General features: G+C 74.5%; 52 protein-coding genes and 1 rRNA gene (1 of these 53 only partly in view). 17 read left to right on the top strand and 36 right to left on the bottom strand.

The annotated features are described in order from the left end of the window. Window positions 1–742 carry the 5' portion of a type I glyceraldehyde-3-phosphate dehydrogenase gene (gap, locus tag F8568_RS07915; RefSeq protein WP_151592841.1) on the bottom strand. 266 nt of this gene lie to the left of the window's left edge, so the window shows 742 of its 1,008 coding nt (coding positions 1–742); the start codon lies at window positions 740–742; the stop codon falls past the left edge of the window. A gap of 216 nt (window positions 743–958) precedes the next feature. On the opposite strand from gap, the gene F8568_RS07910 reads away from it, so the two are divergent. From F8568_RS07910 to F8568_RS07900, 3 genes are read left to right on the top strand one after another with little or no spacing between them, the layout of a single operon-like run. Continuing rightward, window positions 959–1,738, top strand: coding sequence for a hypothetical protein (locus F8568_RS07910; RefSeq protein ID WP_151592840.1), 780 nt, complete (start codon window positions 959–961; stop codon window positions 1,736–1,738). Continuing rightward, window positions 1,735–3,042 carry a hypothetical protein gene (locus tag F8568_RS07905; protein ID WP_151592839.1) on the top strand — a complete coding sequence of 436 codons (1,308 nt, stop codon included), beginning with the start codon at window positions 1,735–1,737 and terminating at the stop codon, window positions 3,040–3,042. Before F8568_RS07910 ends, F8568_RS07905 begins: the two co-directional genes overlap by 4 nt. Continuing rightward, complete coding sequence (locus F8568_RS07900; RefSeq protein WP_160573543.1) at window positions 3,032–4,246, top strand: hypothetical protein; 1,215 nt, start codon at window positions 3,032–3,034, stop codon at window positions 4,244–4,246. Before F8568_RS07905 ends, F8568_RS07900 begins: the two co-directional genes overlap by 11 nt. Window positions 4,247–4,433: 187 nt before the next feature. Here the strand turns inward: F8568_RS07900 and whiA are convergent, their stop codons facing one another. From whiA to uvrC, 4 genes are read right to left on the bottom strand one after another with little or no spacing between them, the layout of a single operon-like run. Continuing rightward, entirely contained in the window at window positions 4,434–5,414 is a 981-nt protein-coding gene (whiA, locus tag F8568_RS07895; RefSeq protein WP_151592837.1) for a DNA-binding protein WhiA, read from the bottom strand. A gap of 60 nt (window positions 5,415–5,474) precedes the next feature. Continuing rightward, window positions 5,475–6,464: a gluconeogenesis factor YvcK family protein gene (locus F8568_RS07890; RefSeq protein WP_202124651.1), complete on the bottom strand. Its 990-nt coding sequence runs from the start codon at window positions 6,462–6,464 to the stop codon at window positions 5,475–5,477. 46 nt (window positions 6,465–6,510) lie between these two features. After that, on the bottom strand, window positions 6,511–7,389 hold the full coding sequence (rapZ, locus tag F8568_RS07885) for an RNase adapter RapZ (protein WP_151592835.1): 879 nt from the start codon (window positions 7,387–7,389) through the stop codon (window positions 6,511–6,513). Further along, on the bottom strand, window positions 7,386–9,482 hold the full coding sequence (gene uvrC / locus F8568_RS07880) for an excinuclease ABC subunit UvrC (RefSeq protein WP_151592834.1): 2,097 nt from the start codon (window positions 9,480–9,482) through the stop codon (window positions 7,386–7,388). Before uvrC ends, rapZ begins: the two co-directional genes overlap by 4 nt. Window positions 9,483–9,639: 157 nt before the next feature. On the opposite strand from uvrC, the gene F8568_RS07875 reads away from it, so the two are divergent. Together F8568_RS07875 and F8568_RS07870 are read left to right on the top strand one after the other, a co-directional pair. Beyond that, window positions 9,640–9,933 carry a hypothetical protein gene (locus F8568_RS07875; protein WP_160573542.1) on the top strand — a complete coding sequence of 98 codons (294 nt, stop codon included), beginning with the start codon at window positions 9,640–9,642 and terminating at the stop codon, window positions 9,931–9,933. Further along, on the top strand, window positions 9,912–10,508 hold the full coding sequence (locus F8568_RS07870) for a mechanosensitive ion channel family protein (protein WP_160573541.1): 597 nt from the start codon (window positions 9,912–9,914) through the stop codon (window positions 10,506–10,508). Before F8568_RS07875 ends, F8568_RS07870 begins: the two co-directional genes overlap by 22 nt. Here F8568_RS07870 and F8568_RS07865 read toward each other — a convergent pair. From F8568_RS07865 to F8568_RS07845, 5 genes are all read right to left on the bottom strand, one after another. Next, window positions 10,495–11,025, bottom strand: coding sequence for a Rieske (2Fe-2S) protein (locus tag F8568_RS07865; RefSeq protein ID WP_151592832.1), 531 nt, complete (start codon window positions 11,023–11,025; stop codon window positions 10,495–10,497). The genes F8568_RS07870 and F8568_RS07865 overlap by 14 nt on opposite strands. 124 nt (window positions 11,026–11,149) lie before the next feature. After that, window positions 11,150–11,602: a Rieske (2Fe-2S) protein gene (locus F8568_RS07860; protein WP_151592831.1), complete on the bottom strand. Its 453-nt coding sequence runs from the start codon at window positions 11,600–11,602 to the stop codon at window positions 11,150–11,152. 209 nt (window positions 11,603–11,811) lie between these two features. Continuing rightward, a complete protein-coding gene (locus F8568_RS07855) occupies window positions 11,812–12,600 on the bottom strand; it encodes an alpha/beta fold hydrolase (RefSeq protein WP_151592830.1) in 789 nt (262 codons plus the stop codon). Window positions 12,601–12,714: 114 nt separating this feature from the next. Then, window positions 12,715–15,552, bottom strand: a complete 2,838-nt coding sequence (gene uvrA / locus F8568_RS07850; protein WP_151592829.1) for an excinuclease ABC subunit UvrA — start codon at window positions 15,550–15,552, stop codon at window positions 12,715–12,717. Between the two features lie 209 nt (window positions 15,553–15,761). After that, on the bottom strand, window positions 15,762–16,007 hold the full coding sequence (locus F8568_RS07845) for an SbtR family transcriptional regulator (RefSeq protein WP_151592828.1): 246 nt from the start codon (window positions 16,005–16,007) through the stop codon (window positions 15,762–15,764). 26 nt (window positions 16,008–16,033) lie between these two features. Here F8568_RS07845 and F8568_RS07840 point away from each other — a divergent pair, with 26 nt between their 5' ends. Then, entirely contained in the window at window positions 16,034–16,285 is a 252-nt protein-coding gene (locus tag F8568_RS07840; protein WP_151592827.1) for a nuclear transport factor 2 family protein, read from the top strand. 69 nt (window positions 16,286–16,354) lie between these two features. Here F8568_RS07840 and F8568_RS07835 read toward each other — a convergent pair whose 3' ends face one another. Further along, complete coding sequence (locus F8568_RS07835; RefSeq protein WP_236008524.1) at window positions 16,355–17,149, bottom strand: MBL fold metallo-hydrolase; 795 nt, start codon at window positions 17,147–17,149, stop codon at window positions 16,355–16,357. A gap of 128 nt (window positions 17,150–17,277) precedes the next feature. Between F8568_RS07835 and F8568_RS07830 the strand changes: the two genes are divergently transcribed. Further along, on the top strand, window positions 17,278–18,039 hold the full coding sequence (locus F8568_RS07830) for a maleylpyruvate isomerase family mycothiol-dependent enzyme (RefSeq protein WP_151592825.1): 762 nt from the start codon (window positions 17,278–17,280) through the stop codon (window positions 18,037–18,039). A gap of 16 nt (window positions 18,040–18,055) precedes the next feature. On the opposite strand, the gene F8568_RS07825 is transcribed toward F8568_RS07830, so the two are convergent. From F8568_RS07825 to F8568_RS07815, 3 genes are all read right to left on the bottom strand, one after another. Continuing rightward, window positions 18,056–18,763, bottom strand: a complete 708-nt coding sequence (locus F8568_RS07825) for a Crp/Fnr family transcriptional regulator (RefSeq protein ID WP_160573540.1) — start codon at window positions 18,761–18,763, stop codon at window positions 18,056–18,058. Between the two features lie 103 nt (window positions 18,764–18,866). Beyond that, on the bottom strand, window positions 18,867–22,838 hold the full coding sequence (locus F8568_RS07820) for a tetratricopeptide repeat protein (protein ID WP_151592823.1): 3,972 nt from the start codon (window positions 22,836–22,838) through the stop codon (window positions 18,867–18,869). Then, complete coding sequence (locus F8568_RS07815; RefSeq protein ID WP_151592822.1) at window positions 22,835–23,326, bottom strand: hypothetical protein; 492 nt, start codon at window positions 23,324–23,326, stop codon at window positions 22,835–22,837. The genes F8568_RS07820 and F8568_RS07815 overlap by 4 nt, the downstream gene beginning before the upstream one ends. A 233-nt stretch (window positions 23,327–23,559) precedes the next feature. On the opposite strand from F8568_RS07815, the gene F8568_RS07810 reads away from it, so the two are divergent. Further along, entirely contained in the window at window positions 23,560–24,225 is a 666-nt protein-coding gene (locus tag F8568_RS07810; RefSeq protein WP_151592821.1) for an MBL fold metallo-hydrolase, read from the top strand. 267 nt (window positions 24,226–24,492) lie between these two features. After that, complete coding sequence (locus tag F8568_RS07805) at window positions 24,493–24,939, top strand: ATP-binding protein (protein ID WP_328600772.1); 447 nt, start codon at window positions 24,493–24,495, stop codon at window positions 24,937–24,939. A 9-nt stretch (window positions 24,940–24,948) separates the two neighbouring features. Here F8568_RS07805 and F8568_RS07800 read toward each other — a convergent pair whose 3' ends face one another. Beyond that, window positions 24,949–26,205 carry an alpha/beta hydrolase family protein gene (locus tag F8568_RS07800; RefSeq protein WP_202124649.1) on the bottom strand — a complete coding sequence of 419 codons (1,257 nt, stop codon included), beginning with the start codon at window positions 26,203–26,205 and terminating at the stop codon, window positions 24,949–24,951. A gap of 224 nt (window positions 26,206–26,429) precedes the next feature. Between F8568_RS07800 and F8568_RS07795 the strand changes: the two genes are divergently transcribed. The 3 genes from F8568_RS07795 (at window position 26,430) to F8568_RS07785 (ending at window position 29,078) form a co-directional block, all read left to right on the top strand. Further along, the gene (locus F8568_RS07795) at window positions 26,430–27,515 is read left to right on the top strand and encodes an S-(hydroxymethyl)mycothiol dehydrogenase (protein WP_151593059.1); all 1,086 of its coding nucleotides are present in this window, start codon (window positions 26,430–26,432) and stop codon (window positions 27,513–27,515) included. Further along, window positions 27,515–28,159: an MBL fold metallo-hydrolase gene (locus F8568_RS07790; RefSeq protein ID WP_151592819.1), complete on the top strand. Its 645-nt coding sequence runs from the start codon at window positions 27,515–27,517 to the stop codon at window positions 28,157–28,159. Before F8568_RS07795 ends, F8568_RS07790 begins: the two co-directional genes overlap by 1 nt. A gap of 172 nt (window positions 28,160–28,331) precedes the next feature. Continuing rightward, window positions 28,332–29,078 (top strand): hypothetical protein, encoded by a 747-nt coding sequence (locus tag F8568_RS07785; protein ID WP_202124648.1) that lies wholly within the window; start codon window positions 28,332–28,334, stop codon window positions 29,076–29,078. Here the strand turns inward: F8568_RS07785 and F8568_RS07780 are convergent. From F8568_RS07780 to F8568_RS07765, 4 genes are all read right to left on the bottom strand, one after another. Then, window positions 29,039–29,344 carry a nucleotidyl cyclase domain-containing protein gene (locus F8568_RS07780; RefSeq protein WP_202124647.1) on the bottom strand — a complete coding sequence of 102 codons (306 nt, stop codon included), beginning with the start codon at window positions 29,342–29,344 and terminating at the stop codon, window positions 29,039–29,041. The genes F8568_RS07785 and F8568_RS07780 overlap by 40 nt on opposite strands. 77 nt (window positions 29,345–29,421) lie before the next feature. Continuing rightward, entirely contained in the window at window positions 29,422–30,819 is a 1,398-nt protein-coding gene (locus tag F8568_RS07775) for a vWA domain-containing protein (protein ID WP_151592818.1), read from the bottom strand. Between the two features lie 4 nt (window positions 30,820–30,823). Further along, complete coding sequence (locus F8568_RS07770) at window positions 30,824–31,744, bottom strand: AAA family ATPase (protein ID WP_151592817.1); 921 nt, start codon at window positions 31,742–31,744, stop codon at window positions 30,824–30,826. Next, entirely contained in the window at window positions 31,741–32,190 is a 450-nt protein-coding gene (locus F8568_RS07765) for a hypothetical protein (RefSeq protein ID WP_328600771.1), read from the bottom strand. Before F8568_RS07765 ends, F8568_RS07770 begins: the two co-directional genes overlap by 4 nt. A gap of 140 nt (window positions 32,191–32,330) precedes the next feature. Between F8568_RS07765 and F8568_RS07760 the strand changes: the two genes are divergently transcribed. Continuing rightward, window positions 32,331–32,675 carry a hypothetical protein gene (locus tag F8568_RS07760; RefSeq protein ID WP_151592816.1) on the top strand — a complete coding sequence of 115 codons (345 nt, stop codon included), beginning with the start codon at window positions 32,331–32,333 and terminating at the stop codon, window positions 32,673–32,675. Between the two features lie 87 nt (window positions 32,676–32,762). Here F8568_RS07760 and F8568_RS07755 read toward each other — a convergent pair whose 3' ends face one another. The 11 genes from F8568_RS07755 to F8568_RS46625 all read right to left on the bottom strand — a co-directional run bounded on the left by F8568_RS07755 (window position 32,763) and on the right by F8568_RS46625 (window position 46,791). Then, window positions 32,763–34,958 carry an acyl-CoA dehydrogenase gene (locus F8568_RS07755; RefSeq protein WP_151592815.1) on the bottom strand — a complete coding sequence of 732 codons (2,196 nt, stop codon included), beginning with the start codon at window positions 34,956–34,958 and terminating at the stop codon, window positions 32,763–32,765. Between the two features lie 80 nt (window positions 34,959–35,038). Further along, window positions 35,039–36,061, bottom strand: a complete 1,023-nt coding sequence (locus F8568_RS07750; RefSeq protein WP_151592814.1) for a TerC family protein — start codon at window positions 36,059–36,061, stop codon at window positions 35,039–35,041. Window positions 36,062–36,301: 240 nt separating this feature from the next. Then, window positions 36,302–37,540 carry a glycosyltransferase family 4 protein gene (locus F8568_RS07745; protein ID WP_202124646.1) on the bottom strand — a complete coding sequence of 413 codons (1,239 nt, stop codon included), beginning with the start codon at window positions 37,538–37,540 and terminating at the stop codon, window positions 36,302–36,304. A gap of 10 nt (window positions 37,541–37,550) precedes the next feature. Then, a complete protein-coding gene (gene murJ / locus F8568_RS07740) occupies window positions 37,551–39,278 on the bottom strand; it encodes a murein biosynthesis integral membrane protein MurJ (protein ID WP_151592813.1) in 1,728 nt (575 codons plus the stop codon). Window positions 39,279–39,339: 61 nt separating this feature from the next. Continuing rightward, the gene (locus F8568_RS07735; protein ID WP_236008523.1) at window positions 39,340–40,332 is read right to left on the bottom strand and encodes a hypothetical protein; all 993 of its coding nucleotides are present in this window, start codon (window positions 40,330–40,332) and stop codon (window positions 39,340–39,342) included. Window positions 40,333–40,339: 7 nt separating this feature from the next. Continuing rightward, window positions 40,340–41,296 carry a copper transporter gene (locus F8568_RS07730; protein WP_151592812.1) on the bottom strand — a complete coding sequence of 319 codons (957 nt, stop codon included), beginning with the start codon at window positions 41,294–41,296 and terminating at the stop codon, window positions 40,340–40,342. Further along, window positions 41,293–42,537 carry a putative cytokinetic ring protein SteA gene (gene steA / locus F8568_RS07725; RefSeq protein WP_151592811.1) on the bottom strand — a complete coding sequence of 415 codons (1,245 nt, stop codon included), beginning with the start codon at window positions 42,535–42,537 and terminating at the stop codon, window positions 41,293–41,295. Before steA ends, F8568_RS07730 begins: the two co-directional genes overlap by 4 nt. A 127-nt stretch (window positions 42,538–42,664) precedes the next feature. After that, complete coding sequence (recN, locus tag F8568_RS07720) at window positions 42,665–44,371, bottom strand: DNA repair protein RecN (RefSeq protein WP_151592810.1); 1,707 nt, start codon at window positions 44,369–44,371, stop codon at window positions 42,665–42,667. A gap of 57 nt (window positions 44,372–44,428) precedes the next feature. Beyond that, the gene (locus F8568_RS07715; RefSeq protein WP_151592809.1) at window positions 44,429–45,457 is read right to left on the bottom strand and encodes an NAD kinase; all 1,029 of its coding nucleotides are present in this window, start codon (window positions 45,455–45,457) and stop codon (window positions 44,429–44,431) included. Window positions 45,458–45,602: 145 nt separating this feature from the next. Then, on the bottom strand, window positions 45,603–46,406 hold the full coding sequence (locus tag F8568_RS07710; protein ID WP_151592808.1) for a TlyA family RNA methyltransferase: 804 nt from the start codon (window positions 46,404–46,406) through the stop codon (window positions 45,603–45,605). 61 nt (window positions 46,407–46,467) lie between these two features. Next, entirely contained in the window at window positions 46,468–46,791 is a 324-nt protein-coding gene (locus tag F8568_RS46625; RefSeq protein ID WP_151592807.1) for a hypothetical protein, read from the bottom strand. Between the two features lie 114 nt (window positions 46,792–46,905). On the opposite strand from F8568_RS46625, the gene F8568_RS07705 reads away from it, so the two are divergent. After that, window positions 46,906–47,247 carry an SCP2 sterol-binding domain-containing protein gene (locus F8568_RS07705; protein ID WP_151592806.1) on the top strand — a complete coding sequence of 114 codons (342 nt, stop codon included), beginning with the start codon at window positions 46,906–46,908 and terminating at the stop codon, window positions 47,245–47,247. Between the two features lie 26 nt (window positions 47,248–47,273). On the opposite strand, the gene F8568_RS07700 is transcribed toward F8568_RS07705, so the two are convergent. Together F8568_RS07700 and F8568_RS07695 are read right to left on the bottom strand one after the other, a co-directional pair. After that, window positions 47,274–48,287: an HAD-IIA family hydrolase gene (locus F8568_RS07700; protein ID WP_151592805.1), complete on the bottom strand. Its 1,014-nt coding sequence runs from the start codon at window positions 48,285–48,287 to the stop codon at window positions 47,274–47,276. A gap of 84 nt (window positions 48,288–48,371) precedes the next feature. After that, window positions 48,372–48,815, bottom strand: coding sequence for a tetratricopeptide repeat protein (locus F8568_RS07695; RefSeq protein WP_151592804.1), 444 nt, complete (start codon window positions 48,813–48,815; stop codon window positions 48,372–48,374). A gap of 72 nt (window positions 48,816–48,887) precedes the next feature. Here F8568_RS07695 and F8568_RS07690 point away from each other — a divergent pair, with 72 nt between their 5' ends. Both F8568_RS07690 and F8568_RS07685 read left to right on the top strand, forming a co-directional pair. Then, window positions 48,888–50,231: a DUF1015 family protein gene (locus F8568_RS07690; RefSeq protein WP_151592803.1), complete on the top strand. Its 1,344-nt coding sequence runs from the start codon at window positions 48,888–48,890 to the stop codon at window positions 50,229–50,231. Between the two features lie 82 nt (window positions 50,232–50,313). Continuing rightward, entirely contained in the window at window positions 50,314–51,249 is a 936-nt protein-coding gene (locus F8568_RS07685; RefSeq protein WP_151592802.1) for an MBL fold metallo-hydrolase, read from the top strand. Window positions 51,250–51,271: 22 nt separating this feature from the next. Here F8568_RS07685 and F8568_RS07680 read toward each other — a convergent pair whose 3' ends face one another. Beyond that, entirely contained in the window at window positions 51,272–51,742 is a 471-nt protein-coding gene (locus F8568_RS07680; protein ID WP_151592801.1) for an LmrA/YxaF family transcription factor, read from the bottom strand. Here F8568_RS07680 and F8568_RS07675 point away from each other — a divergent pair. Then, the gene (locus F8568_RS07675) at window positions 51,714–52,367 is read left to right on the top strand and encodes an alpha/beta fold hydrolase (RefSeq protein ID WP_151592800.1); all 654 of its coding nucleotides are present in this window, start codon (window positions 51,714–51,716) and stop codon (window positions 52,365–52,367) included. The genes F8568_RS07680 and F8568_RS07675 overlap by 29 nt on opposite strands. 61 nt (window positions 52,368–52,428) lie before the next feature. Here F8568_RS07675 and F8568_RS07670 read toward each other — a convergent pair whose 3' ends face one another. From F8568_RS07670 to rrf, 3 genes are all read right to left on the bottom strand, one after another. Continuing rightward, the gene (locus tag F8568_RS07670; protein WP_151592799.1) at window positions 52,429–53,232 is read right to left on the bottom strand and encodes an SAM-dependent methyltransferase; all 804 of its coding nucleotides are present in this window, start codon (window positions 53,230–53,232) and stop codon (window positions 52,429–52,431) included. A gap of 123 nt (window positions 53,233–53,355) precedes the next feature. Further along, complete coding sequence (locus F8568_RS07665; protein ID WP_328600770.1) at window positions 53,356–54,354, bottom strand: hypothetical protein; 999 nt, start codon at window positions 54,352–54,354, stop codon at window positions 53,356–53,358. A 1,120-nt stretch (window positions 54,355–55,474) separates the two neighbouring features. Continuing rightward, window positions 55,475–55,591 (bottom strand): 5S ribosomal RNA (gene rrf / locus F8568_RS07660). Window positions 55,592–55,791 lie beyond the last annotated feature (200 nt).

The following is a 55,791-nucleotide window of genomic DNA, read 5'->3' as shown; positions in this document are numbered from 1 at the left end:
TCGCGGTGAGGTCGGTGGCCGAGCCGGTCGGCACCGGGACGCGCAGCGCGTAGCCGTCCAGCTTGCCGTTCAGCTCCGGCAGCACCAGGCCGATGGCCTTGGCGGCGCCGGTGGAGGTCGGCACGACGTTCAGCGCGGCGGCGCGGGCGCGGCGCAGGTCCTTGTGCGGCGCGTCCTGCAGGTTCTGGTCCTGGGTGTAGGCGTGGATCGTCGTCATCAGGCCCTTCTCGATGACGAAGTTGTCGTGCAGCACCTTCGCCAGCGGGGCCAGGCAGTTGGTGGTGCAGGACGCGTTGGAGATCACCGTGTGGCTCGCCGGGTCGTACTTGTCCTCGTTGACGCCCAGGACGACGGTGAGGTCCTCGTTCTTGGCCGGGGCCGAGATGATGACCTTCTTCGCGCCGTTGTCGGCGTGCACCTTGGCCTTGGTCGCGTCGGTGAAGAAGCCGGTGGACTCCACCACGATGTCGGCGCCGACGTCGCTCCACTTGAGGTTCGCGGGGTCGCGCTCCTCGAACGCCTTGATCGACGTGCCGCCGACGACGATCTCGTCGGCGGTGGCGCGCACGTCCTCGGGGAAGCGGCCGAGGATGCTGTCGTACTTGAGCAGCTGGGCGAGCGTGGCGTTGTCGGTCAGGTCGTTGACCGCCACGATCTCGATGTCGGCTCCGCTCGCCTTGACGGCACGGTAGAAGTTGCGGCCGATCCGGCCGAACCCGTTGATGCCTACTCGGATGGTCACGGAACGGCTCTCCTCGTACGTCGTATCGCCCGGTGGCACCAGGCTGTCAACTGCGGTCTACCGGGGTCTTCCCCCGCTGCCGACCCTATCCAATGACCCGCGGGTAGCCCGACACCGGCGGCGGTGGATTCGCGGGTGACCCGCGCTCCCCCGTCCGGGGGACGGCCGCCGGGCCGCCGACCGGCCCGTCCGGACGATCATCAGTAGACTCCCGCCATGCGGCGCGGGTGGTTCGTCCTTCTGATCAGCGTTTTGATGGCCTGCCGCACGGCCGTACCCGCGTCGGCGGGGCCCGTCCGGGCCGCGGAACCGCCCGCGGCGCAGACCCGGGTCGGCTTCATCACCGCTCAGCTCAAGCGCGATCCCGTGTACGTCACCGACCAGGTGCCCCGATCGCTCCCGCCCGGCACCGCCGGGCGGATCAAGGCGCTGGTCGCCCGGCTCGGCGTGCCCACGTACGTCGTGGTGACGCTTCGCCCGCGGCCCCTGGACGACGACAGCCGGGCCCCGGACGAGTTGGAGTCCCTGGTGCCCGTGCTGCACGACCGGCTCGGCAAGGACGGCGTCTACCTCGTCACCGATCCGAGCGGCGCCCTCGGCGAGGTGCAGCAGTTCGGCGGGACGCGCCGGATCGACGTCGAGCACGCCTACCAGGCCGCGACGGCCGAGATGCCCTACGAGGCGGGCCTGCTGCGCATCCTCGGCCGGTTCGTGGAGATCGCCTTGTCCGGCCATGCGCGGGAGCGCGCCCTCCACCCCTCGCCCAGGCCCGAGTCCGCGACGCGGCGGGAGCTGGACGCCTACGACCGCGGCAACCACCGGGCCGCCGTCAAGAACACCACCGCGCTCTGGATCGGCGCCGGGCTCGGCGGGCTGATCGTCCTGGGACTGCTGACGGGACGCCGGATACGCCGCGGCAGGCGGCGGCCCGCCCCGGGGGCGAGACCGGTCCGCAAGGATCGGAAGCGGCCCGCCGCGCGGGGAGGGACGCGGTGAGACCCCTCATGCCCGGCGTCCTCGGCGTCACGGCGGCGGCCCTCGCGCTGTGGCCGGCCTCCGCGTCGGCGGCTCCCGACCCGCGCTACTCCGGCCCCCGCCTCGACCGCGTCGCCGCCGCGCTCGCCAAGGACCCGCTCTACGTCGACCCGGACGTGGAGGCCGCGCTCGGCGCCGCCGACCGCGCCCGCGTCGACGCCGCGATCCGCGCCGCCGCCCAGCGGGTCGCGGTCCCGATCCTGGTCGTGGCGGCCCCCAACCCGACCGCGTCGGAGTCGCAGGGCAAGGACGACGCCTTCCTGTCCGCCCTGCACGGCGTCACGCGCCGCGACGGCCTCTACCTGATGGTCGACGACGGCGGCTACATGCTCGGCCAGGGCTGGAACGTGCCCCGCGAGATCGACCTGGACGTCGTGGCGCAGGACGACGCCCCCGACTACGAGCCGCCCGACATCCACCACCCGTTCGGCGGTCTCGCCGACCGGCTGATCAACCGCGTGAACGCCTGGGCCGCCGCGCCCGCCGCGCCGCCCACCTCGTCGCCCGCGCTCCTCAGCCCGCCGGCCCCGTTCGGGCAGGAGGACGACCGCAGCCCGCTCGTGCCCGACGAGCCCAGCGTCAAGAGCCATTTCCTGCGGGGGTTCCTCCTCGTGGGCCCGGCGTCCGCGGTCGCGCTGTACTGGGCCGGGATCGGCACGGCCGCAGCGGGGCGCCGCTGGTTCCGCCGCGGCGGGACCCGGGGCGCCCTCGCGGGCCTGCCGGCGCACGTGGAGGAGCATCCCCGCGCGCCGGCCAAGCCCTCGGACCGATGGCTGCGGCGCACCGCGTCCGCCGAGTTGGACCGGCTGCGCGACCGGCTGCCCGACGCGTCCGTCAACAACGGCCGCGCGTTCGCCCTCGCCGCCTACGACGCCGCGCAGATCCTCTACGACGACGTGCAGGGGCAACCCGGCCACCCGCTCGACCTCGCCGGCGTGATCGTCCTGGCCCGGCAGGGACGGCACGCCCTCGCCGGGCTGACCACCGCCCCTCCGCCGCCGTGCTTCGTGAATCCGCTGCACGGGGACGCCACCCGCCGCAAGACCGTCGCGCTGCCCGACGGAGGCAAGCCCCGCAGGCGGCCCCTGTGCACCGCCTGCGAGCGGGCGTCCGCCGCGGACCTCGCGGAGCGGGTCCTGCGCGTCCAGGGCCCGGACGGCCTCGCGCCGCACTACGCGGTGCCCGGCGTGTGGCGGGACGCGGCATGGGGGTCCCGCGGAAACGACCTCGTCAAACGCGTGATGGAGTACCTCGGTGTCGAGTGAGCCCTCCCCCGGCGAGCGCATCGCCGCCGCGCTGCGCCGCTTCCCGATCTACGTCGACCCGTCGTACGCGTCGGCGCTCGCGGCCGCGGACCGGCGGCGCCTGGCCGCCCGGCTGAAGAAGATGCCGGCGCCGACCTACATCGTCCTGGTGCCGCTGGTCCAGGGCGGCACCTGGAACGACGACAAGCAGCTCGCGGCCGTCGTGCACAGCCGCCTCGGCCGGGACGGGATCTTCATCACCTTCCACGAGTCGGCCGACGAGCTGGCGGGACACGAGTGGGGCGGCGACCATGCCGCCGACGACGCCGCATGGGCCGTGAACTTCGACGACTCGCTGGACGGCGCGTCCCTCGCCGCGCGGCTCACCCGCTGCACCGACCTGATCGCCTCCGGCACCGCCACGCAGGTCTACAAGCAGGAGTCCGCGGAGATCGACCGCAGGTACCAGGCGCACCTGAAGTCGTCCGCCCCCAGACCGCGCGAGAGCGACGGCGGAACCGGCCTCGCGCTGCCGCTCGCCGCGGGCGGCGCCGGCGTCGCGGTCGCCGCCGTCGCGGGCGTCCTGCTGTGGCGGCGGCGCCGGATGACCGCCGTCCGCCGGGAGGCCGGCGACGGCCTGCTGCTGCCCCGCACCGTCTTCGCCACCGCGGGCAAGGCCAACGAGGACCAGCTGCGCGAGCAGGCGTCCCGCGAGGTCATCGCCTTCGGCGAGCTGCTGGACGACTCGGGCGCCCCCGCCGGCGAGCGCGCCGGGGCCCTCATGGCCAGGGCCCTCGACGCCTACCAGGCCGCGGCCAAGACCCTCGACGGGGCCCGCGGCGTCCCCGACCTCGCCGGCGTGCTCGTCCTGCTGGACCAGGGCCGCGACGCGCTCGCCTCGGCCCGCGCCCTCGCCGACGGGAAGCCGGAGGTGCCGCCGAGCCCGCTGTGCTTCTTCAACCCGCTGCACGGCGACGGCCCCGCCGAGATCGACTGGCGGCCGCTCGGCTCCCGCCGCCGCCTCCACGTCCACGCCTGCCGCGCCTGCGCCCGCGCGGCCCGCGACCGCGAGACCCCCGACATGCTCATGGACCGCCGCGACGGCCGGGACGTCCCCTACTTCGAGGCCGACCCGGCGGCCAGCGTCTGGGCCGAGACCGGCTACGGCCAGCTCCGCGACGACCTCGTCCCCCGCATCCTCCGAGGCGACCTCCACAAGAACTGACCGCCGGCCTCAGCGACCTCGACCGCAGGTGGCCCCGCTGAGCACGTCGACGAAAGACCCGGCTGAGCGTCCTTCCGGAAGGCCGAACCCCAGCCAGCGGCACGGGCAGGCACGCGGAGCGAGCTCTGCGAGCGCAGCGGGCCCGTCCGTCGTGACGGGGGGTTCGGGGGGTCGCCCCCCCGGAAAACTACGGTGCCAGCATCTCTGCCGTGAGGTTGGCCTCGGTGCCGGGGATGCCCTGGTCGCCGGCGCGCTTGTCGGCCATGGCGAGCAGGCGCCTTATGCGGCCGGCGATGGCGTCCTTGGTGAGGGGCGGGTCGGCGAGCTGGCCGAGCTCCTCCAGGGAGGCCTGCTTGTGCTCCAGGCGGAGGCGGCCGGCGTTGACGAGGTGCTCGGGGGCGTCGTCGCCGAGGATCTCCAGCGCGCGGGCGACGCGGGCGCCGGCGGCGACGGCGGCGCGGGCGGAGCGGCGCAGGTTGGCGTCGTCGAAGTTGGCGAGCCGGTTGGCGGTGGCGCGGACCTCGCGGCGCATCCGGCGCTCCTCCCAGGCGAGGACGGCGCCGTGCGCGCCGAGCCGGGTGAGCAGCGCGCTGATCGCGTCGCCATCGCGGACGACGACCCGGTCCACGCCGCGGACCTCGCGGGCCTTGGCGTGGATCTTCAGCCGGCGGGCGGCGCCGACGAGGGCGAGCGCGGCCTCCGGGCCGGGGCAGGTCACCTCGAGGGACATCGAGCGGCCGGGCTCGGTGAGCGAGCCGTGCGCCAGGAACGCGCCGCGCCAGGCGGACTCGGCGTCGCAGGCGGCGCCGGCGACGACGTGCCGGGGCAGGCCGCGGACGGGGCGCCCGTTGTTGTCGATGAGGCCGGTCTGCCGGGCGAGGGACTCGCCGTCCCGGAACACCCGGACCACGTACCGGTTGCCCTTGCGCAGGCCGCTCGGCGCGAGCACGACGACCTCGGAGGTGTGCCCGAACACCTCGGAGATGTCCTTGATGAGGCGGCGCGCCGCCACGTTGGTGTCGATCTCCGCCTCGATCACGATGCGCCCGCTGACCAGGTGCAGACCCCCCGCGAAGCGCAGCAGCGTCGAGACCTCCGCCTTGCGGCAGCACGGCTTCATCACCGTGAGCCTGCTCAGCTCGTCCTTCACCACGCCGGTCATCGCCATAGATGAACCCTCCCCCTCTCGGACTTCCAGCAGTCTGGCCGATCGCGGCCCGCCGGGTCGTCACTCACTGAATATCTGTACGAAGGCTTGGGCCAGGCGGGCGGGTTCATGACGCGGCGAGCCGTCGTCGGCGGCGACCTGGGACAGCACGAGGCGGCCGCCGAGCCGCTGGACGGCCTTGTCGAGCGCGTCGGGGTCGTCCACCACGCCCTCGTCGGCGAGGACGACGTCGACGCGCAGGTCGGGGGCGTGCGCCTGGAGGACCTCCAGATGCGTCTGGGGGGAGAAGTCGTCGGTCTCGCCGGGCTGCGGCGCGAGGTTCAGCGCGACGACGCGGCGGGCGCGGCTGGAGGTGAGCGCGCGGGCGAGCGCGGGGACCTTCAGGTGCGGCAGGACGCTGGTGAACCAGGAGCCGGGGCCGAACACGATCCAGTCGGCGTCGTCGACGGCGGCGAGCGCCTCGGGGCAGGCGGGCGGGTCGGCGGGGACGAGCGAGACGCCGAGCACGGAGCCGGGGGTGCTGGCGCACGCGACCTGCCCCTTGACGTAGGTGATCTGGTCGGGGCGGGCCGGGTCGGCGCCGCGGACCTCGGCGACGATGTCCATCGGGACGGCCGCCATCGGCAGGACCCGGCCGTGCGCGCCGAGCAGCCGGCCGACCCAGTCGAGCCCGGCGACGGTGGAGCCGGGCGCGGCCCCGCCGGGCGCGCCGTCCGGGGCGTCGCCGCCGAGCAGCTCCCACAGCGCGACGATCAGCAGGTTGCCGACCGCGTGCCCCTGCAGGTCGCCCTCGCTGCGGAACCGGTGCTGGACGACGTCGCGCCAGGTCTGGCCCCACTCGTCGTCGCCGCACAGCGCGGCGAGCGCCATCCGCAGGTCGCCGGGCGGCAGGACGCCGAGCTCGCGGCGGAGCCGGCCGCTGGAGCCGCCGTCGTCGGCGACGGTGACGACGGCGGTGAGCCGGTCGGTGACGCGCCGCAGCGCCGACAGCGAGGCGTACAGGCCGTGGCCGCCGCCGAGCGCGACGACCTTCGGGCCGAGGGGCTTCAACGCGTTCGCTTCCCTCTCCGTCCGGGACCCCGCGGCGCCGCGGGTCTCATTCGCGGCCGAGGTCACGGTGGGCGACCTGCACCTCGATGCCCTCGTCCCGCAGCCGGGCGGCGATCTGTTCCGCCATGGCCACACTACGGTGTTTGCCGCCGGTGCATCCCACGGCGAGCGTGACGTAGTGCTTGCCCTCGCGCTCGTACCCGTTGGCGAGCAGCCGGAGCACCTCGGCGTAGGCATCGAGGAACTCCTTGGCGCCGCGCTGGCCGAGCACGTAGTCGCGGACGGCGGCGTCCCGGCCGGTCTTCGGCCGCAGCTCGGGCACCCAGTGCGGGTTCGGCAGGAACCGGCAGTCGACGACGAGGTCGGCGTCGACCGGCAGCCCGTACTTGTAGCCGAACGACACGACGGTGGCGCGCAGGCTGGACTCGCCGGTGTCGTTGCCGAAGAACCCGATGATCTTGTTGCGCAGCTCGTGGACGTTCAGCCCGCTGGTGTCGATCACCAGGTCGGCCTCGGCGCGGACCTCCCGGACGAGCTCGCGCTCGCGGGCGATGCCGTCGACGAGGCGGCCGTCGTCCTGCAGCGGGTGCGGGCGCCGGACGCTCTCGAAACGGCGCACGAGATCGGCGTCGCTCGCCTCCAGGAACACGACGCGAGGGTGGACGCCGCGCGCCTCCAGCTCGGCGATCGAGGAGTGCAGGTCGTCGGTGAACGCGCGGCTGCGCACGTCGACCACGACGGCGATGCGCGGCACCGCGTCCTTCACCCGGCCGCCGAGGTCGGCCATGGTGGCCAGCAGCCCGGGCGGCAGGTTGTCGACCACGTACCAGTCGAGGTCCTCCAGGGACTTGGCCGCGGTGCTGCGGCCCGCCCCCGACATCCCCGTGACGATGACGATGTCCGGAATCTTTGATTCGCTGGTCATGTCCGCTTCCCCCCGTGCTCCCCGTCGGCCTCGCGGCCCCCGTCGGCCTCGCGGCCCCCGTCGGCCGCCCGGCCTCCACCGGCCCCGTCCCGCGACCGGGCCGCGCCGTCCGCGGCGGCCCCGCGGTCCTCCGGGCCGTCGCCGGCACCGCGCGCCGGGACGGACGCGCCGTGCAGCGCCGCGACGATGCCCTCGGCACTGCGCGGCCCGATGCCCGGGACCTCGGCGACCTGCTCGGGCGTGGCCTCCTTCAGCCGCTTCACCGAGCCGAAGTGCTTCAGCAGCGCCGCGCGCCGCGACGGGCCCAGACCCGGAACACTATCGAGTTCGCTGACCGTCATGGCCTTGGAACGCCGCTGCCGGTGGAAGGTGATCGCGAAGCGGTGCGCCTCGTCGCGGACCCGCTGCACCAGGAACATGCCCTCGCTGTTGCGCGGCAGGATCACCGGGTCGTCCTCGCCGGGCAGCCACAGCTCCTCCAGCCGCTTGGCGATGCCGCAGACCGCGATGTCGTCGACGCCCAGCTCCTCCAGGGCCCGCTGCGCCGCCGCGACCTGCGGCGGGCCGCCGTCGACGAGCACCAGCTGCGGCGGGTAGGCGAACTTGCGGGGCCTGCCGGTCTCCGGGTCGATCGGCTGGTGCGCGCCCTCCTCGGTGCCGTCCGCCGGGTCGCCGAGGGTGTCCAGCTCGCCCATCTTCTCGCTCTCGGCGAGGTAGCGCCGGAACCGCCGGGTGATCACCTCGTGAATGGAGCGGACGTCGTCCTGCCCCTCGACCGCCTTGATCGTGAACCGGCGGTACTCGCTCTTGCGGGCCAGGCCGTCCTCGAAGACGACCATGGACGCGACCACGTTGGTGCCCTGCAGGTTCGACACGTCGTAGCACTCGATCCGCAGCGGCGCCTCGTCGAGCTCCAGGGCCTCCTGAATCTCCTGCAGCGCCCGGCTGCGGGTGGTGAGGTCGGACGCGCGGCGCGTCTTGTGCTGCTTGAGCGCCTCGTGGGCGTTGCGCGCGACGGTCTCCAGCAGCGTCCTCTTGTCGCCGCGCTGGGGGACGCGCAGGTGGACGGGCCCGCCGCGCTGCTCGGCGAGCAGCTCGGTCATCGCGCCGGCGTCCGGCGGCAGCGCCGGGACGAGAACCTCGCGGGGCACCGACTCGCTGTCGCCGTAGATCTGGATCAGGAAGTTCTCGACGAGGTCGGCGGTGGTGACCTCCTCGACCTTGTCGACCACCCAGCCGCGCTGCCCGCGGATCCGGCCGCCGCGCACGTAGAAGACCTGGACGGCGGCCTCCAGCTCGTCCTCGGCGAAGGCGATCATGTCGCAGTCGGTGGTGTCGGCGAGCACGACCGCCTGCTTCTCCAGCGCCCGCTCCAGCGCGCGGATGTCGTCGCGGAGCCGGGCGGCGCGCTCGTACTCCTGGGACGCGGCGGCCTCGCGCATGTCGCGTTCGAGGCGCTTGATGAACCGGGAGGTGTTGCCCGCCATGAAGTCGCAGAAGTCCTCGGCGAGCAGCCGGTGCTCGTCCGGGGACACCCGTCCGACGCACGGCGCCGAGCACTTGCCGATGTAGCCGAGCAGGCAGGGCCGGTCGAGCTGGTGCTGGCGCTTGAACACCCCGGCGCTGCAGGTGCGGACGGGGAACACGCGCAGGAGCTGGTCGACCGTCTCCCTGATCGCCCACGCGTGGGAGTACGGCCCGAAGTAGCGCACGCCCTTGCGTTTGGCGCCCCGCATCACCATCACCCTCGGGAACTCCTCGTTGAGGGTGACCGCGAGATAGGGATAGGACTTGTCATCGCGGTAACGGACGTTGAACCGCGGGTCGAACTCCTTGATCCAGGAGTATTCGAGCTGGAGGGCCTCGACCTCGGTGCCGACGACGGTCCAGTCGACCCGGGCCGCGGTCTGCACCATGGTCTGCGTTCGCGGGTGCAGCGCCGAGAAGTCGGCGAAGTAGGAGTTCAGCCGGGAACGCAGGCTCTTGGCCTTGCCCACGTAGATGACCCGGCCGTGCTCGTCGCGGAATCGGTACACCCCGGGGGATTCCGGAATGGAGCCCGGTGCGGGTCGGTAGGTCGCCGGATCTGCCACATCATGAAGCCTAGTGGGCGCCGCCGACACCCGGCGCGCCCGGACGTCCTGGCCTGGGGTGATGGAGATCTCCCCCATTCGGGTGGATGTTCGTAATGGGAGTGGAAAGGGAGGTTCGGTCAGCTTTTTCACACGCTCGGAGGGGGTCGTACCGCAGGTGTCCGCGCTGTGGGCCTGGATCACGTTCGCCGTCGTCGTCGGGGTGTCCGTAATCATCGTCGAGGGAGGGCGGCTGCTGCTCGCCGGGCGGCTGTCGCGGCACTGGCCCGAGGTCGGCCGGGTCGCCCGGCGCTGCGCGGCGCCGGCCTTCGCGTTCGCCGCGGTGGTCAGTGCGAGCACCGCGATGCCGTACCCGCACATGGACGAGCACTCCGGCGAGATCGTCGGGCACGTCATGCGCATCGCGGCGGTGGTGGTCGTGCAGGGCCAGTGGGGCGCGTCGAGGAGCTGACGCTGTCGTACGTCGTCGTCCGTCTCCGGGACGACCGGCGGCTCATCTTGCCCGTCTCCTACTTCACCGAGCAGCCGTTCGAGAACTGGACCCGGCACACCAGCCGGGTGATCGGCTCGGTGGAGCTGCACGTGGACTGGACCGTCCCGATCGAGGAGCTGCGCACCGAGCTGTACGCGATGCTGCAGGACAACCCGCTGTGGGACCGGCGCGAATGGATGCTGCAGGCCGTGGACGTGCTGCCGAACGGCCTGGTGACGGTGCGGGCGCTGATCAGCGCCGCGGACTCGGCGAGCGCCTGGGACCTGCGCTGCGACGTGCGCGAGCACCTGATCGCCCACATCCGCGAGCACCATCCCGAGGCGCTCCCCCGCTTCCGCACCGACGCCGGGCCCTGGCCGGGCCGCGCCGCCGGACCGGACGGCGACGGCTCCGGCGTCGCCGCGGCCGATCCGCGCGCCCGGGACCGCGAGATGCGGGGCGGCGAGGTCGACGACCACGTCCGGGCCGCCGCCGAGAACGGCGGCGGCCCGGCGCGGACGGGGTCCGGCGCGGTGCCGGTCAGGCGAGGCTGATCTTCCCGCCCTGCACGGTGATCTTCTTCTCCGCGAGCGGCTTGTCCGCCGGCGGCTGCGCCACCGACCCGTCGGAGATCTTGAACTTGCTACCGTGGCACGGGCAGTTGATCGTCCCGCCGGACACCGACCCGACGGAGCAGCCGCGATGGGTGCAGGTCGCCGAGAAGGCCTTGAACTCCCCTTGCGTCGGCTGGGTCACCACGACCTTCTCCGACTCGAAGACCTTGCCGCCGCCGACCGGGATCTCGCCGGTCGACGCGAGCGCCCCACCGCCGCCGCCCCCGCCGCCGCTGCCGCCGTCCGCGCTGTCACCGCCGCCGGACGACCCGCCGCACGCGGCGGCCAGCCCGGCGACGCCCGCCAGCCCGGCGCCGATGAGCAGGCCGCGGCGGGACCCGCCGGCCGGCGCCGTGGCCTCGGGCGCCCCGGCCTCGCCCGCCGGGGCCGGTTGCACGGCCGCGGGCTCGGCCCGCTCGTCGGTCGCGTCCGCCCGCGTCTCGGACTGCTGTGGCATCGTCTCCGCCCTCCGCTGAACTAGGTTCCTGATCTCCCTGCGTCACCAGGGAGTACGGAGCGGAAGCGGCGTCGGTTCAAATCCGAACCAAAATCGATGATCTCCACAGGCCGGCCGGCGCCGTTCAGCTGATGACGATGCCGCCGTTCTTCACCTGCACCGGGTACTCCTTCAGCGGCCGCGACGCCGGGCCGTGCGCGACGGAACCGTCGGCGATCGTGAACTCGCTGCCGTGGCAGGGGCACTTGATCACGCCGTTGGACACCTTGTTCACCAGGCAGCCCTGGTGCGTGCAGATCGCGGTGAACGCCTTGAACGCGCCCTGCCGCGGCTGCGTCACGACCACCTTGGCGTCGGCGAAGGCCTTGCCGCCGCCCACCGGGATGTCCGCCGCCTTCGCGACCTGCTTGCCGGACAGGTCCTTCGGCTCCTCGTTCTGGTTCGTCGCGCAGCCCGCGGCGAGCAGCGCCGCGCCCGCCGCGCCCGCGCCGCACAGCACCGTCCGGCGGCCGACTCCCGCCGCCCCGGCGGACCCCGCGTCGTCGCGCGGGGCTCCGGGCGTCACTTCGTTGGTCATGCCCCCATGATCCTGGACGGCCCGCCGCCCGCCGCACCGACCCGCCCGGGCCGTGGTCCCGCGATCGTAAGACCGCCCGGTCCGACCGGCGCGGGCGCGGCGCCCGAGATCCAGCACGGACGGAGCGCGCGGACGAACGGCGCCCGCGAGGTCCGCGAGCGGACCGGCGGGCGCCGGTGCGGCCGAGCGCGGCCCTGGAAAGAGGGCGGTCAGCCCTCGAAGAAGGAGGTGAGCGCCGAGGCGAGCACGTCGGGAGCGGCGTCGTGGGTCTGCCCCTCCAGCTCCGCGAGCCTGCCGTCGGGCAGCAGTTCCGCGAGCCGCCGCGCGACCTGCCGCATCGGCTCGGGGCTTGCGCCGCCGCAGGCGACGAGGGCGGGCAGCGTGATCCCGCCGATCAGGCCGGCCGGGATCGTGCCGTCGCCGTCCGCCGCGATGGCGGCGTGGTCATAGGGCAGGGTGTGCGCGATCGCCTCCAGCGCCGGGAACATCGGGGCGTGCCGCATGCCCTGCGCCATTTCCGGCGGCAGCCCGATCCCGGTCAGGAACTCCACCACCGCGTCGCCGCGGCGGTCCTCGTCGAGCAGCGCCCGGACCGCCTCGGCCCGGCGTGCGGCGTGCTCGCGCGCCTCGTCCTCGTCCGGGACGAACGGCACCTCATACACCGCCACCCGGGACACCGGCACGCCCGCGGCGACCGCCCGCAGCGCGAGCGCGCCGCCCGAGGAGAGCCCGAACAGCCCGGGCCGGCCGCCGACCGTGTCGGCCAGCGCGGCCAGGTCCTCGATCTCGCGGGCGACGTCGTAGAGCGGGTTGTCGCCGCTGTCGCCGCGTCCCCTGCGGTCGTAGCGGACGACGGTGAAGCGCGGCTCCAGATGCTCGGCGAGCGGCATCGCCGAGCCCCGGTCGTTGAACGCCCCGCCCACCAGGATCAGCACCGGCCCCTCCCCGGACCGCTCGAACGCGATCGGGGTGGCGTCGGCCGAGGTCACGATCTCCATGGCTTGTCCCCTTCCGTCGTTGCCGACCAAGCGGGAGATCCCGGAGCCGCGCAAGCACGGCAACATCCCGCTGTAGGGCGGGGCCGCGGCCCCGCCGCACGGGCGCTTCGGCCGTCAGCCGAGGATCTTGGCGAGGAACTGGCCGGTGTGGCTGCCCTCCACCTTCGCCACGTCCTCGGGCGTGCCCGTGGCGACGACGGTGCCGCCGCGCGACCCGCCCTCCGGGCCCATGTCGACGATCCAGTCCGCCGTCTTGATCACGTCGAGGTTGTGCTCGATCACGATCACCGTGTTGCCCTTGTCGACCAGGCCGTTCAGCACGTCGAGGAGCTTGCGGATGTCCTCGAAGTGCAGGCCGGTGGTCGGCTCGTCCAGCACGTAGATCGTCCGGCCGGTGGAGCGCTTCTGCAGCTCGGCGGCCAGCTTGACGCGCTGCGCCTCGCCGCCCGACAGCGTCGGCGCCGGCTGGCCCAGCCGGACGTAGCCGAGGCCGACGTCGTTCAGCGTCTTCAGGTGCCGATGGATCGCCTTGATCGGCTCGAAGAACTCGGTGGCCTGCTCGATCGGCATGTCGAGCACCTCGGAGATCGTCTTGCCCTTGTAGTGGACCTCGAGCGTCTCCCGGTTGTAGCGGGCGCCGTGGCACACCTCGCACGGGACGTAGACGTCCGGCAGGAAGTTCATCTCGATCTTGATGGTGCCGTCGCCGGAGCAGTTCTCGCAGCGGCCGCCCTTGACGTTGAAGGAGAACCGGCCCGGCTGGTAGCCGCGCACCTTCGCCTCGGTGGTCTGCGCGAACAGCTTGCGGATGTGGTCGAACACGCCGGTGTAGGTCGCCGGGTTGGAGCGCGGCGTCCGCCCGATCGGCGACTGGTCGACGTGCACGACCTTGTCGAGCTGGTCGACTCCGTTGACCCGCTTGTGCTTGCCGGGGACGGTCTTGGCCCCGTTCAGCTGCTTGGCCAGCGCGTTGTAGAGGATGTCGTTGACCAGCGTCGACTTGCCGGAACCGGACACGCCCGTCACCGCGGTCAGCACGCCGAGCGGGAACGCCACGTCGACGTTCCGCAGGTTGTTCTGCTGCGCGCCCTTCACCGTGACCTCGCGGCCCCGGGCGCGCGGGCGGCGGATCTCCGGCACCGCGATCGACCGGCGGCCCGACAGGTACGCGCCGGTCAGCGAGCGCTCGGACGTCAGCAGCTCGTCCACCGTGCCGGACACCACGATCTCGCCGCCGTGCTCGCCGGCGCGCGGGCCGATGTCGACGACCCAGTCGGCGGCGGCGATCGTGTCCTCGTCGTGCTCGACGACGATCAGCGTGTTGCCCATGTCGCGGAGCCGGACCAGCGTCTCCAGCAGCCGGTGGTTGTCGCGCTGGTGCAGGCCGATCGACGGCTCGTCCAGCACGTACAGCACGCCGACCAGCCCGGACCCGATCTGCGTCGCCAGCCGGATGCGCTGCGCCTCGCCGCCCGCCAGCGTCGCGGACGCGCGGTCGAGCGTCAGGTAGTCGAGCCCGACGTCGAGCAGGAACCCGAGCCGGGCGTTGATCTCCTTCAGCACCCGCTCGGCGATGTGCTTCTCGCGCTCGTTCAGCTCCATCGCCAGCAGGAACTTCGCGGCCTCGCCGATCGGCATGGCCGCGACCTCGGCGATCGACATCCCGCCCATGGTGACCGCCAGGACGACCGGCTTCAGCCGGGCGCCCTCGCAGGTCGGGCAGGGGATCTCGCGCATGTAGCCCTCGAACCGCTCCCGGCTGGAGTCGCTCTCGGACTCGGCGTGCCGCCGCTGGATGTAGGGGATCACGCCCTCGTAGGCCGTGTAGTACGAGCGCGTCCGGCCGTAGCGGTTCTTGTACCGGACGTGGACCTGCGTCTCATGCCCGTTGAGGATCGCCTTGCGCGCCTTGGCGGGCAGCTTCTCCCACGGGGTGTTCAGGTCGAAGCCCATGGCGTCGCCCAGCGCCGACAGCAGGCGCAGGAAGTAGTCGCTGACGTGCCCGCCCGACCAGGGCTGGATGGCGCCCTCGCCGAGGGTCAGCTCCCCGTCGGGGATGACCAGCTCGGGGTCGACCTCCATGCGGGTGCCGAGGCCGGTGCAGTCGGGGCAGGCGCCGTACGGCGAGTTGAACGAGAACGACCGCGGCTCCAGCTCCTCGAACGACAGGTCGTCGTACGGGCAGTACAGGTGCTCGGAGTACATCCGGGTGCGGTTCTCGTCGTCCTCGGGCAGGTCGACGAAGTCGAGGACGATCGTCCCGCCCGCGAGGCCGAGCGCGGTCTCCACCGAGTCGGCGAGCCGCTGCCGCGCGGTGTCCTTCACCGAGAGCCGGTCGACCACGATGGAGATGTCGTGCTTCTCCTGCTTCTTCAGCTTCGGCGGCTCGTCCAGCCGGATCATCGCGCCGTCGACCAGCGCCCGCGAGTAGCCCTTGGACTGCAGCTCGCGGAACAGCTCGACGTACTCGCCCTTGCGGCCGCGGATCACCGGCGCCAGCACCTGGAACCGGGTGCCGGCCTCCAGCTCCAGCACCCGGTCGACGATCTGCTGCGGCGCCTGCCGGCTGATCGGCCGGCCGCACTCGGGGCAGTGCGGATGCCCGATCCGGGCGTACAGCAGCCGCAGGTAGTCGTAGACCTCGGTGATCGTCCCGACCGTCGACCGGGGGTTCTTGCTGGTCGACTTCTGGTCGATCGACACCGCCGGGGACAGGCCCTCGATGAAGTCGACGTCGGGCTTGTCCATCTGCCCGAGGAACTGCCGGGCGTACGCCGACAGCGACTCCACGTACCGGCGCTGCCCCTCGGCGAAGATCGTGTCGAACGCCAGGCTGGACTTCCCGGACCCCGACAGACCGGTGAACACGATCATGGCGTCCCGCGGCAGGTCGAGCGAGACGTCCTTCAGGTTGTGCTCGCGTGCTCCACGCACGATGAGTCGGTCATGCACGGCGTACTTCCGGTTCCTCTTCTGGGCGCGGTGATGGGGAGAGACAGATCGCTCTCCAGGCTAGCCAGGGGGTCCGACAGAATCCCCCGAGTCGTTAACAGCGGCGGACGCCGCCGCATTTCATGCCGCGCCCCGCCCGTCCCCGGACGGTCCCGGCGGCACTCTGGCACCGTACACGTGTTCGAACGCCCCCCGCCACCGCAACCCGCCTACCGGGGCCGGAGGGCGTCCTTGACCAGCTCGACGGTGCGCCGCCGCAGGTCGTCGGACCAGCCGCCGGCCACGGCGCCGTGGCCGGTGGCGGCGACGAGGGCCATGACCTCGTCGAGGCGCGCGTCCGCGCGGACCGTCCCGGCGCGCTGAGCGGCCTCCAGGAGGGCGCCGAAGGGGTCGGCGAGCGCCATGATCTGGTCGCCGGGCTCGATCTCGGTGCCCTCCTCGGCGAGCAAACCCACGACGGGGCCGATGTTCGCCGAGCGCGATCGCCGCGCGGCTGCGCGAAGGCCGCAAGGCCTTGCCCATCGTGTTCGAGGAGTTCCGGGACGTGGTGATCCACGAGACCGCCGACCCGGAGGTCATCGTCGCCGAGTACGTGATGGTCGCGAGGGTGCCCGCGAACGGCAGGCGCGCCTCGGCGAACTTCGCGGTGGTGCTGCGGGCGCGGGACGGGCGCATCGTGCACTGGCGCGAGTACCAGGACCGCGCCGCGATCAGCGAGGCGCTGGCGTCCTGAGCCACTCGCCGTCCCGAGCCACTCGCCGTCCCGAGCCACTCGCCGTCCCGAGCCACTCGCCGTCCCGAGCTACTCGTCGTCCAGTGCGAAGGACAGGTAGCGGTCGGCCGAGCGGCGCACGGCGTCCTTGCCGTCGGTGTAGACGATCTTCCGCCACCAGGCGCCGTAGACGCGGTCGAACTCGTAGGGTTCCAGCAGCCGCAGCGCGCGCCGGACCGTCCGGGGCCGCTCCGGGATGTAGTTCGGGTAGCTGTACATGAAGCTGACCCAGTCCCGGTCGTTGACGACCTGCAGGATGTCGCCGGAGAACAGCGCTCGGGCGTCCCGCCAGTGCAGCACCTGCCCGCCGTCGAAGTGCACGCCCGCGTTGATCAGCGTGAGGCCGTCGGCCAGCTCGTGGGTGTCGCCCTCCCAGAAGACGACCGCGTCGTCGGGGCGGGCCACCCACCGGCGGTCGGCCTCGTGGATGTAGACGGGCGCGTCGAACGCGTGCGCCCACTCGATCATCGTGCCGTAGTAGTGCGGGTGGCTGATCGCGATCGCGGTGATGCCGCCCAGGTCGTCGACCTCGCGGATCAGCTGGTCGTCGATGTGGGTGACCATGTCCCACAGCACGTTGCCGGACGGGGCGCGCAGCAGCAGCGCCCGCTGGCCGATGGCGATGGACGGCTCGGTGCCGATGCCGACGACGTCCAGGCCCTCCTCCTCGACGAGGCCGCGATGGCCGGCGGCGCGCAGTTCCTCCAGGCTCGTCCAGCGCTGGCCGTCCCAGCCGACGTACTGCCGCTCGTCCTCGCAGATCGGGCAGTCGGGCCGCGGCTCGCCGTACTGGACGCCGCAGGTGGCGCAGATGGGGTACTCCATGATCCACATTGTGGTACCGGGACGGCGCCGGAGTGAGCGGAAACGCACCGGCGGTCCCCGCGGGCCGTCTGGTGCGGGCGCGGCGGCTGCGCCAGGATGAAGCCTCCGACGGGAGATTGGGGGCCGGCATGGGCGGCGCGGTGGAGACCTGGCGGCCGGCGATCGGCGAGGCGGACGCGGGCGCGGAGCGGGTGGCGGCGCGGATCGCCGGGCTCACCGACCAGGAGCTGCGGGGGCCGTCGGCGCTGCCCGGCTGGACGCGCGGGCACGTCGCGACGCACATCGCCCGCAACGCCGACTCGCTGTGGAACCTGCTGGAGTGGGCGCGGACCGGCACGGTGATCCCGCAGTACCCGAGCTTCGAGAGCCGCGTCGCCGACATCGAGGCGGGCGCGGGCCGCAGCGCCGCCGAGCTGGCCGCCGACGTGCGGGCCACGACGGCGCGGTTCGCCGAGCAGGTCCGCACGCTGCCGGACGAGGCGTGGAACGCTCCCGTCGCGGCGATGACCGGCGCGGAGCACCCGGCCTGGTACACGGTGCTGCGCCGCTGGCACGAGGTGGAGGCCCACCACGTCGACCTCGCCGCCGGGTACGGGCCCGCCGACTGGCCCGAGCCCTACGTGCGGTGGGCGCTGACCAGCACGCTCACCGACCTCGCGGCGCTGCCCGCCGAGCGGTGGGGCGAGCTGGCCGGCTACCGGATCACCGCGACGGACTCGGGTGAGTCCGCAAACCTCGGCTGGACGGCGGGGGGACCGGAGGCGTCCGGGTCGGGGCGGGCGCTGCTGGGCTGGCTGAGCGGCCGCTCGGACGGCGCGGGCGTGACGCTGCGTCCGGGCGGCCCGGTGCCCGTCCCGCCGCCCTGGCCGCACCCGCCGTCCGCGTTCTGACCGGGCCGGATCCCGGTCAGCCCGGGTCGTCGCCGCCGGTCAGGCGGCGCAGCACGGCCGCCGACCGGACGATGATCGTCCCGCGGGCGACGGTGACGCCGGCGGCCAGCGGGCCGTCGGCCAGCAGCTGCGCGACCTTGCGGCGGCCCATCCCCGCCCAGCGGCCGAGGTCCTGCTGGGTGACCGGCACCTCGATGCGGACGGCGTCGTCCGGCGCGGCGACGCCGTCCGCGCGCTCCTCCTTCAGCGGCGTCCCGAACCGGGCGGCCAGCCGCAGCAGCCGGCTCGCGAGGCGCCGCTCGGCGTCGTCGGGGAAGTGCGCGATGCGCAGCCCGTTGGCGTCGCGGAGCCGTTCGGCGAGGACGGCGGCGACGGCCCACGCCGACCCGGGGTGGGCGTCCAGGACGCCACGGAACCGGTCGGCGGGCAGCACCAGCGCCTCGACGCGGGTGAGCGCCTCGACGTTGGCGTGCCGGACGCCGCCGTCCGCCGCCTCCAGCTCGCCGACGAGGTCGCCGGGCCCGAGGACGTCGAGGATCGCGGTCTCGCCGTCCCGGCTCACCCATACCTTGACCGCGCCGGCGCGCAGCACGAACACCTGCGCCGCGCGGGTGTGCTCGCGGGTCAGGAAGGCCCCGGGCCGGATCACGGCGGGCGCGCCGGTGCGGCGCAGCGCCTCCCGCGCCGCCGCCGGCAGCGCGTCCCAGAACGGTGCGGGTGCCATCTCGCCTCCTCGCGGAACCGGGCCGGGGCCCCGCGGAACCTCGCCGCGCGGGGCGTCCGGTGTCCAGTGAACGCGGCGGTACGCCGATGGACCGCGTAGTTCGTCACATGTCGAGCGACCTGTCCGAGGCGAGCCACTTGTCGAGCGCCGCGACCCGCCGTTCGCATTCCGCCGCGCCGGCCTCGTCGCCGAGCGCCTTGCGCGACCGCGCCTGCAGCTCGAGCGCGGCCCGCCGGCCACCATGATCGTCCATGTCGCGGCGGATCGCGATCTCGGCCTCGAAATGCTCGCAGGCGTCGGCGTGCTCGCCGAGCAGCAGGCACGCGCGGGCCATGACGTGCAGCGCGTACGCCTGCTCGCGGGCGTCGCCGACCTCGGTGGCGACCCGCAGCGCCCGCGCCCCGGTGGCGCGGGCCTCGGCGGCCCGGCCGAGGTCCAGGTGGATGGCGGCGAGGTGGACCAGCGCGGTCGCCTCGCTGTGCCGGTCGCCGACCTCGCCGAGGACGCGCAGTGCCTTCAGTTCCATCTCCAGCGCCTCTTCGGGGCGTCCGCTGCGGCGCAGGACGGCGGCGAAGGTGTCCATGCCGACGCCCATGCCGTACCAGTCACCGCCGGCCCGCCTGATCCGCAGCGCCTGGGCGGCGGCGCGCTCGGCGTCCTCGGGCAGGCCGAGCCGCAGGTAGGTGCGGGCGAGGCTGCCGAGGGTCCCGGCCAGGCCGCTCTGCGCGCCGAGCCCGTGCCACAGGTCGAGGGCCTCCAGGCCGAGGACGAACGCCTCCTGGGGGCGGCCGAGGCGGCGCATGACGACCGACAGGTGCTCCAGGTCGTGCGCCTCGCCGTGCTGGTCGCCGATTTCGCGGCGGATCTCCAGGGCGCGCAGCAGGTGCTCGCGGGCCTCGCGGTAGCGGCCGAGCTTCCAGTGGACGATGCCGATCTGCGCGAGGGTCTCGGCCTCGCCGTGCCGGTCGCCGGTGTCGCGGTGCAGGCGCAGCGCCTGCCCGCAGTAGGTGAACGCCTCCGGGTAGCGGGCGCCGTCGCACATCAGCATGCCCAGGGTGGTCAGCGCCTGCGCCTCCCCATGACGGGCGCCCAGCGCCTGATAGGTCCGCAGCGCCTGCTCGGCGTCCCGCAGCGCCATCTCGCGCAGTCCCAGCGACGCGTTCATCCGGGCCAGTTCGGTGAGCGCCTGCGCCGCGCCGTGCCCGTCGGCCGTGTCCTGGCGGATGTAGAGCGCCTCCAGCGCGTGCGAGACCGCCTCGTGGACGTTCCCGAGGTGCCGGTGCACCTGCGCGAGGGTCAGCAGCGCCTCCGCGACCCCGGGCTGGTCGCCGATCCGGCGGCGCACCTTCAGCGCCTCCCCCGCGTGGTCGAGCGCGATCTCGTAGTCGCCGAGCCCGAGGCGTGCGCGGGCCAGCGTGTCGTGGTCCTTGGCGAGGCCGCCGAGGTCGTCCATCCCGGCGTGGACGTCCAGCGACCGGCGGGCGTGCTCGATCGCGGTGAGGTAGCGGCCGAGCGCCACGTGCACGTCGGCGAGCGTGGCGTGCGCGGCCGCCTCGCCGTACCGGTCGGGCGGCTCGACGGTCCGGAACGCGCGCCGCGCGTCCTCGCCGTACCCGATCGCCTGGACCGAGCCGCCCGCCTCGAAGTGCGCCACCGCCAGGCTGTGCAGCATGACGGCGGCGGCCGCCCAGTCCTCCTCGGTGCGGGCGGCGTGCAGGCCCGCCTGGTGGACGGCGATGTTGTCCTCGCTGTAGCGGCGGAACTCCTGGAAGTCGAACAGCGCGTCGGCCAGTTCCCAGCAGGTGCGGTGCAGGCCGAGGCGGGCCGCCTGGTGCACCGCGGCGACCAGGTTGCGCCGCTCGGCCTCGAACCACGCCAGCGCCACCGCCCTCTCGGCCCCCGCACCCGTGCCGGTCTCCGCGCCCTCCGTTGTGGACGGCTCCGGACGTGCGGGCGGGCGCCCCCGCGCCCCGTCCGCCCGCCGGACCACGGGACGGGGCCGTACCGCCAGCGCGTCGCCCGCCGCGCGCGCTTCGGCGAGGTATCCGGCGAGCAGCCGGCGCTGCGCCGCCAGCCGGTCGCTGTCGGCGTCCTCGGCCAGGCCCCGCTCCCGCGCGAAGTCGCGGAGCAGGTCGTGCATCCGGTACCGGCCCGGCGCGACGTCGTGCACCAGGTACGCCTGCCGCAGGCCCTCCAGGCATTCGCGCGCCTCCTCCACCGTCCGGTCCCGCAGCGCGGCGAGCGCGGCCGGGGTGAAGTCGGGGCCGGCGACCAGGGCCAGCACCCGGAACGCCTCCCGGTGGTCGCGGCGCAGGCTGCGGTACGCGACGTCGAACGTCGGGTTCAGCACGCCCCGCAGCCCGGGGCCGGCGCTGCCGTGCCCCGCCCCCTCGTGCAGTTCGATGCCGGTCAGGGCGATGCCGGCGCCGGACGGGGCGGCCGGCTCCCCCGCGGCCGGTCCCGACCCGTCCGGCGCCGGCCCGTACCCGGCGCCGGGCAGGCCCGTCCCGTACGACGAGGCGGCCTGCGCGTCGCTCTCGGCCAGTTCGCGGACGGTCCCGGCGATGGACTCGCCGGGGTTCTCCGCCAGCCGCCCGGCCATGACCGACAGGGCAAGGGGGAGGTGCCCGCACTCGCGGGCGAGCCGGGCGGCCGCCCCGCGCTCGTCCCGGACGCGGGCGTCGGCCGGGCCGAGCACGTTGGAGATGAGGTCGACGGCCTCCTGCGTCACCATCTCGCGCAGCTCGAGGGCGCGGACGTCGGCGCCCTCCAGCAGCGCCGGCAGCCTGCGGCGGCTCGTCACCACGGCGAGCCCGGACTCCACCGCCCCCACCAGCGGCCTGATCTGCTCCGGCCGCGCCGCGTCGTCGAGGATCAGCAGCATCCGCCGGTCGGCGAGCAGCGACCGGCACTGCGCGGCCAGCTCCGCCTCGGTGCTGCGCAGCTGGTCGCCGGGGACGCCGGCGGCGCGCAGCACCTGCCCCATCGCCTCCGCGGGCGTGACCGGGCTGCGGGTCGTCCCGCGCAGGTCCGCGAACACCGCCCCGTCGGGGAACCGGTCGACGACCCGGTGCGCCCAGTGCAGCGCGAGGGTCGTCTTCCCGACGCCCGCCATCCCCTGGACGATCACCGCGCGCGGCCACTCGGCCTGCGCGACGAGCAGGTCGAGCTTGCCGAGGCTGACCGCCCGGCCGGCGAAGAACGGGTTGTCGGCGGGGAGGCGGACCGGCGGCGTCCCGCGCGCCGCGTCCAGCCCGGCCGGCGTCCGGGCGGCGAGGCCGCCGGGCTCGTCCCCCTCCGGGCGGGACTCGGGCGGCACGGCCGGGGCGGCGCCGGCCTCCGTCTCGACCGCCGGCCACTCGTCGCCCCACGGGCTGGCGGCGCGGCGCAGCTTCTCGGGGTCGAGGACGGTCAGCGGCCGCGGCCGGCGGTCGATGATGCCCTTCTGCCGCCACAGCCGGAACCAGCGCACCAGCGTCTCGCGGGAGATCCCGGCCCAGTTCGCCAGCTCCGCCTGGCTGAGCCGCAGCGGGATCTCCGTCCCGCGCTCGGTGCGGACGCCGAACCGGTGCGCCAGCTCCAGCAGGTGGTAGGCGAGGCGCTGCGGATGCTCGGCGGCCCGCACCGCGTGGCGCCGCCCGCCGTACCCGACGCGCTGCGACACCGCGTGCATCATCGCCTCGGCGACCTGCGGGTTCGCGGCGAGCAGGCTGCGGAAGCGGCGGCGGTCCACGCGCAGCGCCTCGACGTGGTCGAGCGCCGCGACGGTGCCGCGCTCGGGGTGCCCCCACGCGCCGAGCGCGCCGACCAGGTCGCCGGACCCGAACAGGTCGATGATCGACTCGTCGCCCTCGCTGGAGTCGACGAACTCCTTGGCGACGGCGTTGCTCGCCGCGCGCGGGGCCGCCTTGAACACCACCCATACGGACGGGGCGGTCACGCCCTGGTGGCAGAGCGTCCCGCCGGGCGGGATGCTGGTGCGCCGCCCCATGGCCCGCAGCGCCTGCCGGTCGTCCGGGCCGAGCCGCTCCCAGAAGCTGCCCGGCCGGACGTCGTGGTCGATCATCCCGGTCATCCGCCCGCCATCGCCGTCGCCAGCCACCAGAACAGGAACAGCACGGCGGTCGCCGCCGACCACGCGACGGCCAGCCAGGACAGCTCTCCGCAGCGGTGCGCCGCCGCCAGCAGCCGGCGCAGCTCGGTGTCGCGGACCCGGGCGTCCAATGCGGTCGCCGCGCCGAACGGCGTCCAGGGCGCGGACGGGTCGACCGGCGCGCCGGTGCGGCCGCGCACCTCGCCGAGCACCGCCAGCAGCGTGCGCCGGGACCGCACCGCGTACCCGGCGGAGACCGCGAACGCGCCGGCGAGCACCGGCAGCAGGGCCAGCGCGACGGCGCCGGGCAGACCGGCGGCCAGCCGGCTCACGGTCCCGACCAGCACCAGGGCGAGGAACACGGCGGCGATCGCGGCGTCGCGGCCGCAGAGCCGGACCAGCGCGCAGGCGTGGCCGAGCAGCTCCTCCGGGCGTTCCCGGTCCGGACCGGGACGGAAAGCGGTGATCAACGCGGCACCGTCCTCACGGGTCGATCCTGATCTTCCAATGACCATGGTGGGACGGCAAGGCGGAAACGTCCGTCGCCGGGCGCACGGTTCGGCTGCGTCACGTGACTCATCCGGCCCCGGCGCGCCCGGCGGCGGACCTTTGGGGGAAGATGGGTCCGCACGCACCACCACGGGGCGCACCGCCGGCGGGGCGCACCACCGGCGGCGCGCAACGCCGATGGGAGGACTCGCCCATGACCTACACGGGGAACGTCGAGGCGGGCGGCCGCCCCGACGTCCGGGAGCTACCGGGCCTGACGGTCACCAAGGTGGCGGTCGGGCCGTACGACAACAACGCCTACCTGCTGCGCTGCACCGCGACCGGCGAGCAGCTGCTCATCGACGCGGCCAACGAGGCGCCGCGGCTGCTGGAGCTGATCGGCGACGGGCCGCTCGAGCGGATCGTCACCACGCACCGCCACGAGGACCACTGGACGGCGCTGAGCGAGGTCGTGCGGGCCACGGGCGCGCCGGTCGTGGCGCACCCGCACGACGCGGAGGCGCTGCCCGAACCGGTCGCCGAGCCCGTCGAGCACGGCGCCACCGTCCGCGTCGGCCGCGCGGAGCTGGAGGTCATCCACCTGCGCGGCCACACGCCCGGCTCGATCGCGCTGCTGTACGACGCGAGCGGCGAGCTGGCCGCCCGCCCGCACCTGTTCACCGGCGACAGCCTGTTCCCGGGCGGGGTCGGCAACACCTGGGGCGACCCGACGCTGTTCAAGCAGCTGTTCGCGGACGTGGAGGAGCGCGTCTTCGACCGGCTTCCGGACACCACCTGGTTCTATCCGGGCCACGGCAAGGACTCGACGCTCGGCCGGGAGCGCCCGTCGCTGCCCGAGTGGCGCTCGCGCGGCTGGTGACGCGGCGCCGCCGACGGCCGCCGCGGCGTCCGTGGCGCCCCGATGCGCCGGCCCGCCGGAACCAGTGGTGCGGAGTGTTCGTTTTGACGACCACATCCGCACCGAACCGGGGGCCGAGACCAGGAGCGCATCATCGACGACACGCAACCGGGCACCGCCCTGCGCTACCCGCGGGGCTCGCTGGTACTGCTCGCCGGGCTCCCGGGGGCGGGCAAGAGCACCCTGCTGAATCGGCTGTACGGGCTGACCGGCGAGGAGACCGCGCCGGTGCCCGCGGGCGACGTCCGGATCATCGACTCGCGGCAGTCCCGCAACTGGTGGGCGCGCTTCCTGCGCCCGCTGCCGGTGCGGCTGCGCACCCCGCTCGTCCACGTCACGCACGTGTGGCGGATCGGGCGGGCGGTGCTGGCCGGCCACGGGGTCGTCGCGCACACGCGCGGCACCTGGCCCCACATCCTGTACTGCTTCGCCTGGCTGGCGCGCCGCCGGGGCGGCCGGCTGCACCTGATCCTCATCGACGTCGCCCCGGAGACCGCGCGGGCCGGGCAGTTCGCGCGCGGGCGGGCCGTCACGGGCGTCACGTTCGCGCGGCACTGCCGGCGCTGGGTGCCGCTGATCGAGCGCGCCCGGGGCGGCGCCCTCCCGCCCGCCGCCGGGGTCACCGTGCTGGACCGGGAGGCCGCCGACCGGCTCCGGGCGATCCGGTTCGGCTGAGCGCGCCGCTCAGCGCAGCCCGGCGAACCAGCGGACGGCGAGGGCGGTGCCGGCGAGGTTCGACCCGAGGTGCCGGGAGCCGCCGTACACCTTGTCGCCCACGTCGATGACGGGCGCCGCTACGCCGCGGGCGCGGAATCCGGCGACGCAGTGGTCGGTGTTCGCGGTGACCGCCTGGTCGTCGTTGGTGATCTTGTAGAGCCGGAGGGGGACGCGCGGGGTCCACGCGGTGCAGACCTCGCCGTCCACCTGCAGCGCCTTCGCGAACGTCCCGGACGGGTGGCGCAGCACCTCGAACCCGCGCGGGGTGAGCAGCTCGTCGAGGGTCCCGGGCAGGCCCTTCAGCATGACCTGGCCGGGCGTGGTGCCGTCGAAGTACTTCTCGACACGGCTCGCGTACGGCTCCTTGAAGACGTCGGACGGCTTGCCGTAGATGCCTCCGTGGACGCGGTTCCACGACGTGAGCAGGTACGACACGTACGCCACGGACATCTTCGGGTCGACCCTGCCGTCCAGCAGCGCGGGCAGCTCCGCGCCGCGGAAGTCGTACGCGCCGCTGATCGGGGCGACCGCGCGGACCCGGAAGTGCGGGTCGGCGCCGTCCTGCAGCGTCCGGGCGAGGCCGAGCGCGGACGAGGCGCCCTGCGAGAACCCGGTGACGAAGACCCGCCCGTCCAGTTCGCGGTGCTCGCGCAAGGTGAACTGCCTGGCGGCGCGGAGCATGTCGAGCGCCGCGGACGTCTCGGTCGGCACGTCCTTCCACGGGTGGACGCCCGGGCCTTCGCCGAGGCCGAGGTAGTCGGGCGCTGCCGCGGCGAACCCGGCGGCGCCGTAGGTGACGGCCGGCCCCGGGCCCCACACGTCCTGCGCCATCGACGGCGCGTCGGCGATGTGGCTGGCGGTTCCGTGCGTGTAGGAGACGGTGGGCAGCTCCCGCTCGCCGTTGCGCGGGAGCACGAACAGGCCGCTGGCGACCGTCGCGCGCCCGCGCGCGTCGACCGTCCGGTAGATGAGGCGGTAGGAGTCGACGCCGTAGCGGACGGACGAGGCGTCGAAGCCCTCGGTCGGCAGCCAGGCGCGCACCTCGGCGGCGGACCTGGTGCCGAGGTAGCGCGCGGAGATCAGCTGCCCGCGGGCGGCGGCGTGCTGGTGCGTCGCGGCCGGGCGGTCCCCGGCCCCCTCCCCGGCCAGGGCGGGCACGGCACCGGCGGCGATGATCGCGGCGCCGGCGGCGCCCGCGGCGGCGATCTTCAGGCGGCGTGGCATGGCGGTCCTCTCGCTTGGGGGAACGAACGGCCACCAGCCTCCGGCCCGCGCGCCCGGACGGGCATCGCGCCGGCCGGGGAACTTCCATCCGCTACCTCGGGGGGCGGTGGCCTCCCTCCAGCGGAGGTGCCGGGATGTTCCGTCCGGCAGAAGTCCTGCCGGGAGGCCGGGGCCGTGCTCTATAGGGTCGGGGCAAGGACGGAAACATGACGAGAGGCGGCAGCATGGCGCAGCAGGTACGGGGGGTCGTCGCACCCGGGCGGGGCGAGCCGGTGCGGATCGAGACGGTCATCGTCCCCGATCCGGGTCCGGGCGAGGCGGTCGTGAAGGTGCAGGCGTGCGGGGTGTGCCACACCGACCTGCACTACCGTGAGGGCGGGATCAACGACGAGTTCCCGTTCCTGCTCGGGCACGAGGCCGCGGGCGTGGTGGAGTCGGTCGGCGACGGCGTCACCGAGGTGGCGCCCGGCGACTTCGTCATCCTCAACTGGCGCGCGGTGTGCGGGCAGTGCCGGGCGTGCCTGCGCGGCCGCCCGTGGTACTGCTTCAACACCCACAACGCGGCGCAGAAGATGACCCTCGAGGACGGGACGGAGCTGTCCCCGGCGCTGGGCATCGGCGCGTTCGCCGACAAGACGCTGGTGGCCGCCGGGCAGTGCACCAAGGTCGACCCGGCCGCCAAGCCCGCGGTCGCGGGCCTGCTCGGCTGCGGCGTCATGGCGGGCCTGGGCGCGGCGATCAACACCGGCAACGTGGGGCGCGGCGACTCGGTCGCGGTCATCGGCTGCGGCGGCGTCGGCGCGGCGGCGGTGCTGGGCGCGCGGCTGGCCGGCGCGGCGAGGATCATCGCGATCGACCTGGACGAGCGCAAGCTCGCCACCGCCACCTCCCTCGGCGCCACCCACACCGTCCACGCCAGGGGCACCGACGTGGTCGCGGCCGTGCAGGAGCTGACCGGCGGGTTCGGCGCGGACGTCGTCATCGACGCGGTCGGCCGCCCCGAGACCTACAAGCAGGCGTTCTACGCCCGCGACCTCGCCGGAACCGTCGTCCTTGTGGGGGTGCCGACTCCGGAGATGAAGCTGGAGTTGCCGCTGCTGGACGTGTTCGGCCGGGGCGGGTCGCTGAAGTCGTCCTGGTACGGCGACTGCCTGCCGTCCCGCGACTTCCCCATGCTCATCGACCTGTACCTGCAGGGCCGCCTCGACCTGGACGCGTTCGTGTCCGAGACCATCGAGCTGGACGGCGTCGAGGCCGCGTTCGAGAAGATGCACCACGGCGACGTGCTGCGCTCGGTGGTGGTCCTCTGATGGCACCGGCTTCACCGCGGGCGCGCATCGACCGCATCGTGACGTCCGGGACGTTCTCCCTGGACGGCGGGACGTGGGAGGTCGACAACAACGTCTGGATCATCGGCGACGACGGCGAGGCGATCGTCATCGACGCCGCGCACGACGCCGACGCGATCGCGGCGGCGGTCGGCGACCGGCGGCTGGTCGCGATCGTGTCCACGCACGGCCACGACGACCACATCGACGCCGCGCCCGCCCTGTCCGCCCGCACCGGCGCGCCCGTCCTGCTGCACCCGGACGACCTGATGCTGTGGAAGCAGAAGCACCCGGACAAAGGCCCCGACGGCGAGCTGTCCGACGGGCAGGTCATCACCGTCGCGGGCACCGCCCTGACCGTCCTGCACACGCCGGGCCACAGCCCCGGCGCGGTCTGCCTGCACGCCCCCGACCTCGGCACCGTGTTCTCCGGCGACACGCTGTTCAACGGCGGTCCCGGCGCGACCGGCCGGTCCTTCTCCGACTTCCCGACGATCATCGACTCGATCCGGGAGCGGCTGCTCACGCTCCCGCCGGACACGGTCGTGCGGACCGGCCACGGCGACTCCACCACCATCGGCGGCGAGGCGCCGCACCTCGACGAATGGATCGCGCGCGGCCACTGATCCAGGCCGGCAGGCGGCGATTCCCAGTGCCGGGGGTCGCCGCCTTCCGCGTCCGCGCTGCTCCTGGCCGGATTCCCGCTCACTGGCCGCCCCGCCGCCGCGTCCGGGATATCGTCGCCCGTGGTGGACGAGCCGGAGCGCACGGGCGCCGACCGGAGCTGAGGAGGCGCGGATGCGGCCGAGGGCATCGCTTGCCGCCGCTTTGGCGCTGTGCGGTGCCCTCGCCGCCGGCTGCGGCCGGGCGGCCGGAAGCTCGGCGGGCGCGCTGGACGTCCCGCCGCCCACCGCGACCGCCGCGTCCTCCCCCGCCGCCTCGCCCGACGTGTCGCCCGACGCGTCGGCGCAGGCCGAGCGGGCCCGGCCCCTCGGCAGGCCCGGCGCGTGGCGGATCACCACCTACTACACGGCGGTCGAGAGCCTCCACAAGGGGCGTCCCAAGGCCGTCAAGGGCTGCCCCCGGCTGCACTGCTCGCACGGGAGGACGCCGCTCGGCTCCTACCCGGAGGACTTCCTCGCCGTCATCCGGGAGGAGGGCAGCGGGCGGATCACGTCGGGGCCGCAGCGCGGCCGGTACCTCAACTGGTCGCACAGCGTCGGGTACTGGCTGGACGACACGACCCGCGACTCGGCCGGCCGTCCGCTGCGGCCCTGGTCGTCCGCCGCCGCCGACCGTTCGGTGCTCGCGCGCGGGCAGCGGTTCGCGATCGTCGACTGCGGGAGGGACGGCGCCGGGCACCGCATCGAGGCGGCGGTGTGCGCGGCGTTCCGGAAGGCGCGCTGGACGGTCACCGATCTGTTCCGTCCCGGCTACGGCGGCGAGCACCACGCCGACGTCTACATCGGCGAGGAGACCGGCCCCGGGTTCACCGAGTCGCCGTTCTACACGACGCTGAGCGGCGCCACGCTCGGCCCGTCCTGAGCCCTACCCGGAAGCCCCGCGCGGCGCGGCGAGCCGGGTCGCCCGCGTGCGGCCCCGCAGGACGACCTCCTCGCCGGGCCCCACTGCGCCGCCTCCTCCGGATCCGCCGTGGCCACCAGGGAGCCGGACGCGAGAACGCGCGCCTCGGTCGCCTTGGCGAGGTCGGTCAGCCGCGCCGCCTCGTTCACCGGGTCGCCGATCACCGTGTCGCGGTCGTCGGCGCGATCGCGACCGGATCGGGCGACGGGCCGTCCGCGCTCGCGCACGGCACCGACGTCACGATGCTCGTCTCCGCCGTCGTCGCCCTCGCCGGCGCGGCCCTGGCCGCCGCGATCCGCGAGCGCTAGGCCAGCTCCTCGATGAAGGCGGCGAGCTGGGCCAGGTTGCGGCACTCGAACATCGGGACGAGGTCGCCGTAGCGGGACGCGGCGGAGTCGCCGGTGTCCCAGAGGCGGCGCGGCTCCGGGTTCAGCCAGTAGGCGTGCCGGGCCCGGTCGACCATCGACCGCAGGATCGGCAGCGACAGCTCGCCGTAGTTGGAGCGGGCGTCGCCCAGAATGAGCAGGGACGTCTTCGGCGTGATGGCGTCGCGGTACTTGTCGTCGAACACCTTGATCGCATGGCCGTAGTTGGAGCGGCCGGTGATCCAGACGAGGTCGGCCTCGGCGGCCATGCGCGTCATCGCGTCGGTGACGTCAGCGCCCGGTGCGAAGTACTTGGTGATCTCGTCGGTCGCGTCGATGAACGCGAACGCGCGGACCTTGCTGAACTGCTCGCGCAGCGCGAACGTCAGCAGCAGCGTGAAGTGCGCGAACGCCGACACCGAGTCGCTGGCGTCGCACAGCACGACCAGCTCCGGCTTGTGCGGGCGGCGCGGCCGGTAGTGCGTCGTCAGCGGCACTCCCCCGCTGCCCAGCGACGCCCGGACCGTCCGGCGGAAGTCCAGCCGGCCGCGCTTGCCGTGCCGCTGCTTCTGGACGAGCTTGGACGCGAGCTTGCGCGCCAGCGGGTACACCTCGCGGCGCAGCGCGGCGAGGTCGGCGCGGTTGGCGCTGGAGAAGTCCAGGCGCTCCAGCGGCGGCCGGACGGCGAGGCGCGCGGTCCGCTCGACGCCGGTGTCCTCGGCGATGCGGCGGCGCACCTCGCTCGCGACGAGGTCCTCGAACCGGGCGATCCGGTCGCGGAAGGTGCGGCGCGCGACGCGCTCGGCCATCCCGCCGCGCTCCTGACCGTTCAGCACCGCGTTGAGCAGCCCCGCCATCAGCGTCTCGGGCGACAGCGCCCGCAGAACGCCGGAGGAGAACCACGATTCCTGCCCCGGCGTCCGCCCGTACTCGGCGACGGCCGTCCGCGCGAACTGCCGCAGCGCCGCGTCGTCGCCGGCCAGGAACAGCTCCATCAGCTCCTCGCGGCGGCGCTGCACCTCCGGGTCGAGGGCGGGCGGGACGGGGCTGCCGTCCGCGCCGAGCGTCCGGACGGGACGGTCCTCCTCGCGCGCCGCCCCGGCGCCGTCCCCGACCGCCGCCGGAAACCACAGGTCGAACAGCGTGTCGAAGGTCGGGCGGTGCTGCGGCCGCTTCACCACCGTCGCGGCGTACGCGGCCCGCAGCGCGCTCCGGTCCAGCAGGTCGACGGCCTTCATCGCGCGGACCGCGTCCAGGCCCTCGGCGACCGACACCGGCAGCCCGGCCTCCCGCAGCGCGGCGACGAACCCGGTGTGCCGGTCGACGAGCGAGGCCATCCGATCAGCCCCTCAGGCCCAGTTCCCTGGCGGCCCGTTCCTGGTCGGAGGCGTGCTTGAGGACGACGCCGAGCGTACGGGCGACGGCCGCCTCGTCCAGCTCGTCCAGGCCGAGCGCGAGCAGCGTGCGCGCCCAGTCGACGGTCTCGGCGATCGACGGCGCCTTCTTCACCTCCAGCGCGCGCAGCGTCCCGACCGTCCGGACGAGCTGCTCGGCCAGTTCCGCCTCGATGCCGGGCACCTGCGCGAGGACGATGTCGCGTTCCCGTTCCGCCGCCGGGTAGTCCAGATGCAGGTAGAGGCAGCGGCGCTTGAGCGCCTCCGACAGCTCCCGCGCCGCGTTCGAGGTGATCAGCACGAACGGGCGGCGGGCCGCGCTGACCGTGCCGAGCTCGGGGATGGTGACCTGGAAGTCCGACAGGATCTCCAGCAGCATCCCCTCGACCTCGACGTCGGCCTTGTCCGCCTCGTCGATCAGCAGGACGGTGGGCTCCGTACGCCGGATCGCCGCGAGCAGCGGCCGCTCCAGCAGGAACTCCTCGGAGAAGATGTCGTCGTGGGTCTCCTGCCAGGCCCGGTCCGCCGGGGCGGCCTGGATGGCGAGGAGCTGCTTCTTGTAGTTGAACTCGTAGAGCGCGCGCGCCTCGTCCAGGCCTTCGTAGCACTGCAGCCGGATCAGCTCGGCGCCGGTGGCCGCCGCGACGGCCTTGGCCAGCTCGGTCTTGCCGACCCCGGCGGGGCCCTCGACGAGCAGCGGCTTGCCGAGCGCCTGCGCGAGGAACACGGTGGTGGCGATCGCCTCGTCGGCGAGGTAGCGGACGCCGGCCAGCCTGCGCTCGACGTCGGCGGGCGAGGCGAACGCGCCGCCGCTCCCGGCGCCCGCGCCGCTCGCTGTGTGCCCGGCGTTCTGGCTGGTCTCGGTCATCCCTTGCCCTTGCCTTTGTGTGCGACTGCTTTGGTGTACGTCTGGTTCGTCCCCGCGAACAGCAGCTTGGTGTTCTTCTCGGTCAGCGACACGCCCCAGTAAGACGCGGTCTTCAGGTCGCCGCCCTGCCAGGAGAAGCGGTACTTTCCGCCGCCCTCCGGGATCGCCGTTCCGCTCCAGAGCCTCTGCCCGCCCCTCACCCACACGCCGGAGCCGTCCGCGGTGAACTGGAAGTAGTCCTTGGCGGTGCCGACCCAGCGGCCGACCAGCGGCTTGACGTCCGCGGGCTTGATCGCGGGGATCGGCCCGGGCGCGGCGGACGCGGCACCGGGCGACGCGCTCGCCCCCGCGTCGTCCGCCTTCTCCCCTCCACCGCAACCGGCCGGCAGGAGCGCGACGGCGGCCGCGCAGGCGGCGAGAACGGTCGAGCGGGCCCGCACGGTCACGGAAACCTCCGGCGATTATCGGACGAAAGCGGCAGTTTACCGGCGCGCGGTGTCCTGCCCGCGCTCATCCCTGCGAGGTACGCCCCGGTTGGCACCGAGGGGTGAGGCGGCACCGCCTTCCGCCCGCCTATAACCGAACCATGACGACCCGACGACTGCCTCGCGAGGACCTCGCCGCGGCTCTGGCGGCCCGGCGCGAGCTGGGCCCCGACTACGACGCGGCCTTCATCGAGACGGTCGTGGACCGCATCGAGGAGGCCCTCGACGCGCGTCCCGCCGACCCCGCTCCGGCCCCGCGCCGCCGCCTCCGGACGCCCCGCGCGTCCGGAGGCGGCGACCACGGCCTGCTGCTGGCGGTGCTGTCGATGGTCGCCGCCATCCCGCTCAGCGCGATCGCGGCCGTCAACGCCGGCGGCGTCGGACTCTTCCTCGCCTGGTCGGCGATCGTCCTGATCAACATCGCCTACAACTTCCGTCCCCGCTAGCCCGACCGCCGGATGGACGTCGACTTGCGGCGAGTCGTCGTTTTGAGCCGCCCCATGACGACGACTCGCCGCAAGTGAACGACGCTGCTATTTGCCGGGTTCGGGGTCGCGGGGGAGGCCGAGGAGGCGCTCGCCGATGATGTTCAGCTGCACCTCGGTGGTGCCGCCGTAGATCGTCATCGCGCGGCTGAACAGCATGGCCCGGGCGATGATCCCGCTCTCGGCCATCGGCGTCTCGGTGGCCGCCGCCTCGCCCTGCGCCGCCCAGCAGTAGTCGGCGACGTCCTGGTTGAACTGCACGCCGAGCAGCTTGCGGACGCTGGCCTCGGCGCCCGGCTCCACGCCGTTGAGCTGCTTCAGCGTGGTGCGCAGCCCCAGCAGGTCGATCGACTGGCCCTGCGCGACGAGCTTGCCGACCTCGGCGGTGGTGACCGCGTCCAGCCGCCGGCCCTTGAAGAACTTCAGCAGCTCGGGCACGCCCATGCCGAGGCCGCCGCCGGTCGACAGCGACACCCGCTCGTTGGACAGGGTGTTGCGGGCGACCTGCCAGCCTTGGTTCACCTCGCCGACCACGCAGTCGTCCGGGACGAACACGCCGTCCAGGAAGACCTCGTTGAACAGCGCGTCACCGGTCAGCTCGCGCAGCGGCCGGACGTCCACCCCCGGCGACTTCATGTCGACCAGGAAGTAGGTGATGCCGTCGTGCTTGGGCGCGTCGGGGGCGGTGCGGGCGATGCAGAAGCCCCACTGCGCGTGCTGCGCCACCGACGTCCAGATCTTCTGGCCGGTCAGCTTCCAGCCGCCCTCGACGCGCTCGGCCTTCATCGACAGCGACGCCAGGTCCGAGCCGGCGCCCGGCTCGGAGAACAGCTGGCACCACACCATCTGCCCGCGCAGCGTCGGCCGCAGGAACCGCTCCTTCTGCTCCTGCGACCCGTAGCGGACCAGCGACGGCACCAGCCATGCGCCGATCACCAGGTTCGGCGCCTTGACCTTGGCGGCCTTCAGCTCCTGCTGGATGATGACCTGCTCGACCGGGCTCGCGCCGCGTCCCCACGGCTTCGGGAAGTGCGGGACGGTCCAGCCCTCGTCGCCCATCTTGACGTGGAGGGCGTCCTTGTCCTCGATCGCGGCGAGCTCGGCGACCTCGGCGCGGATCCGCTCGCGCAGCGGCTGCGCGCCCTCGTCCAGCTCCAGTTCGACCTCGCGGCGGCCGCCGGCCAGGGCCAGCTCGGCGACCTTGGCGGCCCAGTCCTTGGCCGGGCCGAGCAGCGCCCGCAGGGTCAGCGCGCGGCGCAGGTAGATGTGCGCGTCGTGCTCCCAGGTGAACCCGATGCCGCCGAGCATCTGGATCGCGTCCCGGGCGGTCTGCACGCCCGCGTCCGCCGCGATCACCGCGGCGACGGCGGCGGCGAAGCCGGCCTCCTCGGTGCCCTCGTCCAGCGCGCGGGCGGCGTCCCACGCGGCGGCGCGGGCCTGCTCCAGCGCGATCAGGGCGCGGGCCGCCTTGTGCTTGACGCCCTGGAACTGCCCGATCGGACGCCCGAACTGCTCGCGGACCTTGGCGTACTCGGCGGCCGTGGTCACCAGCCACCCGGCCAGGCCGGCGGCCTCCGCGCCGAACAGCGCCGCGGCCAGGTCGCGGACGCGGCCGGTCGTCACCCCGTCCAGCACCCGGTCGGCCGGCACCGTCACCCCGTCGGCCTCGACGGCGGCGACGCGGCGGACCTTGTCCAGGCTCGCCACCGCGGTGACCTTCAGGTCCGCGGCGTCCACCGCGACCCACTGCTGCTCGCCCCCGGCCGTCACCGGCAGGACGACCACGTCGGCGAGCAGCGCGCCCAGCACCGTCGCCGCCGAGCCCGACACCGCCAGCGCGCCGCCCTGCCGGGTGCCGGTCAGGCTCCCCGACAGCGCGACCGCGCCGGTCCTGGACCCGTCCGCCAGCCCCGGCAGCAGCTCGGCGCGCAGCTTGGCGTTGCTGGACGCGTCGATCACCGAGCTCGCCAGCACCGTCGGCAGGAACGGGCCGGGCGCCGCGGCCCGGCCCAGCTCCTCCAGCACGACCGACAGCTCCAGCAGGCCGTAGCCCTGCCCGCCGTGCTCCTCGTCCAGATGCAGGCCCAGCAGGCCCTGCTCGGCCAGGGCCGGCCAGAACCCGGGCCGGGTCTCCTCGTCCGCGTCCAGCGCGGCGCGGACCGCCGTCACCGGGATGTTGCGCTCGGCGAAACCGCGCACCGAATCGGCGAGCGCCTCGTGCTCCTCGGTCAGCCCGATGGCCATGTGTCGAACCCTCTCTCAGACCGCTTGTCGACAGCGATTCTAGAACAGGATTCGGATGGCGTGGGGCAGTGATTCCGCTCTCACCGCTCGGGGGTCCCGGGCGCCCGCGCGTCCCCCGCCGCGACCTGCCTGGCGGGCTCGTCCCGTCCCCGGTCACCGGCCCCGCGAGCGCGGCTTCCCACGGTGAGGCTCGCGGCGGTGGTGGCGGCCAGCGTGCCGGCGATCACCGCGAGGGACAGCCAGATCGGCACGTCCGGCGCCCAGGCGACACCGTACTCGTGCAGCGCGTGGAAGATCAGCTTGGCCCCGATGAAGCCGAGGATGAACGCCAGCCCGTGCCCGAGGTACACCAGCCGGTCCGTCAGCCCGCCCAGCAGGAAGTACAGCTGGACGAGGCCCATCAGCGCGAACGCGTTGGCGGTGAACACCAGGTACGGCTCGGTGGTCAGCCCGAAGATCGCCGGGATGGAGTCCAGCGCGAACAGCACGTCGGTGGAGCCGATCGCGATCATCACGATCGTCAGCGGGGTGACCACGCGGCGGCCGCCGCGCCTGGTGAGGAAGCGCGAGCCGGCGTAGTCGTCGGACGTGGGGATGACGCGCTTGGCCCAGCGCAGGACCGTGTTCTCCTTGAAGTCGTCGTCGTCACCGCCGCGCACCAGCCCGTAGGCCGTCCACAGCAGGAACGCGCCGAAGACGAAGAAGACCCAGGTGAAGGTGGAGATCGCGGCGGCGCCGACCGCGATGAACGCGCCGCGCAGCACCAGGGAGATGACGATGCCCGCCATCAGGACGGTGTGCTGGGCGTGCTTGGGCACCGCGAACCGCGTCAGAATCACCATGAACACGAACAGGTTGTCGACGCTGAGGCTCTTCTCGGTGACGAAGCCGCCGAAGTACTGCCCGGCGTGCTGCCCGCCGGAGAAGAGCCAGACGCCGAGCCCGAAGGCCACGGCGAGGCCGATGTAGACGGCCGACCAGAACGCGGCCCGGCGGGTGGTGAACTCCCGCGTGTCATTGCGGTGGATGACCAGCAGGTCGGTGGCGATGACGGCGAGGATCCCGGCGAGCGTCAGGATCCACACCCAGGGTGCGACGGACAAGTTGAAACCTCCGGCGGACGTGGTAGAGCGCCGGAGGTCTCTCCCGCCCTCTGAGCGAGGGCCGCGGGCGCCGGGCCGGTGCAGACCGGCCGTGCTGACGACACCCGCGAGCGGGGATACTCCCCTCCACTTGCCATGTTCGACGAGGAACCCGGTCCCGGCGTTCCCCGGTTCCGCCAGAATCCCGACATTTCCGCAAACCGGGCCGCCGGGCGCCGCATCTAAAGCGCGGCGGCGGGGTCAGCGGCGCGCGGCGCGCAGCTCCAGGTAGAGCGCGGCGAGCTGGGCGACGGCGTCGGCCTCGTCCGGGAGCTCGGCGGCGCGCTGCGCGGCGGCGGCACCGAGCCGCACCGCGAGCGCCGAGTCGTCCAGGATCCGGCCGACGGCGCGGCCGAGCGCGTCGGCGTCCCCGGGCGGGACCAGCAGCGCCGCCTCGCTCTCCGGCCCCTGGAGCAGCGCCCCGTTCCCGGCCGGCCGGTCGTCCGCGCCGACCATCCGCGGGATCCCGCCGACCCGGGTCGCGACCAGCGGCCGCCCGGCCCGCAGGATCTCCTGCACGATCAGCGGCTGCCCCTCCCAGACGCTCGGCACCACCGCGATGTCCGCGGCGGTCAGCAGCGCGGGCACGTCGGCGCGGCGGCCGAGCAGCCGGACGGGCAGGTCCTCCGCCTCGATCCGGGCGCGGAGCTCGTCCTCGAGGGGGCCGTCCCCGGCGATCGCGACGAGCGGCGGCGGGATCCGGCCGGTCCAGGCGCGGGAGGCGTCCAGCAGCGTCGGCAGGCCCTTCTGCTCGGCGAGCCGGGCGACGGTGAGGATCAGCGGCCGGTCCCCCACGCCCAGCTCGGCCCGCAGGTCGGCGCGGACGGCCGGGCCCGGATGCGCGCGCGGCGCGGGCGCCGGGACCAGCGCGTACCCCACCGAGCGGGCGCCGAGCGAGCGCATCCGCTCCTCCAGGTCCGGCGAGACGCCGAGGACGCGCGCCGCGCCGCGCGCGACGACCCGCTCCAGCGCCCCGTGGATCGCGGCGGTCCGGCCCCCGGTGATCAGCGCGTTGTGCAGCGTGACGACCAGCGGCGGCCCGCCGCGCGAGAACCGCAGCGGGCCCGGCGCGACCCGCGCGCAGGCCGCGACGGCGAGCGCGCCGGCGCGCAGCCCGTGCGCGTGGACGACGTCGGCGCCGCGCAGCAGCCGCCGCAGCCGCCCGACCGCCCGGACGTCGCTCGCCGGGCGGGGACGGTCGGCCAGGTCCACCTCCTCGAAGCGGGCACCGCCCTCGGTGAACCCGAACAGCCGCTCGGTCTCGGCCGGCCCGCAGACCAGCACCCGCGCGCCGCGTCCGGCCAGGCCCGCCGCGACGGACCGGACATGCCGCCCGACGCCGCCCGCGCTCGTCCCGAGGACGAGGGCGACGCGCAGCCCGTCCAGGCGCGGGCCCGCCTGCGCCGCGGGCGTGCCGGAGCCGGCCGGCTTCTCGGACATGTTCGTCTCCTCAGGCACTGCGGGCGACCTTCCGGGTGAGGACGGCCCGCAGGTCCCGGCCGTCGACCACGAACGCGATGATCAGGAACACGGCGGCGGCGACCAGCGCGGCCAGCGCCCCCGTGCCGATGTTGCGGAGCTGCCCGGCGAGGCCGGGCGCGCCGACGCCGAGGAGCGCGGCCGTTCCGTAGCCGGCGGCGGCGCCGGCGCAGGCGCCGAGCAGGCCCCCGGCCAGCACGCGCCCGAGCCCCTGCACGGCGGCGGCGCCGCGGGCGCGCAGCAGCGTGCCGACCAGCAGCACCCCCGCGACGGTCATGCCGGCGGCGTTGCCCGCGCCGAGGCCCGCGACGACCCACTTCGGGTCGAGGACCCACAGCACGAGCACGACGTCGACCGCCGCCACCACGACCCAGCCCGCGACGACCGCGATCGCGCCCATCCGGCCGCGGTGGCAGGCGTACAGGACGCGGCCGAGGTGCGCGACGAGCCCGTACCCGAGCAGGCCGGGCGCGAAGGCGAGCACCGCGCGCGCCAGCACGTCCTGCTGGTCGGGATGGCCGGGGTTGAACACCACCGACACCGGCACCGCGACCGCCGCGAGCACGGCGGCCCCGGCGCACGACACCAGGATCACCGCGCGAGTGGTGGCGGCGGTCACCTGGTCGAACCTGGCGTGCTCTCCGGCGCTCATCCGCGCGGACAGCATCGGGAACGCGCTGGTCGCGATCGGCACCGCCAGGATCGCCCACGGCAGCAGGTAGATCGCCCACGCGTACTGGTAGTTGGCGAGCGCGCCGCGGGTGCCCCGCGAGCTGAGCCGCACGATCAGCAGCGTCGACAGCTGCTGCGCCGCGACCGTCGCGATCCCCGCCAGCGCCAGCCGCCGCACGCGCCGCGCCACCCCGTCCGGGAACCGCAGCGTGGGACGCAGCCGCAGGCGCAGCCGCCACGCGGCGACCCCGGCGGTCGCGGCCATCGCGACGCCGCCGAGCGCCGTGCCGACCGACAGCGTCAGCTCGGCCTCCAGCGGCAGCCCGGCCAGGTCGTTCTCGAAGCCCCGGCCGAGCGGCGCGTAGGCGACGTACGCGCCGATCACCACCAGGCTGGACACGAGCGGCGCCAGCGCGGGCGCGACGAACCGGCGGTGCGACTGCAGCAGCCCGTACAGCACGACGGCCGCCCCGTACATCACCATCTGCACGGACTGGATCGCCAGCATGTCCCCGCCGACGCGGACCACGTCGTCGCGCGAGCATCCCTGCAGGTGGTCGGAGACCGCCAGGTCCATCAGCGGGTGGGACAGCCCCGCCATCAGCGCCGTGAGCGGCAGCATCAGCAGCACGATCCAGGTCAGCAGCGCCGAGGCGGTCCGGCGGACCTCGGCGCGCTCGCCGCGCTCGGCGGGCCCGGCGAGCACCGGGACGACCATGCTGGCCAGCGCCCCGCCCGCGACGATCTCGTAGATGCTGCTGGGCAGCTGCGTCGCACTGAAGTACGCCTGGCTCAGGCAGGACGTGGTGACCGTCTGCGAGAAGGCGTACGTCCGGCCGAACCCGGCGAGCCGCGCCAGCACCGTGATGACCCCGATCACCACGGCGGCGCCGGCGAGCCCACCGGTCAGCCGCCGCAGGACGGACCCGCGCGGCGACGGCGTCACGGCGCCGCCCTCAGGCTCATCGGGCGTGCGGCCCGCCGGCGGGTCGCTCGGCGGGGTGCGGGACGGGGTGTTGGCGGGCATCGGTGAGGGGCACTCGTCACGGAAAGGCGCTGTCGGACCGGCCCGGAGGGCCGCAGCGATCCTACGCGGGGTCCGCGGCGACGCCGTTGCCGGTCGGGCCGGACGGCGGCGGGACGTGCGGACGGAACGCGTCCTCCATGTCCGGCTTGTCGGCTGAGTCGGAGGGAGGAGCGGGCACCGCGACGGGGCGGCGGCCCAGCATGTCGATCCGGTTCAGCACCGGGTTGCCCGCGATGACCTTGGTGAAGCTGACGAACTCGCTGGCCGCGTTCAGCGCGACGAGCCCGCCCAGCACGGCCAGCCGGGGACGGCGGCCGAGCCGCGTCGCGGCCAGCCCGAGCAGCGCGCCGAGCGCGTTGGAGCCGGTGTCGCCGAGCATCGCCCGCTCGGCGAGGTCCTCGGGCAGCAGCGCGGCGGCGGCGCCCAGCGGCGCGGCGACCACGGCGGACGACGGACGGGCCAGCGCCAGCGGCGTCCCGGTGAGCACGCCGACCTTGATCGCGCGGCCGGGCCGCAGGTCGAACAGGTTCATCAGGTTGGCGCTCCCGGCCACGATCGCGCCGTTCACGACGGTGTCGAACGCGCGGCCGCGCCGCGTCGGGGCGGGCGACCCGGCGATCGCGGCGGCGGCCAGCCCGGTCGCGCCGATGCCGAGGATCTTCACCGCGCCGCTGGTCACCTCGCCGCGGGCCAGCGCCCCGAGGTGGCCCTTGAAGCCGCGGGACGACGCCGAGCCCGCCAGGTCGTCGTAGCCGCCGAGGAGCCCGGACGCGGCGCCGGCGAGCAGCGCGGCGGCGCGGGTCCGGCCGGCGGCGCCCGGCGCCAGCAGCCCCGCCGCCGCGGCGCCCGCGACCAGCGCGGGGCCCTCCAGCAGCGTGACCGGCTCGCCCCGGTGGTTGGTGCGGTCCCACACCTCCTCGCCCGGCAGGCCGTTGAGGCCCGGGGGGCGCCGCGTCAGCGCGACGTAGGCGGCGCGCGCCGCGACGGCGCCGAGACCCATCCCGGCCAGCAGCCGCGCGCCGCGCGCCGAACCCGAGGCGATGCGTCGGTTCATCAGGTCGTCACCCGCTCTTCCCCGCCGTGGGCGCGGGCGAGGGCAGGTAGCCGCTCGCACCGGCGCCCGTCCCGTACTGTCCGGACTTGCCGTTCAGCTCGTTCTGCAGCGCCAGGATCGTCACGACCTGCCCGGACGAGGTGTCCACCATGTCGACGGCGGAGACCGAGTCGCCGGCGTCGGAGTCGCGCAGCGCAGCGATCAGCCCGCCCTCCTGGGCGGAGGTGACCGGGCCTCCGACGACCGTACCGCGACCGGCGCCGTCGAGTGCGGTGGCCAGCGAGATCAGTGCCTTGTCGTCCTGGTCGCCGCCGTCGTAGGCGTAGGGGTTCGCCGGCGCGACCATGACGGCGAGGGTGGCGTGCTGGCCGGGCTTGCCGCTGGTGGTGATGAAGCCGGCCTGCTTGAAGCCGCTGAGCACGGCCCCGCCGGCGGCGTCCTCGCGGCCGGTCTTGGCGGGGTCGCGGGTGAGCAGCGCGTTCGCCAGCACCGCGCCCGCCTTGTCGTAGGCGCTCGCGCCCGACGGGAACTCCACGCCGTCGCTCTTGAGCTGCGTGGCGAGCTCGTCCACGGTGCTCTGCTGGTCGTCGTCCAGCAGCTTCTTCTGGATCGTCACCCGGCCGGTGACGGCGGCGCCCGCGTCCTTGGCCAGCTCGCTGACCTGGTCGATGCTGTCGCTGCCCGCGCCCGGCGTCTCGATCATGACGACGGACTGGCCCTTCAGCCGGTCCGCGACGAGCTGCGGCGACAGCACCTTGCTGAACTGCTCCTCCCCGCTCACCCGGTGCTGCAGCTGGCGCTGCTGCACCCGCGCCTCCTGGGCGCTGCGGGTCGCCGAGCTGACCTGCTTGCGCAGGGTGTCGCCGACCGAGTTGGACAGGGTGGTGGAGCCCAGCACGATGCCGAGCGCCAGCGCGAGGAAGATCGCGACGATGGAGACGAGGTGGTAGCGGAAATCGATCACGTGAAGAGTCCGGTCAGCCAGAAGACGAAGGCGTGCCAGCGGTCGGCCAGCAGGGGGGAGATGACGTCCCCCGCCGGGGACATGGCGACGGCGGTGACGATGGCGACGAACGCGCCGAGGACGAGGAACAGCAGCGACCAGGTGGAGATCCGGCTGCGGTACAGCCGGGAGACGCCCTTGGCGTCCACCAGCTTGCTGCCGACCCGCAGCCGGGTGAGGAACGTGCTGGCCATGCCGGCGCGGCCCTTGTCGAGGAACTCGACCATGTTGGCGTGCGTGCCGACCGCGACGATCAGGGTGGCGCCCTTGTCGTCGGCGAGCAGCATCGCGATGTCCTCGCTGGTGGCGGTCGCGGGGAACACCACGGCCTCCTGGCCGAGCTCGTGCACCCGCTTCAGGCCGGGCGCCCGGCCGTCCCGGTAGGCGTGCACGACGATCTCCGCGCCGCAGGTCAGCGCGTCGTCGGAGACCGAGTCCATGTCGCCGACGATCATGTCGGGGCGGTAGCCGGCCTCCAGCAGCGCGTCCGCGCCGCCGTCCACCCCGATGAGCACCGGCCGGTACTCGCGGATGTAGGGCCGCAGGGTCGCGATGTCCTCGCGGTAGTGGTAGCCGCGGACGACGATCAGCGCGTGCCGGCCGCTGATCTTCGTGGCCACGTCGGGCACGCCGACGCCGTCGATGAGCAGGTCGCGCTCGCGCTTGACGTACTCCATCGTGTTGGCGACGAACGCCTCGAGCTGGCTGGCGAGCCCCGCCTTGGCCTCGGTGAGCGCCGTCTCGACCGTCTCGGCGGACTGCTCGGTGCCCTTGGCGACGACGTCCTCGCCGAGGTAGACGCACGGGCCCTCGACCCGGACCTGGTCGCCCTCGTGCAGCTTGCCGAAGATCTCCGGGCCGACGTCGTCGACGAGCGGGACGCCGGCGTCGACCAGGATCTGCGGGCCGAGGTTCGGGTACCGGCCGGAGATGCTCGGCGCGACGTTCACCACCGCGCCGACCTGGCACGACACCAGCGCCTCGGCGCTGACCCGGTCGAGGTCGACATGGTCGATCACGGCGACTTCGCCGGCCTGCAGCCGCTTGGTCAGGTCCTTGGTGCGGCGGTCCAGCCGGACGGTCGCGCTGACCCCCTGCCGGCCGTCGTCGCGGCCGCGGCCGAGCGCTAGCACGCGGCGCGGCAGCGTCAGCCGCTGCGTCAGCCGGACGCGCCGGTCGGTGGTGGGAGCCGGTTCGTTCATCGCCTGCCATCCTGCCAGAGCGCGGGAGTAAAGGGCCGCAGGGACGATCGACGGGGCGTGTCAGGACCGTCGCCCACCGTGTCCACTTGTCCCGTCCTTCCTTCTTCCCCCTGCCGACGGACGCGGGCTAGCGTTCCTCGGCGGCCATGGCCAGCAGTTCCTCGGCGTGCGCCCGGCCGAGTTCGGAGTCCTCCAGCCCGGCGAGCATCCGGGACAGCTCCCGGATCCGGCCCTCCCGGTCCAGCGCGGTGACGCCGCTGCTGGTGACGGTGCCGTCGTCGGACTTCTCCACCAGCAGGTGCTGGTCGGCGAACGCGGCGACCTGCGGCAGGTGCGTCACGACGATCACCTGCGCGTTGCGGGCGAGGCGGGCGAGCCGGCGGCCGATCTCCACCGCCGCCTTGCCGCCGACGCCCGCGTCGACCTCGTCGAACACGAAGGTCGGGACGGGGTCGGCGCCGGCGAACACCACCTCGATCGCCAGCATCACCCGGGACAGCTCGCCGCCCGAGGCGCCCTTGTGCAGCGGCAGCGGCGGCGCGCCGGGGTGCGGGGCGAGCCGCACCTCCACCTCGTCGACGCCGTGCGGCCCGTAGTCGTCGGTCGGGGTGACGGTCACCACGACGCGGGCGTGCGGCATCGCCAGCGCGGTCAGCTCCGCGGTGACGGCCTCGGAGAACCGCTCGGCGGCGCGGCCGCGGACCGCGGTCAGCTCCGCCGCCTCGGCGGCGAGCCGCTCGGTCAGCTCGGTGTGCTCGGCGCGCAGCTCCTCGATGCGGTCGTCGTCGCCGTCCAGCTCGGTGAGCCGGGCCGCGGACCGGCGCGCCCACGCCAGCACCTCGGCGACCGTCCCGGCCTCGCCGCCGTACTTGCGGACCAGCGCGGTCAGCTCGGCGCGCCGCTCCTGGACGGCGGCGAGCCGCGCCGGGTCGGCGTCCACGGACTCGGCGTAGGACGCGAGGTCGGTGCCGACGTCGGAGACGAGGTAGCCGGCCTCGGCGAGCCGGTCGGCGAGCGCGGCGAGGTCGGGGTCGTGCTCGCGGACGGCCTCGAGGGCGTTGCGGGCCTGGCCGAGCAGGCTCGTGACGTTCGCGGCCTCGAACGCGGCGGCCGCGTCGCCGAGCAGCGCCTCGTGCGCGGTGTCGGCGGCGCCGCGCAGCGCGTCGGCGTGCCCGAGCCGCTCCTCCTCGGCGGCGAGGTCGACGTCCTCGCCCTCCTTGGGGTCGACCTTCTCGATCTCCTCCAGGCCGAAGCGGAGCACGTCGGCCTCCTGCGCGCGCTCGCGCGACCGCGTGGTCAGCTCCTCCAGCAGCGCGCTGACCTGGCGGTGCCGCTGGTAGGCCTTGGTGTAGGCGCGCATCGGCTTGGTGAGGGAGCCGCCCGCGTACCGGTCCAGCGCGCCGCGCTGCCGCCCGGCCTGCAGCAGCCGCTGCTGGTCGGACTGGCCGTGCACGGCGACCAGGTCGTCGGCGAGGTTGATCAGCACGCTCACCGGCACGGACCGGCCGCCGAGGAACGCCCGGGAGCGGCCCTCCGCGGACACCGACCGGGTCACGATCAGCGCGTCCTCGTCCAGCTCACCGCCGGACTCCTCGACCCGCTCGGCCGCCCGGCCGCCCGGGTCGACCACGATCCGCCCCTCCACGGTGGCCCGGCCCGCGCCGGGCCGGACCCGCTGCGGGTCGGCGCGGCCGCCGAACAGCAGCCCGAGGCTCGTCACCACCATGGTCTTGCCGGCCCCGGTCTCGCCGGTCACCACGTTGAACCCGGGCGACAGATCGAGCACGGCCTCGTCGATCACACCGAGGCCCTGGATCCGCACCTCATCGACCATCGGACGCACCAGCGTCACAACCCTCCGAAAACGAATCCCGATCAGCGCCAGTGGAGATTATCCACTCTGCGCGCCGGATGCTCCCCCGTCCGTCCCGGCGAGATCGGACGCCGCCGGCCCGGCCCCGGTCCCGCCACCGATGGTCTCGACCCCGGTGACCTGCGGAGCCTCCTCCGCGGGGGACGGCGTCGCGGGCTGGCGGACCCGGCCGCGCCAGCCCGTCACCGGCAGCCCGAACTTGGTGACCAGCCGGTCGGTGAACGGGGTGAGGTGCAGCCGGGCGAGCCGGACCGGCTCGGCGCCGCGCCGGACCTCGACCCGCGCGCCGGGCGGCAGGTCGAGCGTGCGCTGCCCGTCGCACCACAGCACCGCGCGCGGGGTGTCGGCGAGGACCTCCACCGCGACCAGCGAGCGCGGCGACACCACCAGCGGGCGGGCGAACAGCGAGTGCGCGCTGATCGGCACCACCAGCATCGCCTCGACCTCCGGCCACACCACGGGCCCGCCGGCGGAGAACGCGTACGCGGTCGACCCGGTCGGGGTGGCGCACACCACGCCGTCGCAGCCCCAGTTCGACAGCGGGCGGCCGTCGATCTCGGCGACGACCTCCAGCATCCGCTCCCGCTCGGCCTTCTCGATGCTGGCCTCGTTCAGCGCCCACGTCGCGCCCATCACGGTGCCGTTGCGGCGGACGGTGACGTCGATCGTCATCCGCTCCTCGACGTCGTAGCGGCGGGTGACCACCCGGTCGACGGTCGCGGCGAGGTCCTCCCGCTCGGCCTCGGCGAGGAACCCGACGTGACCGAGGTTCACGCCGAGCAGCGGCGTCCCGGACGTGCGGGTGAGGTCGGCCGCGCGCAGCAGCGTCCCGTCGCCGCCGAGGACCATCACGACCTCGGCGCCCTCGGCCGCGGCCGCGCCGCTCGGCATGACGTCCACGCCGGTGCGGCCGATGTCGTCGGCCTCGCGGTCCAGGACGCGGACGCAGATCCCGGCCGCGCTGAGCCGCTCGATGACCAGCTGGGCGCTGCGGACCGCCTCCGGCCGCCCGGTGTGCGCCACGACCAGCACCGACCTGTTGCTCATACTCTCGCCCCACTCCCCGGCCCGACCCGGCGCGCCGACGTCCTGTCGACGAACGTCCGTGCCGCGGACGTTCCCGCCGCGGACGCCTTTCTCCGGGCCGCTGTGTTCTCGGACGCCCTCTGTACGGCCGCGCGCGCACGGACGATCACTGCGGGCCCTCCGCGATCGCCTTCTCGAGGGCGGCGTCGTCGAGCGGCGGGGCACCGGCCCGCAGCCACAGGAAGTACTCGACGTTGCCGGACGGCCCGGGCAGCGGGCTCGCGGCCACGCCGAGGACCCCGAGCCCGAGCGTCGCGGCGTGCCCGGCGACCCCGCGGACCGCCGCGGCGCGCAGCTCCGGGTCGCGGACGACGCCGCCGGCGCCGACCCGGTCCTTGCCGACCTCGAACTGCGGCTTGACCATCATCGCGTAGTCGGCGCCGGGGTCGGCGCAGCGCTGCACGGGGCCGAGGACGAGCTTGAGCGAGATGAACGACAGGTCGCCGACCACCAGGCCGGGCCGCGCGCCGCCGAGCGTCTCCGGCCGCAGGTCGCGGATGTTGAGCCGTTCGATCACCGTGACCCGCTCGTCGGTGCGCAGGGACCAGGCGATCTGCCCGTACCCGACGTCGACGGCGTACACGTGCGCGGCCCCGGCGCGCAGCAGCACGTCGGTGAACCCGCCGGTCGAGGCGCCCGCGTCCAGGCACACGCGGCCGTCGGTGCGCAGGCCCTCGAACGCCTCGAGGGCGCCGGCGAGCTTGTGCCCGCCGCGCGAGACGTACTCGGGCCCGGTGCCGGCCGCGTCGACGACGATCGCCGCGCCCGCCTCGACCTGCGTCGCGGGCTTGGTCGCGCGCTGCCCGCCGACCTTGACCCGCCCGTCGGCGATCAGCCGGCTCGCGTGCTCCCGCGACCGGGCGAGCTCGCGCCGCACGAGCTCGGCGTCCAGCCGCCGCCTCACCGCCATCGGCCCGCCCCGCCGACCGCCGCGCCCTTGCCCGCCGCCGCTGTGATCGTCGTCACCGGGTTCATGCGCGGGGGCGCAGTGCGTCGGGGAACGCGGGCCGCGGCGGCGGCACTGCCGGGCCCGCCTGCACGGAAGGCCCCTGCGCGGAGGCCCTCTCCGCGCCCGCGAGCAGGTCCTGGAGGCGCTGGTGGACGTCCTCGAAGATTTCCACGTGCTCGGCGACGGGCCGCCCGGCGAGCTCGCCGAGGCGCGCGACGGCCTCGTCGACCCGCGGGTCGCCGGTGGGCTCGGGCGGCGGCCCGGCCGGCAGGCCCGGCTCCCCGCCGCCGGCCTCGGCCGGCGGGACCGGCGCCGGTCCCGGCGTCGCCGCGGGCTCGTCGGACATCACGCGTACCTCCCTTGGGTTCCCCGGCGCGGGCGGCGAGTCGCCGCGCGCCCACTGCGAACGCTACCGTCCCAGAACGACATCGTTGCCGATCGAACGGGGAACGGCCTGACCATGGCGAACGAGGACGACTGCCGGACGGCGCTCGACCGGATCGCGCAGCGGCTGGCGCAGGTGGACGCCGACCGGCTCGCCGAGCACGTGGTCGAGCGCACGATCAGCTGCCGCATCCCCGATCTCGGGCTGGCCTTCCGGACGCGGCTGCACGTGGGCGGCCTGGACCCGTTCGAGCCCGCCGCCGACCCGGCGTCTGCCCAGGTCAGGCTGACCGTGGACAGCGACGATCTCGTCGCCATGGCGTTCGACGAGCTGAACCCGGCCAAGGCGTGGGCGGCCGGGCGCCTCCGGGTCGAGGCGAGCGTGTTCGACCTGCTGCGGCTGCGCAGGCTGCTGTGACGGGCCGCCGGCCGTGATCGCGCCGGTCAGCGGAGCCGCGGCAGCCGCAGGGCGTCCAGCGCGCCGCTGAGCGTCTCCGCCGCCGGCGGGGCCGCGTCCTGCCAGGCGGCGGACGCCAGGGCGCGCAGGCCGTCGTAGGGCTCGCCCGAGCCGGTGACGTCGAACCGGTCGCCGTCCCGGGTGACCGTCCAGCCCCCGCAGGAGTGCCGGCCGCCGTCCCGCGCCACCTCGGGGTGCGGGACGAGCAGCCCGGTCAGGTCGTGGGCCAGATAGGTCGGGCGGTGCTCGGGCGGCGCCGTGAGGGCCTGCATGTGGTCGGTGACGCCGGTGAACACCAGCAGGCTGTCGGCGCCGCCGTTGTGCGCGCCCTCGATGTCGGTGTCGAGCCGGTCGCCGACGACCAGGGGCCGTTCGGCGCCCGTCCGCAGGATCGACTCCTGGTGCAGCGGCCGCTCGGGCTTGCCCGTCACGATCGGCTCGACGCCCGTGGCCGAGCTGATCACGCGCAGCAGCGCCCCGTTGCCGGGGTGCGGCGGGCCGTCGCCTCCCGGGATCGTCAGGTCGCGGTTGGAGCCGACGAACAGCGCGCCCATGCCGACCGCCTGGGCGCCCTCGGACAGCAGCCCGTACGACAGCCGCGGGTCGTAGCCCTGCACGACCGCCGGGGGGCGCCCGGACGCCACCGACACCGGCCGCAGCCCCCGCGCGTACAGGGCGTGCCGCAGCCCCATCCCGCCGACCACCAGCACCTCCGACCCGGCGGGCAGCCGCTCGGCCAGCAGCCGGGCGGCGGCCTGCGCCGAGGTCACCACGTCGCCGGCGTGCGCGGGGACGCCGACGTCGTTGAGCAGCGCCGCCACCGCGGACGGCGTCCGGGACGCGTTGTTCGTCACGAACGCCAGCCGCTGCCCCGCCGCGCGGGCCTTGGCGAGCGAGTCCGCCGCCGCCGGAACGGGCCGCTGGCCGACGTACACGACGCCGTCCAGGTCCAGCAAGGCGACGTCGTACGCCTCGCTCAGGGGGCGGTCACTGCCCTTCATCGCACGCTCCTCGGTATCGGGGGGACAGCTCGTTCCGGGGGCTTCAGGGGCGCGGCGCTGATCGGGGTCTGGAGAGGGCGGGGGTCACCTGCGGGACGCGAGGGTCGCCCGGGCGTGCCGCAGCGCCCGCGCGTAGTCCTGGTTCTCCGGACGCATGGCCGCCGCGAGCGCGAGATGCTCGACCGCGCCCTCGAAGTCGCCCATCCGGCTGAGCGACAACCCTAACCCGAAGCGCGCGTAGTCCTCGGCGGGCTCCTCCTCCACGATGCTCTGGAAGCTCTCGGCCGCCGCGCCGAACTGCCGCGCGCCGAACTGCGCCCGGGCGAGCGCCTCCCGGATGCTGTGCGACGCCGGTTCGGCCTCCGCCGCCCTGGTCAGCAGCTGGAGCGCGGCCGCCGCGCTGCCGGAGCGGAGCAGCTCCAGCCCGCGGGTGTACCACTCGTAGACCCCTCCGCCCGGGGCCGCCGGATGCTCGCCGGGCGCGTCGCCTTGGGAATCGTCCGGGCGTCCCTGTGCTTCACCGTTCATGTGGACCTCCCATCGGACCTTGATCACCTCGACGGTACCCGGCCGACGCGCGGGGGCCCGTCGCTGATTACCATGCCCACAGTGGACGACGACCTCCCCTACGGGCTCGGACCGGAACAGTTCAGCGCCCGGATCTTCGGGTCCGCGGGGCCCGCGACGGGCGGCGGGCTGGAGCTGGCGCCGTTCCGCGGCGTCCGGTTCGCCCCGGAGGCGGCGGGCGACCTGGCCGCGGTGACCACGCCCCCGTACGACCTGCTGGACGACGCGGAGGTCGGTCGGCTGCTGTCGGGCGGCGGGCACAACATCGTCCGGCTGAACATGCCGCGCGCGGCCGGGGAGAGCTACCGGGAGGCGGGCGAGACGCTGCGCCGCTGGCTCGCCGACGGGATCCTCACCACCGACCCCGACCCGGCCCTGTACGTCTACGAGGCGGCCGAGGACGGAACGGTGCTGCAGCGCGGCCTGGTCGGCGCGCTGGGGCTGCGGGCGGAGGCCGACCGGGTCGTCCTGCCGCACGAGAACGTGTTCCCCGGCCCGGTCCGCGACCGGCTGGCGCTGATGGCGGCGGCCCGCGCCAACCTCGAACCGATCTTCCTGGTGTACGAGGGCGGCGGCGACGCGACCCGGATCGTCGACGACGCGGCGCGGGACGAGCCGCTGCTCGGCTTCCGCGCCGACGACGGGCTCACGCACCGGCTGTGGCGGATCGCCGATCCCGCGCTGCACGCGCGCGTCTCCGCCGACCTGCGCGGCAGGCAGGCGCTGATCGCCGACGGCCACCACCGCTACGCCACGTACCGCGCCCTGCAGGCGCGCCATCACGCCGCCGGGGACGGTCCCGGCCCGTGGGACCGGGGGCTGGCGCTGCTCGTCGACTCGACGCGGTACCCGCCGCATCTCGGCGCGATCCACCGCGTCCTGCCGGGCCTGGCGCCCGGCGACGCCGTCGAGCGCGCGCGCAAGGCCTTCCACGTCACCGAGTTCGCGGACGAGAACCATGCCATGCGGGCGCTCGGCGGCGCGCGGGGCCCCGCGTTCCTGCTCGGCGGCGGCGAGGCGCTGCACCTGCTGACCGATCCCGACCCCGCCGCGCTGGCCCGGGTGATGCCGTCCGAGCACTCGCCGCGCTGGCGCCGCCTGGACACCGCGGTCCTCGACCACCTCCTCGTCGGGGACCTTTGGAACGTCCCCGAGAACGAGAACGCCATCGAGGTCGTGCACGACGACCCGTCCGCCGCCCTCGACCGCGCCCGCCGCGCGGGCGGCACCGCCGTCGTCCTCAACCCGCTGAGGGTCGAGGACGTCCTGGCCGTCGCGAACGGCGGCGAGCGGGTGCCGCGCAAGTCCACCTCGTTCGGCCCGAAGCCCCGGACGGGCCTCGTCCTGCGCCTCCTCGACCCGGAAGGCGAGCGATGACGATGACGTCCACTGCCCGCCCGCCCGTCGCCGGCCCGCCCCCGGGTGGCCGCGCCGGACCGCCGGGGGCGATGATCTGCGCATGGCCTCTTCGAACATCACCCCCCTCGGCGGAGACGTCTACGAGATCGACACCTTGCTGGCGGGCCACTCCGGGATCACCGCCGCGTACCTGGTCCTCGCCGACCGGCCGTGCCTGATCGAGCCCGGGACCGCCGGCTCGGCGCCCGTCGTGCGGCGGGCGCTGGACGAGCTCGGCGTCGGCGCGGACGACCTCGCGAGCGTGGTGGTCACCCACATCCACCTCGACCACGCGGGCGGCGTCGGCGACATCGCCGCGCTGTACCCGCAGGCCGAGATCGTCGTGCACGAGAAGGGCGCCCGGCACCTCGCCGACCCGTCCCGCCTCATGCGCAGCGCCCGGATGGTGTGGGGCGACGCCCTCGACACCCTGTTCGGCGAGCTGAAGCCGACCGACTCGGCGCGCATCCGCGCCGTCGAGGACACCGGCGTGGTCGACCTCGGCGGCGGCCGCCGGCTGGAGTCGCACTACTCCCCCGGCCATGCCAAGCACCACGTCGGGCTCGTCGACTCCGGCACCGGCGACCTGTACGTCGGCGACGCCGCCGGCATCTACATCCCCGAGACGGCGGACGTCCGGCCCGCCACCCCGCCGCCGGACTTCGACCTCGACACGGCCCTCGCCTCGCTCGGCAGGTTCCGCGACCTCGGCCCGCAGCGCCTGCTGTTCGCGCACTACGGCCCGGTCACCGAGGTCGAGAGCACGCTCGAGCGTTCCGCTGAGGAGCTGCGCGTGTGGGTCGACGCCGTCCGCGACGCCCGCGAGCAGGGCCTCGAACTCGACCACGCCGTCGCGATGGTGGTGGAACGCACCAGGGACCGCTACGCGATCAACAGCGCCGATGTCGACCCCGAGCTGGCCGCCAAGTACGACGTCCTCAACAACCCGGTCAACAACGTCGCGGGCATCATGCACGCCCTCGACCGGCACGCCTGACCACCGCACGGCGCCCGGCGCATCAGGCCGGGGCGGCACGGGTCGCCGGACGGGCCGGGTCGCCGACGACCTGCTCGGTGAGCGAGCGGACGTAGGTCGCGACGGAGCGTCCGGCGGCCAGGAACGGCTCGGTCGAGCGCAGGCCGCGGGCCAAGAGGAACGCGCCTTCGAGCGCCGTCAGGAGGGCGTGCATCGCGCTGCGCGCGGCCGGTTCCGGCAGTCCGCGGCCGGTGAGGTAGCGGGTGCCCTCCTCGATCCAGCCGCCCATCACCTCGGCGGCGACCTCCCGCAGCATCGGTTCGACATCGGCGACCTCGCCCGTCACCGTGCCGACCGGGCACATGTTCGCCCAGCCGGTGCCGCGCATGTCGTCCGCGGCGGCGGCGAACACGGCCTCGACGCCTTCCGGTAGATCGTCGCAAGGGTCGAGCAGCAGCGAAAGCAGCTGGATGTAGGCGGCGCCCGTGGCCCGCAGCGCCGCCGCGCACCTCACCCTGCGCGGCCAGGTCCGCATCGTCGCCGACTTCCTCGACGCCCTCGACCTGGACGGCGTCACGCTCGTCCACAGCGACTGGGGCGGCGGGCTGCTCCTCACCGCCCACGGCCTCGACCGGCGGGTCTTCCGCCTGGTGGTCCTGCCGTGCGAGGCGTTCGGCAACTTCCCGCCCGGCCTGCCCGGCCGTATGGTCATGATCGCGTCGCGGATCCCCGGCGGGCTCCGCCTCGCCGCCCGCCATCTGCGCATCGGCCCGCTCCGGCGGCTCCCGCTCCTGTTCGGGCAGATGGCGCGGCGGCCGGTGCCGGACGCCCTCGTCCGGCGATGGACCGAGCCGCTGCTGCGCGACGCGGGCGTCCACCGCGACCTGCTCGCCTACTGGCGGAGCCCGTTCCACGGACCCGAACTCGTCCGCGACACCGAGGCGCTGCGCGGGTTCACCGGCCCGGCGCTCGTCCTGTGGCCGCCCGACAACCGGGTCATGCCGCCCGAGCACGGCCTGCGGCTGGCCGAGTTGCTGCCCGCCGGCCGGTACGCCGAGGTCCCCGGCGCCTACGTCCTGTCGATGCTCGACGAACCCGAGACGGTGGCCCGCGAGATCGGCGCCTTCCTCACCGGCTGACGTCCGCCGCCCCCGGCGTCCGCCGCGGGTGGGTCCGCCGCGGGGGTCCGCCGGGCGGCGGTCACCGCTTGCGGGCGACGCCGCCCCACATGCCGGTCGTGGGCGACGGCGCCGCGTCCGCGTCCGGCCGCCAGTCCTGGACCGGGACGACGCCCGGCTCGAGCAGGTCGAGTCCCGAGAAGAACGCGCTGACCCCTTCATGGGTGCGGAACGTCACGCGGAAGCCCATCGCCTTGGTGAGGGCGTCCTCAGCGGCCGCCATCTGCTCGGGCAGCTGGTCGATGCCCGGATGCGTGATCGCGACGAAGCTGCCGGGCGCGAGGGCGTCCAGGAACGTGCCGATGACGCCTCGGGGATCGTCGTCGTCCGGGATGCAGTGCAGCACAGCGATCAGCAGCAGGCCCACCGGACGCTCGAAATCGAGCAGGCGCCCGGCCTCCTCCAGGATCCGGCCCGCGTCGCGCAGGTCGGCGTCGACGAACGAGGTCGGCGCCGTCACGCCGGACAGCAGGGCGCGCGCGTGCGCGAGCACGATCGGGTCGTTGTCGACGTACACGACCCGGCACTCGGGATCGGCGGCCTGCGCGACCATGTGCGTGTTGTTCGCGGTGGGAATGCCGGTGCCGATGTCGAGGAACTGGGTGACGCCCTCCGCCACCATCGACCGGACGGCGCGGCTCAGGAAGGCCCGGTTCTCGGTCACGCCCGGCTTGATCGTCGGCGTCGCGAGCATCACCTGCTCCGCGGCCGCGCGGTCCGCGGCGAAGTTGTCCTTGCCGCCGAGCCAGTAGTCGTAGATCCGCGCGATGTGCGGGGTCGTGACGTCGATGCCCTTGGGCGCGATCTCTTCCTCACCGGCCGTCATGCGGGAAAGCCTAGCCGCGATTCCCCACAGAAGATCATTTTTCGGTTCTTTCTCACTTTCCGGACATCGCGCAGGTCGGGCCGGGTTCCGGACGCCGCGTCCGGAACCCGGCTCTGCCGATCGTCAGTCGCCGGCCTTCGGCTCCTCGCCCGGCCGCTCCTCGTCGCCCTGGGCCTCCGCCGGAGGCTCGGCCTCCACGGCGGCCTGGTCGAGCTCGGGCCCGGGCTCGACGGTCTTGGGCTCGAGGAACACCGCCGGCGCCTCGGGAGCCTCGTCCGGCACCGGCTCCAGGATCTCCGGGTCGGCGGGCTTGAACTGGATGTCCGTCGCCGTGACGATCTCCGGTGCCTCCTCGACCGGCTCGTCCGGCGCCGCCGCCTCGTCACCGGCCTCGTCCTCCGGCTCCTGCCGGGAGTCGAGGGCCTCGGCGGTCTCCTCGCCGTCCTCTTCGGTGTCGAGGATGTGGAGGCCTTCGAGTTCGGCGTAGCGCTCGGCGGCGTCGGTCTCGCCGTCGCGGTCCGCCGCGGCGGCCCGGGCGAACCAGTCGGACGCCTCGTCCCCGCGTCCCGCCTCGGTGAGCGCGTCCGCGTAGGCGTAGAACAGCCGCGCCGACCAGGGCTTCAACCGCCGGTCGCGCAGCTCGGGAATCTGCAGCGTCACGACGGCCGCGTCGTACTGGCCGAGGTCGCGACGCACGCCCGACTCCACGATCCGCAGCTCCACCCGGCCCATCGGGTCGAGCCGGTCCGCCTCCGGCGATTTGATCACGTCGAGAGCCCGTTCGGGCCGTCCCAGGCCCCGCTCGCAGTCCGCCATGACGGGCAGGTACGAGTCGTCGCCCGCGCCGAGCCTGCGGGCCGCCCGCAGCTCGGCGAGCGCCTCCGCCCACTCCCCGTTCTGGTACGCGGCGATCCCGGCGGCCTCGCGGACGATGCCGACACGGGACGCCAGCCGGCGCGCGGCGCGGGCGTGCTTGTACGCCTGCTCCGCCTCGTCCTCGGAAAGCCGTCCCGCCATCACCAGGTGCCGCGCCACGCGCTCGGCGAGGTCCTTGGGCAGCGTCCGCAGTTCCGCGCGCGCCTCCGCGTCCAGTTCCTCACCGGTGACGTCGTCGGGCAGCACCGGATCGTCGTGCTTGGGGGCCGGACGCTCCCGCTCGGCCGCCTCGGGACGTCCGCGTCCCGGACCGTGCGGACGTCCACCCCGCTCACCGGGACGTCCGGAACCGCGCCCCCGGTAACCGTCGTCGCGCCGGCCGCGCGGCCGCTCCCGATCGCCCTCGAACCGGCGCCCTGCCGGCCGTTCCTGGCGGAAGCCTCCGCCGGGACGGCCGCCGTCGCGGCCACCGCGCTCATCACGGTCCTGGAATCGGCGGTCCTTCGGCCGACCCTCGAACCTGCGGTCACCCTGCCGCGCACCGGGACGAGACTCCTCCCGAGGCCCGCCCGGGCGCGCCTCGCCACGCGGGCTTCCGGGCCTGCCGCCGCGGCTCTCGCCCCGCGGCCCCCGACCGCCGCCGAAGCCGCCCTCCCGACGCTCTCCCCGGGGACCGCCGAACCGCTGCTCGCGCCCCTCACCGCGCGACCCCGGGCCACCGCCACGCGCACCACCGAAACGGTCGTCACGCTTCTCACCGCGCGGCCCTTGGCCACCACCGAACCGACCGCCGCCGGCGCCCTGCCCCGTGCGGGGGCCGCGCTGGTCGCCGAAGCGCCGGTCGCCCCGGGCGCCCGGCTTCCCACCGCGCTGACCGCCGGGAGCGCCGGCACGCCCCTCATCACGCGGCCCGCCGCTCCGCCGCTCGCCGCCGCCGAACCGGTCATCGCGCCGCTCACGGGGGGCTCCCTCGCCACCACGACGGTCGTCGCTCCCCCGGAACGGGCGGCCGGACGGCCGATCGCTGCGCCGGCCCTGGCCGTCGCGGCCCTTCCAGCCACCGCCGGGGCCGGAACGGCCCTTGCCGCCCTTCGGGCCGCCGTTGCGAGGCGCGGATCCGCGAGGACCACCGCTGCCGCGCGCACCCGACCCGCCGGTGCCCCCACGAGCGCCGGGCGTGCCGTGCCCGCCGTTCTTCCCCCGCCGCCCGCGGTTGTCGTCGCTGCGGCCGTCCTCTTCCGCGCTCATCACGTCCGTCACTGTTCTTGATGGTGGTTCGTGGACTCCTGCAGCCTACTTCGGCAGAGCCATGACATGCGTCGAGGGCCGCCCCCGAAAAACGGGGTGCGACCCTCGACCAATAAATGTCCGGCGGTGTCCTACTCTCCCACACAGTCTCCCATGCAGTACCATCGGCGCTGAAGGGCTTAACTTCCGGGTTCGGAATGGGACCGGGTGTTTCCCCTCCGCCATGACCACCGAACGCCTCACGCACCACCCCAACTAAGGAGTGGGCAAACTCGACGTCCCGGAGCAGCCGGCTCGAGAATCTTCACTTATCAACACGGGTTCCCGGTTGCTTCCTGGGAACCACACAGGGACGCGAACACTCCACACAACAGCGAGATGCTTTGAACGTTCAGTGTGTTCAAGCCACTCGGCCTATTAGTACCGGTCAACTCC

The organism is Actinomadura physcomitrii (genome assembly GCF_008923205.2).
Classification (GTDB): Bacteria; Actinomycetota; Actinomycetes; order Streptosporangiales; family Streptosporangiaceae; genus Spirillospora; species Spirillospora physcomitrii.
This window is presented reverse-complemented; position numbering and strand designations above follow the sequence as displayed.

Excerpts from the sequence above, each read along its gene's own strand:
- F8568_RS07705 (WP_151592806.1), top strand. The coding sequence starts at position 46,906 with ATGGCGAACGAGGACGACTGCCGGACGGCGCTCGACCGGATCGCGCAG.
- F8568_RS07775 (WP_151592818.1), bottom strand. The coding sequence starts at position 30,819 with ATGGCCTCGCTCGTCGACCGGCACACCGGGTTCGTCGCCGCGCTGCGG.
- F8568_RS07860 (WP_151592831.1), bottom strand. The coding sequence starts at position 11,602 with ATGACCAACGAAGTGACGCCCGGAGCCCCGCGCGACGACGCGGGGTCC.
- F8568_RS07710 (WP_151592808.1), bottom strand. The coding sequence starts at position 46,406 with ATGGCGGTGAGGCGGCGGCTGGACGCCGAGCTCGTGCGGCGCGAGCTC.
- F8568_RS07910 (WP_151592840.1), top strand. The coding sequence starts at position 959 with ATGCGGCGCGGGTGGTTCGTCCTTCTGATCAGCGTTTTGATGGCCTGC.
- F8568_RS07825 (WP_160573540.1), bottom strand. The coding sequence starts at position 18,763 with ATGGCACCCGCACCGTTCTGGGACGCGCTGCCGGCGGCGGCGCGGGAG.
- F8568_RS07690 (WP_151592803.1), top strand. The coding sequence starts at position 48,888 with ATGCCCACAGTGGACGACGACCTCCCCTACGGGCTCGGACCGGAACAG.
- F8568_RS07835 (WP_236008524.1), bottom strand. The coding sequence starts at position 17,149 with ATGGAGTACCCCATCTGCGCCACCTGCGGCGTCCAGTACGGCGAGCCG.
- F8568_RS07685 (WP_151592802.1), top strand. The coding sequence starts at position 50,314 with ATGGCCTCTTCGAACATCACCCCCCTCGGCGGAGACGTCTACGAGATC.
- F8568_RS46625 (WP_151592807.1), bottom strand. The coding sequence starts at position 46,791 with ATGTCCGACGAGCCCGCGGCGACGCCGGGACCGGCGCCGGTCCCGCCG.
- F8568_RS07795 (WP_151593059.1), top strand. The coding sequence starts at position 26,430 with ATGGCGCAGCAGGTACGGGGGGTCGTCGCACCCGGGCGGGGCGAGCCG.
- F8568_RS07700 (WP_151592805.1), bottom strand. The coding sequence starts at position 48,287 with ATGAAGGGCAGTGACCGCCCCCTGAGCGAGGCGTACGACGTCGCCTTG.
- F8568_RS07865 (WP_151592832.1), bottom strand. The coding sequence starts at position 11,025 with ATGCCACAGCAGTCCGAGACGCGGGCGGACGCGACCGACGAGCGGGCC.
- F8568_RS07695 (WP_151592804.1), bottom strand. The coding sequence starts at position 48,815 with ATGAACGGTGAAGCACAGGGACGCCCGGACGATTCCCAAGGCGACGCG.
- murJ (WP_151592813.1), bottom strand. The coding sequence starts at position 39,278 with ATGCCCGCCAACACCCCGTCCCGCACCCCGCCGAGCGACCCGCCGGCG.
- steA (WP_151592811.1), bottom strand. The coding sequence starts at position 42,537 with ATGAACGAACCGGCTCCCACCACCGACCGGCGCGTCCGGCTGACGCAG.
- rapZ (WP_151592835.1), bottom strand. The coding sequence starts at position 7,389 with ATGACCAGCGAATCAAAGATTCCGGACATCGTCATCGTCACGGGGATG.
- F8568_RS07715 (WP_151592809.1), bottom strand. The coding sequence starts at position 45,457 with ATGAGCAACAGGTCGGTGCTGGTCGTGGCGCACACCGGGCGGCCGGAG.
- F8568_RS07855 (WP_151592830.1), bottom strand. The coding sequence starts at position 12,600 with ATGGAGATCGTGACCTCGGCCGACGCCACCCCGATCGCGTTCGAGCGG.
- F8568_RS07830 (WP_151592825.1), top strand. The coding sequence starts at position 17,278 with ATGGGCGGCGCGGTGGAGACCTGGCGGCCGGCGATCGGCGAGGCGGAC.
- F8568_RS07790 (WP_151592819.1), top strand. The coding sequence starts at position 27,515 with ATGGCACCGGCTTCACCGCGGGCGCGCATCGACCGCATCGTGACGTCC.
- F8568_RS07810 (WP_151592821.1), top strand. The coding sequence starts at position 23,560 with ATGACCTACACGGGGAACGTCGAGGCGGGCGGCCGCCCCGACGTCCGG.
- F8568_RS07760 (WP_151592816.1), top strand. The coding sequence starts at position 32,331 with ATGACGACCCGACGACTGCCTCGCGAGGACCTCGCCGCGGCTCTGGCG.
- F8568_RS07745 (WP_202124646.1), bottom strand. The coding sequence starts at position 37,540 with ATGTCCGAGAAGCCGGCCGGCTCCGGCACGCCCGCGGCGCAGGCGGGC.
- F8568_RS07670 (WP_151592799.1), bottom strand. The coding sequence starts at position 53,232 with ATGACGGCCGGTGAGGAAGAGATCGCGCCCAAGGGCATCGACGTCACG.
- F8568_RS07820 (WP_151592823.1), bottom strand. The coding sequence starts at position 22,838 with ATGACCGGGATGATCGACCACGACGTCCGGCCGGGCAGCTTCTGGGAG.
- F8568_RS07785 (WP_202124648.1), top strand. The coding sequence starts at position 28,332 with ATGCGGCCGAGGGCATCGCTTGCCGCCGCTTTGGCGCTGTGCGGTGCC.
- recN (WP_151592810.1), bottom strand. The coding sequence starts at position 44,371 with ATGGTCGATGAGGTGCGGATCCAGGGCCTCGGTGTGATCGACGAGGCC.
- F8568_RS07735 (WP_236008523.1), bottom strand. The coding sequence starts at position 40,332 with ATGAACCGACGCATCGCCTCGGGTTCGGCGCGCGGCGCGCGGCTGCTG.
- F8568_RS07800 (WP_202124649.1), bottom strand. The coding sequence starts at position 26,205 with ATGCCACGCCGCCTGAAGATCGCCGCCGCGGGCGCCGCCGGCGCCGCG.
- F8568_RS07755 (WP_151592815.1), bottom strand. The coding sequence starts at position 34,958 with ATGGCCATCGGGCTGACCGAGGAGCACGAGGCGCTCGCCGATTCGGTG.
- F8568_RS07770 (WP_151592817.1), bottom strand. The coding sequence starts at position 31,744 with ATGACCGAGACCAGCCAGAACGCCGGGCACACAGCGAGCGGCGCGGGC.
- whiA (WP_151592837.1), bottom strand. The coding sequence starts at position 5,414 with ATGGCGATGACCGGCGTGGTGAAGGACGAGCTGAGCAGGCTCACGGTG.